The organism is Hymenobacter gelipurpurascens (assembly GCF_900187375.1).
Lineage (GTDB): Bacteria > Bacteroidota > Bacteroidia > Cytophagales > Hymenobacteraceae > Hymenobacter > Hymenobacter gelipurpurascens.
Genome location: NZ_FYEW01000004.1, coordinates 173014 through 230684, shown reverse-complemented (window position 1 = coordinate 230684; position 57671 = coordinate 173014). Strand labels below are relative to the sequence as shown.

At 60.6% G+C, this 57671-nt stretch carries 37 protein-coding genes (2 of these 37 only partly in view); 18 read left to right on the top strand and 19 right to left on the bottom strand.

Annotated elements, in window-relative coordinates:
* Positions 1–2906, bottom strand: the 5' portion of a protein-coding gene (locus tag CFT68_RS21125) for a PAS domain S-box protein (protein ID WP_088845672.1). The gene continues 46 nt to the left of window position 1, outside the view; 2906 of the gene's 2952 nt are visible here — the first part of the coding sequence; its start codon is at positions 2904–2906; its stop codon lies off the left edge, out of view.
* A 1268-nt stretch (positions 2907–4174) separates the two neighbouring features.
* Between CFT68_RS21125 and CFT68_RS21120 the strand changes: the two genes are divergently transcribed.
* A complete protein-coding gene (locus tag CFT68_RS21120) occupies positions 4175–5215 on the top strand; it encodes a replication initiation protein (protein ID WP_088845671.1) in 1041 nt (346 codons plus the stop codon).
* 107 nt (positions 5216–5322) lie between these two features.
* On the opposite strand, the gene CFT68_RS21115 is transcribed toward CFT68_RS21120, so the two are convergent.
* The 3 genes from CFT68_RS21115 to CFT68_RS21105 all read right to left on the bottom strand — a co-directional run bounded on the left by CFT68_RS21115 (position 5323) and on the right by CFT68_RS21105 (position 8117).
* Entirely contained in the window at positions 5323–5787 is a 465-nt protein-coding gene (locus tag CFT68_RS21115; protein WP_212590454.1) for a DUF4202 domain-containing protein, read from the bottom strand.
* Between the two features lie 370 nt (positions 5788–6157).
* Complete coding sequence (map, locus tag CFT68_RS21110; RefSeq protein ID WP_088845670.1) at positions 6158–6922, bottom strand: type I methionyl aminopeptidase; 765 nt, start codon at positions 6920–6922, stop codon at positions 6158–6160.
* 175 nt (positions 6923–7097) lie between these two features.
* Positions 7098–8117 (bottom strand): LacI family DNA-binding transcriptional regulator, encoded by a 1020-nt coding sequence (locus tag CFT68_RS21105; RefSeq protein WP_088845669.1) that lies wholly within the window; start codon positions 8115–8117, stop codon positions 7098–7100.
* Positions 8118–8433: 316 nt separating this feature from the next.
* Here CFT68_RS21105 and CFT68_RS21100 point away from each other — a divergent pair, with 316 nt between their 5' ends.
* The 11 genes from CFT68_RS21100 (at position 8434) to CFT68_RS21050 (ending at position 27769) form a co-directional block, all read left to right on the top strand.
* The gene (locus CFT68_RS21100; protein WP_088845668.1) at positions 8434–11484 is read left to right on the top strand and encodes a SusC/RagA family TonB-linked outer membrane protein; all 3051 of its coding nucleotides are present in this window, start codon (positions 8434–8436) and stop codon (positions 11482–11484) included.
* 27 nt (positions 11485–11511) lie between these two features.
* Positions 11512–12930, top strand: a complete 1419-nt coding sequence (locus tag CFT68_RS21095) for a RagB/SusD family nutrient uptake outer membrane protein (RefSeq protein WP_088845667.1) — start codon at positions 11512–11514, stop codon at positions 12928–12930.
* Positions 12930–14129, top strand: coding sequence for an alginate lyase family protein (locus CFT68_RS21090; protein ID WP_088845666.1), 1200 nt, complete (start codon positions 12930–12932; stop codon positions 14127–14129). Before CFT68_RS21095 ends, CFT68_RS21090 begins: the two co-directional genes overlap by 1 nt.
* Positions 14130–14256: 127 nt before the next feature.
* Entirely contained in the window at positions 14257–15075 is an 819-nt protein-coding gene (locus tag CFT68_RS21085) for an SDR family oxidoreductase (protein WP_088845665.1), read from the top strand.
* Between the two features lie 12 nt (positions 15076–15087).
* Positions 15088–16269 carry a mannonate dehydratase gene (uxuA, locus tag CFT68_RS21080; protein WP_245815471.1) on the top strand — a complete coding sequence of 394 codons (1182 nt, stop codon included), beginning with the start codon at positions 15088–15090 and terminating at the stop codon, positions 16267–16269.
* Positions 16270–16362: 93 nt separating this feature from the next.
* On the top strand, positions 16363–18843 hold the full coding sequence (locus CFT68_RS21075; RefSeq protein ID WP_088845664.1) for a glycoside hydrolase family 2 protein: 2481 nt from the start codon (positions 16363–16365) through the stop codon (positions 18841–18843).
* Positions 18840–21557 (top strand): glycoside hydrolase family 2 TIM barrel-domain containing protein, encoded by a 2718-nt coding sequence (locus CFT68_RS21070; protein WP_088845663.1) that lies wholly within the window; start codon positions 18840–18842, stop codon positions 21555–21557. The genes CFT68_RS21075 and CFT68_RS21070 overlap by 4 nt, the downstream gene beginning before the upstream one ends.
* Before the next feature lie 134 nt (positions 21558–21691).
* Positions 21692–23944 (top strand): glycoside hydrolase family 3 N-terminal domain-containing protein, encoded by a 2253-nt coding sequence (locus tag CFT68_RS21065; protein WP_088845662.1) that lies wholly within the window; start codon positions 21692–21694, stop codon positions 23942–23944.
* A 48-nt stretch (positions 23945–23992) separates the two neighbouring features.
* The gene (locus CFT68_RS21060; protein ID WP_088845661.1) at positions 23993–25168 is read left to right on the top strand and encodes an alginate lyase family protein; all 1176 of its coding nucleotides are present in this window, start codon (positions 23993–23995) and stop codon (positions 25166–25168) included.
* A 40-nt stretch (positions 25169–25208) separates the two neighbouring features.
* Positions 25209–26432: a glycoside hydrolase family 88 protein gene (locus CFT68_RS21055; RefSeq protein ID WP_088845660.1), complete on the top strand. Its 1224-nt coding sequence runs from the start codon at positions 25209–25211 to the stop codon at positions 26430–26432.
* Positions 26433–26611: 179 nt separating this feature from the next.
* Entirely contained in the window at positions 26612–27769 is a 1158-nt protein-coding gene (locus CFT68_RS21050; RefSeq protein WP_088845659.1) for an alginate lyase family protein, read from the top strand.
* Between the two features lie 93 nt (positions 27770–27862).
* On the opposite strand, the gene CFT68_RS21045 is transcribed toward CFT68_RS21050, so the two are convergent.
* From CFT68_RS21045 to CFT68_RS20980, 15 genes are all read right to left on the bottom strand, one after another.
* Positions 27863–29413 (bottom strand): carboxylesterase/lipase family protein, encoded by a 1551-nt coding sequence (locus CFT68_RS21045; protein WP_088845658.1) that lies wholly within the window; start codon positions 29411–29413, stop codon positions 27863–27865.
* 62 nt (positions 29414–29475) lie between these two features.
* Positions 29476–30105, bottom strand: a complete 630-nt coding sequence (locus CFT68_RS21040; RefSeq protein WP_245815470.1) for a DUF1349 domain-containing protein — start codon at positions 30103–30105, stop codon at positions 29476–29478.
* A gap of 278 nt (positions 30106–30383) precedes the next feature.
* The gene (locus CFT68_RS21035; RefSeq protein WP_088845657.1) at positions 30384–31862 is read right to left on the bottom strand and encodes a glycoside hydrolase family 30 protein; all 1479 of its coding nucleotides are present in this window, start codon (positions 31860–31862) and stop codon (positions 30384–30386) included.
* A gap of 18 nt (positions 31863–31880) precedes the next feature.
* Positions 31881–33335: a glycoside hydrolase family 30 protein gene (locus CFT68_RS21030; protein WP_245815469.1), complete on the bottom strand. Its 1455-nt coding sequence runs from the start codon at positions 33333–33335 to the stop codon at positions 31881–31883.
* A 160-nt stretch (positions 33336–33495) separates the two neighbouring features.
* Positions 33496–35628, bottom strand: a complete 2133-nt coding sequence (locus CFT68_RS21025) for an RICIN domain-containing protein (protein ID WP_088845656.1) — start codon at positions 35626–35628, stop codon at positions 33496–33498.
* Positions 35629–35819: 191 nt separating this feature from the next.
* Positions 35820–37256 (bottom strand): glycoside hydrolase family 30 protein, encoded by a 1437-nt coding sequence (locus CFT68_RS21020; protein WP_088845655.1) that lies wholly within the window; start codon positions 37254–37256, stop codon positions 35820–35822.
* A 62-nt stretch (positions 37257–37318) separates the two neighbouring features.
* The gene (locus CFT68_RS21015; protein ID WP_088845654.1) at positions 37319–38584 is read right to left on the bottom strand and encodes a sugar MFS transporter; all 1266 of its coding nucleotides are present in this window, start codon (positions 38582–38584) and stop codon (positions 37319–37321) included.
* A 357-nt stretch (positions 38585–38941) separates the two neighbouring features.
* Positions 38942–40423: a RagB/SusD family nutrient uptake outer membrane protein gene (locus CFT68_RS21010; protein ID WP_088845653.1), complete on the bottom strand. Its 1482-nt coding sequence runs from the start codon at positions 40421–40423 to the stop codon at positions 38942–38944.
* 19 nt (positions 40424–40442) lie between these two features.
* Entirely contained in the window at positions 40443–43646 is a 3204-nt protein-coding gene (locus tag CFT68_RS21005) for a SusC/RagA family TonB-linked outer membrane protein (protein WP_088845652.1), read from the bottom strand.
* Between the two features lie 109 nt (positions 43647–43755).
* Positions 43756–44607, bottom strand: coding sequence for a PfkB family carbohydrate kinase (locus CFT68_RS21000; RefSeq protein WP_088845714.1), 852 nt, complete (start codon positions 44605–44607; stop codon positions 43756–43758).
* A 183-nt stretch (positions 44608–44790) separates the two neighbouring features.
* Positions 44791–47601 (bottom strand): substrate-binding domain-containing protein, encoded by a 2811-nt coding sequence (locus CFT68_RS20995; RefSeq protein ID WP_088845651.1) that lies wholly within the window; start codon positions 47599–47601, stop codon positions 44791–44793.
* A gap of 301 nt (positions 47602–47902) precedes the next feature.
* On the bottom strand, positions 47903–48115 hold the full coding sequence (locus CFT68_RS21690) for a hypothetical protein (RefSeq protein ID WP_141106668.1): 213 nt from the start codon (positions 48113–48115) through the stop codon (positions 47903–47905).
* A 468-nt stretch (positions 48116–48583) separates the two neighbouring features.
* Positions 48584–49282, bottom strand: coding sequence for an ABC transporter ATP-binding protein (locus CFT68_RS20990; protein ID WP_088845650.1), 699 nt, complete (start codon positions 49280–49282; stop codon positions 48584–48586).
* A 1-nt stretch (position 49283) separates the two neighbouring features.
* Positions 49284–50543, bottom strand: coding sequence for an ABC transporter permease (locus CFT68_RS20985; RefSeq protein WP_088845649.1), 1260 nt, complete (start codon positions 50541–50543; stop codon positions 49284–49286).
* On the bottom strand, positions 50540–51595 hold the full coding sequence (locus CFT68_RS20980) for an efflux RND transporter periplasmic adaptor subunit (RefSeq protein ID WP_170934888.1): 1056 nt from the start codon (positions 51593–51595) through the stop codon (positions 50540–50542). Before CFT68_RS20980 ends, CFT68_RS20985 begins: the two co-directional genes overlap by 4 nt.
* Positions 51596–52196: 601 nt before the next feature.
* Here CFT68_RS20980 and CFT68_RS20975 point away from each other — a divergent pair.
* The 6 genes from CFT68_RS20975 to CFT68_RS20950 all read left to right on the top strand — a co-directional run.
* A complete protein-coding gene (locus tag CFT68_RS20975; RefSeq protein ID WP_088845647.1) occupies positions 52197–52772 on the top strand; it encodes a dihydrofolate reductase family protein in 576 nt (191 codons plus the stop codon).
* A 1288-nt stretch (positions 52773–54060) separates the two neighbouring features.
* Positions 54061–54276, top strand: a complete 216-nt coding sequence (locus CFT68_RS21685; protein WP_141106667.1) for a hypothetical protein — start codon at positions 54061–54063, stop codon at positions 54274–54276.
* A gap of 207 nt (positions 54277–54483) precedes the next feature.
* On the top strand, positions 54484–55716 hold the full coding sequence (locus CFT68_RS20965; RefSeq protein WP_088845645.1) for an isocitrate dehydrogenase (NADP(+)): 1233 nt from the start codon (positions 54484–54486) through the stop codon (positions 55714–55716).
* Positions 55717–55896: 180 nt separating this feature from the next.
* The gene (locus CFT68_RS20960) at positions 55897–56328 is read left to right on the top strand and encodes a DUF1810 domain-containing protein (protein ID WP_088845644.1); all 432 of its coding nucleotides are present in this window, start codon (positions 55897–55899) and stop codon (positions 56326–56328) included.
* A 363-nt stretch (positions 56329–56691) separates the two neighbouring features.
* The gene (locus tag CFT68_RS20955) at positions 56692–57129 is read left to right on the top strand and encodes a DUF4932 domain-containing protein (protein WP_088845643.1); all 438 of its coding nucleotides are present in this window, start codon (positions 56692–56694) and stop codon (positions 57127–57129) included.
* A gap of 33 nt (positions 57130–57162) precedes the next feature.
* Positions 57163–57671: the 5' portion of a DUF4932 domain-containing protein gene (locus tag CFT68_RS20950; RefSeq protein WP_088845642.1), read on the top strand. The gene runs 124 nt beyond the window's last position; 509 of the gene's 633 nt are visible here — the first part of the coding sequence; the start codon lies at positions 57163–57165; the stop codon falls past the right edge of the window.

Sequence of the window (57671 nt, the reverse complement as noted above, 5' to 3'; positions counted from 1 at the left end):
AGCTTATCCTCCAGCTCCCGGGCAGCCTGGGCGCAGGCGGTTTCTATCTTCGAAAACAAGGTCAGTAGGCCAGTCATTGTTTCCTGGCTGGCCCCGTCGCCAACGGAAATCAGGTTCACGGCCATGCTCTGAATGGACTTGGCGATGCTCTCAAATTCGGGGTCCATGCCCATGGTGGCAAAGGTGGGGATGATGGAGTGCGTGGCACGCTTGAGGGCAATCCAGTCTTTTTCGGCAATGCCCTTTTTCATGGTCTGCACCAGCTGCGGAATCTCCTGCAGGTAGAGGCCAATCATTTCGGCCATGCGGGCGTCGCTCTTGGTGATGCGCTTCAGGTAGTCGAAGTTGACGCAGGTAGGGGCCGTGGCCGGTAGCTCGGCGCCGGCCTCCGTCGTACCCTGCCCGGAATCAACCTGCTTCAGGTACTTGATGATTTTGCTGTAGAGCAGTTTGTCGTCGATGGGCTTGGAGATGTAGTCGTTCATGCCCACGGCCTTGCACTTCTCCACGTCTACCGTCGTAACGTCGGCCGTCAGGGCAATGATGGGCACGGTCAGGTGCAGCTCGTTGCGGATGTATTCCGTGGCCTCGAAACCGTTCATAACCGGCATCTGCAGGTCCATGAGCACGATGTCGTAGCGGGTGGTGCGCAGCTTCTCCAGGGCTATTTTGCCGTTGCCGGCCACGTCCATGGCAAAGCCGAAGTCCTCGAGCAGGGTCTTCATCAGGAGCTGGTTGAGGGCAATATCTTCCACCACCAGAATCTTCACGTCCTGGAGCCCGGTTTCCCGCTCTATGGTCAGGCCCAGCTCGGCATCGGCCTTTTCCGTGGTTTTGCCAAAGCTCAGGATAAAGCTGAACGTGGAGCCCACGCCTACCCGGCTTTTCACGTTGATAGTGCCGCCCTGGGGCTCCACCAGGTTTTTAACGATGGCCAGCCCCAGCCCCGTGCCCCCGTACAGGCGGCTGGTGCCGCTGGTGGCCTGCTGGAAGTCGTCGAACACGGTGCTCAGCTTAGCCTCCTCAATGCCAATGCCGGTGTCGGTGACGGAAAACTCGAGAATCACCTTTTCCGAGTCCTGCACCAGCATGCGCACGCCCACCGTGATGGTGCCCTCACTCGTGAACTTGACGGCGTTGCTGACCAGGTTCAGGATAACCTGGTGCAGGCGCACGGGGTCCCCCACCAGCACTTCCGGAATTTTGGCGTCGTAGTCCATCACCAGGGCCAGATTTTTTTCCTGGATCTTGGTTTCAAACAAATGCACCATAGCCGAGACTGAGGCCGAGAGCTTGAACGGAATCTGCTCGAAGGTCATCTTGCCCGCATCGACCTTGGCCAGGTCCAGAATGTCATTGATGAGCACAATCAGCGTGTCGCCGCTGAGCTTGATGGCCGTCAGGTACTCCCGCTGCTTGTCGGTCAGCTCGGTCTTCAGCACCACCTTCGTGAAGCCGATGATGGCGTTCATGGGCGTGCGGATTTCGTGGCTCATGTTGCTGAGAAACTGCTGCTTGGCCTTCACCGCGCTTTCAGCTTTGGCCTGGGCGTCTTCGGCCAGCACGGTGGCGCGCTCGGCCGCGAACTTGGCCTCAATCAGCTCCGTGGCTATGCGCTTCTGGTCGGTCACGTCGCGGGCCACAATCACCACCCCCAGCACGCTGCCTTCGTCGTTCTTGTAAACCGACCCGTTGAAGAGCACATCCGTCAGCTTGCCGTCTTTGTGGCGCAGCGTCAGGGGCGAATCGGCCACGGTGCCCTTGGCAAACACTTCCTGGTACACCTCGCGGGCCATCTGCGGGTCGGTGAAGTACACGAAGAAGTCGGAGCCGATCAGCTGCTCGCGGCCCATGCCCGTGATGTTCACCGTGGCCTGGTTCATGTCCGTGATTTTGCCCTCCGGGCTGATGGTCACCAGCGGGTCCCGGCTGGCTTCAATCAGGCCCCGGGCGTAGTTGGCCACGCGGAGCTCGGCCGCGCGCTTGACTTTCTCGTCGTTCTGGAAGGCGAGTTCCTTGTTGGCAATCACCAGCTCCTGGGCCCGCTTTTCTTTCTCGTCGTTCTGGAACGCCAGCTCGATATTGGCAATGCTCAGCTCCTGCGCCCGCTTTTCCTTTTCATCATTCTGGAAGGCCAGCTCGGCATTCGCAATGATCAGCTCCTGGGCCCGCTTTTCCTTTTCGTCATTCTGAAACGCGAGCTCAGTATTTGCTACGCTTAATTCCTGGGCCCGCTTTTCTTTCTCATCGTTTTGGAACGCCAGCTCCTTGTTGGCCACACTCAGTTCCTGAGCGCGTTTTTCCTTTTCATCGTTCTGAAACGCCAGCTCCTTATTGGCAATGCCCAGCTCGGCCGCGCGCTTTTCTTTCTCGTCGTTCTGGAACGCCAGCTCCTCGTTGGCAATGCCCAGCTCCGCGGCTCGTTTTTCCTTTTCGTTGTTTTGGAAGGCCAGCTCTTCGTTGGCAATGCTGAGCTCGTCGGCCCGTTTTTCCTTTTCGTTGTGCTGGAACGCCAGCTCTTTGTTGGCAATGCCCAGCTCCGTGGCCCAGTTTTTCTCGGCCGCTTCCCGAACCACGATGACCGCGCCCAGCACCTCGCCCAGCTCGTTCTTGTGCACGGAGCCGTCGAACAAGACCTCGGTCAGGGTACCATTGGTGTGACGAATCGTGAAGGGCACGCTGCTGACCGTTCCGTTGTCTACCACCTCCCGGTAAGCCTGCTTCACCCGGTCGGGCTCAGTAAACAACGAGAAAAAGCCCGCGCCCATCAAAGAAGTTCGCTCCACGCCCGTCAGGGTAACTGCGGCCTCATTGGTGTCGATGATGTGGCCCTGCCGGTTGATGGTGACCAATACATCCTGGCTGGCTTCAATTAATCGCCGATACTTCTGCTCGCTTTCCTTCATGATGGTGGTGGGGCACTGGCCAGGCTGACCAGCGTTGACGTATGGATAGGGGAGGGGCAGAAGTCCTGCGCAAAGGAAGTCCGCCCCATAGGTTTGTTAAAGGCTAGTAACTAGTGCTTCAATGCAAAATGCAGCCTACGCTCCGGTTCACTAAAAACCTGATAGCCATGTAAGGTACCGCTTTTATGCTCTAAGAAATTTTATATTCTATTCCTTTCCCTATATACCTCGGCAGGCTCCGGGCTATGTCGCTGGCCATTAACCACAAATGCCGGCTGGCACCACCGGTCTAAACGGCCGGGGCAGGCTTCCTTACACTGGCCTAGGCCTCTGTGCCGGTGGCGGTACTTAGGCCAGGAAGGGTCGAGGGCTAGAGCTGCTTCACAGCTTTGCCCGGAAGGCATGGAAAGCTGAAAACTGCCCGACCTCACTACGGCCACCACAATGGGAAAGCGGCGCGTTGGCGTCAGGACCCGCCTGGTGAGCTAAGCAAAGTTCTTCCCTTAAGCCCCATTCGGGCGGTTTACGTCCGGCGTGGGCTGACCTTAATGCCAGGGCAAGTGGAAAGGGGAGTGCCATTTTTCACGTAGATGATTTTGCCCGGTGAAGGGCTGCGCTCTGACCTGCCGGGAGACGAGTGCCATTTTTCACGCAGATGCCCGGAGAGTTCTTACGGGCTTGGGTGCCAGGCTGCTGCCCGCGCCGGCGACCAAAAAAACCGCATTGGCTGCTTTAAAAAAGGCTTTTGCCCTAGCGTTACCTTGAGAGCCGTTCTTTTTTGGTTTTCAATTTTTTATCAAAAAATCTGAACCTCTTCTGTCTTCTTAAGCTATTCTTTTACTATTCTATATTCAGGGCGCTGTAACTCGTTGATTATCAAATCCCCCAAGCCATTATCTACGTGAAAAACGGCACTCTGCTGCGTGAAAAACGGCACCCATCTACGTGAAAAACGGCACCATGTGCGTGAAAAACGGCACTCTGCTACGTGAGAGATGGCACCATGTGCGTGAAAAACGGCACTCCTGCGTGAAAAACGGCACTCCTGCGTGAAGCGGCGCTAAGGTCTTGTCCCGCACGTCCTGCATCTACGTGAAAAATGGCACCAGCTCCCGCGCTTCATTACTTATCTACGTGAAAAATGGCACTCAACAGTAAGGCGTATATATCTGCGTGAAAAATGGCACTCTATATTCATGTACGTGAATACCGATAGATTTTCACGCTGATCCGTATATATTCGTGGGCCGCTCTCTATTTCCTCCCCTATGATGCCAGCTCCCGTACCCGCTCCCCAGTATCCCCGGGCCTACCAGGCCAATGCTTTGGTGCGGGCGCCGTTGAAGCTCACCCACGTGGAAGCGCGCATTTTTGCGCTGGCGCTGGGCTGCATTCACCAGGACCAGACGGAGCTGCCCGGCATTTCCATTCACCTAAGTCGGGTGATGACCCAGAAAAAGGGGGGCAGCGTGTATGAGACCATCCGCGACGCCTGCAAGAGCCTCATGTCCAAGGTGGTCAGCATTGAAACCCAGAGCGGCAACAAGAAGCGCTTTACGGCCTACTCTATCATCAGCTACATTGATTTGAACGAGGGCACCGGGTTTCTCACCGGCAACTTCGCTCCCGAGATCAAGCCCTTTCTGCTGCAGCTGGCTGAGCAGTACACCCACGTGGAGATTGAAACGCTGCTGACCCTTAAATCGGCCCACGCCCACCGGCTGTACTGGCTGCTGAAATCCTGGGATGATGTGGGCGTCTGGGAGGTGGACTTCGATTCGCTGCGCAAGCAGGTGCTGGGCGACGACAATGACGTGACCTACACGCTGTTTTATGATTTCAAGCGCTACGTGCTCGAGCCCGCCCTCCGGGAGCTGCACTCCCTGGGCTGGATAGTGGCCTACGAGCCCATAAAGGAAGGCAAGAAAGTGCAGGCCGTGCGGTTTACCATTCCCCAGGCCCTGGCCAAGCTGCCGGAGCAGGCGGGGGGCCGGGCACCCGCCCCGCGCTCCACGAGCCGCAGCAAGCCCCCGGAAAAGCAGATGACCCTATCGCTGGATTCCGAGCTGCCCACCCTGCACCAGCGCATTGTCACGCGCCTGCAGAAGCTCAAGATGACGGCCACCCAGATTCAGCACGTGCTGGACTTTCTTGGCGACGATGAAGCCAAGATTGCCAAGCTTATGAAAGCCAGCCACCCCCTGCTGCGCGACTTTGAGGCCGGCAACAAGGTGTTTGACAACCTGGGGGGCGCCACCATCAACCTGCTCAAAACGGAGTTTCCGGGCCTGTACCCCATCCTCAAGTAGGGGCTGGAAAAGCACAAATTTCACCGATAAGCAAGCTCCAGCACCCGGCCCTGATCATCATTGGCTGGGTGGTGGGGGTAGGCCCCTCCTTGCCGGCGTCAGCTGTTCTAGGCCAAGGCTTTGCCAATTAATACCTGCGCTGCTGCAGGCAATGGTAATTGCAAGGCCAGCTGCTGCCCTTGGGAAGTCATGTTACGCCAGGGTTTGCGCACAATGTCTACCACTTTTTCTTCGGGGTGCTGCTGGGCGAAGTCCAGGAAGCAGTGCTCCAGAAAAACCAGGCACACAACATCCTCCAGCAGCTGCGCGTCGGCATCCCGCGCCAGCTCCTGCTTTTGCAGCAGGGCCTGCACCCGATCAACAAGATCCCGCTTATAGCCGGCTTCGACGAGAAGCTCCCCAGCTGCCTGGGCGTGGAATTTCTTTAGGCTGTTGCGCCACTGGTGGTACCCCGCCCGGTCGAGGGGAAAGGTGTGGCGCGGAATGGCCCACCGGCGGATATGCTGGCAGCGGGCCGCCAGGTGCACGGCCTCGGGGGCCTCCGGCGCCACCCGGGTCAGGCAGACGCTCATGCGCTAGGCATACAGCAGCTCCTTGGGCCAGCTGAGGCCCTTGCCCATCCTGCTGCTGCTGAGGGTCGGCAGCATTCGCTGCGTCAAACTTCTTGAGTGCAGCGGTGAAACGATCGGGTTCAGGAGTCATAAGGGGGCCATAGCAAATGAAGCAGCACAATCGGCTACAGTGAGATAGACTAAGCCCGAACTGGTAAGCTAACGGCGCTCAGGGTACCAGCCTGGCTGCCGCAGCAGCACTGTCTTTCTGCTGGGTTTTCGGTCCAGTCAGTAGTTGGCGCGTGCCAACCAAGGCTACTAGCCTGGCGCCATTTTTCCGCGATTCCGAAAAGTTACCGGACTTAAGGTTGCGGATACAAGCCAGGAAGACTTACTCCCAGATCCGGTTTTCCTCCGTTAGGATAAGGGGCTCCCCATCCGTAATCACGATGGTATGTTCATGCTGGGCCACGAAGCTGCCGTCTTTGGTGGCCAGCGTCCACCCGTCGCTGAGTTGATGGGCCAGCGAGGCGCGGGTGGATATAAACGTCTCCACTGCCACCACGGAGTTCTTCTGGAAGCGTTTCCGGTTGTAGCGGTCGTAATAGCAGGGTATTTCCGTAGGCTCTTCGTGCAGGCTGCGACCAACTCCGTGCCCAACCAAGTTTTTAATCACCCGAAAACCGGCCTTGCGCGCCTCGGCTTCAATCAGACCGCCGATATCGGCAATGCGGACACCCCCGCGAATGCGGCTGAGGGCCGTGCGCAGGATCTGCCGGGAAGCATCGACCAGGGGCTGGTGCTGGTGAATATCTTCCCCAAGCACGAAGGAGCCCCCGTTGTCGGCCCAGTAGCCGCCCAGCTCCGCCGATACGTCGATGTTGACCAGGTCGCCTTCCTGCAGCACCCTGCGCGACGATGGGATGCCGTGCGCCACTTCGTTGTTGACGCTGATGCACGTCCAGCCGGGAAAGCCATAGGTAAGCCGCGGGGCCGACTTAGCCCCGAGGGCGGCCAGCATCCGGCCGCCGTAGTCGTCTACCTGCTTGGTCGTCATCCCCGGCTGGGCATACTCGCGCATGTGTCTGAGGGTGGTGCCTACGGCCTGGCTGATAAGCTGAAGGCCGGTTAAGTCTGCTTGAGAAGTGATGGACATGGGACAAGGGTTTAGCTCTCGGCCGTTGCAGAGCGCTTATGGACAGGAAGAAAAGCGCCGCCAAGTTACGCAGCCGCAGTGGGGGTACCCTTTCTGCCCCGGTCGGCAGCTGCTTACGGGCGGGGGTGGCGGCCGGAGCCGGCAAAACCCCGGCCCACGCCTAGGGCAAAGGGGCTCAGGCCTGGAGGCGGGTGGAGCCCCGCACAATCAGCTCGGACTTTATTTCCAGGCTTTGGTTGGAGGAAATGGGCTTGTTTTTAATGACAGCCTGAAACAGAATTTTAGCGGCTTCCTTGCCAATGGCGTAGGCTGGCTGCGTGATAGTGGTAAGGGGAGGGGAGAGCAAAGAAGCTATTTCCAGGTTAGAAAATCCCAGAATCTTGATGTCCTGCGGTATGGTTCGCCCCAGCAGGCGGCAGGCCTCGTAGCTGCTCATGGCCAGGCTCTCGACGGAAGCAAAGATGCCATCGATAGCTGGCCTAGACTCCAGCAGCTCTTTGATTATGGCTATGTCATGCGTCTTGTCAAGCTGGCCGGGAAGCACCAGGCTTTCATCGTAGGCTAGGCCACTATCGCGCAGGGCATCAATGTACCCCTGCAGGCGCCGCTTTCCGATAGAGAGGTGGTGCGAGATAGTTAAATAGGCAATGGTGCGGCACCCTTCTTCCAACAGGTGGCGGGTGGCCCGGTAGCTGCTGTCATAGTCGTCCGTAGTCACGCGGGCCGTGGCCATATCTTCGTATACCCGGTCGAAGAACACCATGGGGATGCCCCGCTCACGCAGCATGTCCAGGTGGGCAAAATCCTGGCTGCTGCTCGCCACGGAAAGCAGCACCCCATCTACGCGGCCCCCGGCCAGCAGGCGCATGCTCGACAGCTCCCGCTGGTAGTCTTCGTGAGTTAAATAAATCAGAACGTGGTAGTTGTTGTCGCGGGCCACCTCTTCTATCCCATTGATAGCCAGCGAAAAGAAATGGTTGGCTATTTCGGGTATAACGACCCCAATGGTTTTACTTTTCTGCCGCCGTAGGCTGCTGGCGTAGGGGTTGGGCTCATAATGTAGCCGCGTAGCCAGTTCCCGCACCCGGTCCTTGGTGAGTTGTGATATATCGTACCGGTCGTTGAGCGCTCGTGATACCGTAGCCACGGAGAGGTTGAGCTCCTCGGCGAGTTTTTTCAGGTTGACGGGTTTCATGTGGTCAAGTTAACCAGCTTGGGCGGGCCCACCTACTTCCGAAACGGCTCCCCTCATTTCGTTGCTTTAGTTACGTAAATTTTGCTGGGTTGCGGGAGCAGTCGGGCTACTCCTTAGTGGTAAGGTGATAGTTTGTAAGGTGTTCTTATTGAGGGATATATAGCCCGCTAGTCAGGCGATGTAAAGTGACGCAAAGCAGAGTAAGTGAGTACTTAACCTCCGTAAACGTTTACGTAAATAAACCTGGGTTTTGGTGATTTATGCCAACGGAGTTTACCGAGATTACCGTCGTATTTCCCACCAATCGCTCCGCCTTATGCATACTCGTACGCTGCTGCTACTCCCTTTGGCATTGGGAGCAAGCTTCGCTGCTCATGCCCAGACCCGCCAAGTAAGCGGCACTGTACTCAGTGCCGGCGACCGGAGCCCCCTGCCGGGCGTATCCGTGGTTATCAAAGGCACTACCACCGGCACCTCCACCGATGGGGACGGTAAGTTCACGCTGCCCGTGCCCGCCGACAGCAACCCCACGCTAGTGATGTCCTTCGTGGGCTTTGAGCCCATGGAAGTAAAGGTTGGCAGCGACGGCACCCTGCCGGCGGTGCAGCTCAAGGAGAAGTCCACAAACCTGAACGAGGTGGTCGTAGTCGGCTACGGCTCCCAGCGCAAGCGCGACATTACGGGCTCCGTGGCGTCCATTTCGGCCGAGCAGGTAGCGGAAACTCCTATTGCCCGCGCCGACCAAATTCTGCAGGGCCGCGTGAGCGGGGTGCAGGTGACGCAAACCAACTCCGAGCCGGGCGGCAACGTGTCCATCCGCATTCGGGGCACTAACTCCATCAATACCGGCAACGAGCCCCTATTTGTGGTCGATGGGTTCCCCGGTGCCGGCGACCTGAACTCCATCAACCCCTCCGATATTGAGTCTATTGAGGTGCTGAAGGATGCCTCCGCGACTGCCATCTACGGCTCGCGGGGCGCCAACGGCGTCGTGCTTATTACCACCAAAAAGGGCAAAGTCGGCAAGGGCACCGTCAACTTTGAGGCGTACACGGGCGTGCAGATCGTGCGCCATAAGTATGAGCTGATGAACGCCAAGGAGTTTGCCACCTACCTCAACGACGTGAACTCAGGCTCCACAACGCTGCCCCAGCCCTACACCCAGGAGCAGATTGACGAGCTGGGCGAAGGCACCGACTGGCAGTCGGAGATTCTGCGTCGGGCCCGCATGAGCAACTACCAGCTGGGCTTTAACGGGGGTACCGAGGAAACCCGCTACAACCTGAGCTTCAACTACTTTGACCAGGAAGGCATCATCCTCAACTCCGGCTTCCAGCGCGGCACGGTCCGCCTGAACCTGGATAAGAAGATCAGCTCCAAGCTGAACTTCAACTTCTCCAGCCAGCTAGCCGGCACCTTCGAGAAGCGGGCCTTCGTGAACTCCCAGGGCGGCAGCTTCGGGGGAGCCCTGCTCGATGCCCTGCGCTTCAGCCCCATCAACCCGGTGCGCGATGCCAATGGGGAGTATACCTATTCCAATACGCCCCTACCCTACGTGGAGGACGTAGGCAACCCGGTGGCTTTTGCCATGAAGACCAAGGACCAGCGCACCGTTGCCCGGGGCCTCGTCAACGTGGCCGCCAACTACGAGCTGATGCCCGGCCTGACCCTGCGCATCAGCGGGGGCCTCGACTACAACAACCAGCAAACCAACGTGTATCGGCCCTCCGACGTGTTTCTGGGCCGCCTGACCGGGGGCTCCGCCAACCGTGCGCAAACCAACCGCTACAGCTGGCTAAACGAAAACACGCTGACCTACGACAAAAAGATAGACGAAAACAACGCCCTGAACGCAGTAGTCGGCCTCAGTGAGCAGCAGTTCTACGGCAACGACTTCAGCTCCGCCGCCAACAACTTCTTTACCAATACACTGGGCTCCGACAACCTGGCCCTAGGCGCGAATATTCAAACGCCCAACTCCGGCCGGTACACCAACACGCTGGCTTCCTACTTCGGCCGCGTGAACTACCGCCTATTTGAGAAGTACCTGTTCACCGTCACGATGCGGGCCGACGGCTCCTCGCGCTTCGGCCGCAACAACAAGTGGGGCTACTTCCCTTCGGCTGCTTTTGCCTACCGCCTCATCGATGAGAAGTTCATGAGCGGCTTCACCTTCCTGAGCGACCTGAAGCTGCGCCTGGGCTACGGCATCACGGGCAACCAGGAAATTAACAACTACCAGTCCCTGGCCCGCTACGACGTGGGCTCCTACGCTGCGGGATCTACCCGCCTCGTAGGCCTGGTGCCGGCCAACATCCTCAACCCGGATTTGCGGTGGGAGTCGACGGCGGCCTCCAACGTCGGCATTGACGTGGCCTTCCTGGAAAACCGCATTTCCGTTACGGCCGACGCCTATTACAAGAAAACCACCGACCTGCTGCTGCGCGTAGCCACGCCCCGCACCACGGGCTACGGCGACATCCTGCTCAACGCCGGCAGCGTGGAAAACAAGGGCTTCGAGTTTGCCCTGAACACCACCAACTTCGACAACAAGAAGTTCTCCTGGAAAACCAACCTGAACTTCTCGCTTAACCGCAACAAGGTCCTCGACCTCTACAGCGTTAGTGAGCTGCCCGTAGGCCAGTCCAGCTCCAGCTTGTTCGTGGGCGCGGGCCTGGGCAACACCAGCATCCTGCGCGAGGGCGAGCCCATCGGCTCGTTTTACGGCTACCAGTTCGGGGGCATCTGGCAGACCCAGGAGGAAATCACGGCCAGCGGCACCAAAACCGCGGTGCGCCCCGGCGACCCGCGCTACATCGACCAGAACGGCGACGGCCAGATTACAGCCGCCGACCGCGTCATCATCGGCCGGGCTCAGCCTAAGTTTATCTATGGCCTCACCAACGGCTTCACCTACGGCGGCTTTAACCTGAGCGTGTTTATCCAGGGCGTGCAGGGCTCCGACGTGCTCAACCTGAACCGCTACGAGCTGGAGTCGGGCATCACGACCACCAACAAGCTCAAGACCGTGGTAGACCGCTGGACGCCTACAAACCCCAGCAACACCATTCCGCGGGCGGGCAGTACCATCCGCCGCTCCACCGGCATTGTGAGCGACGTGATTGAGGATGGCTCCTTCGTGCGCCTCAAGACCGTTACGCTTGGCTATTCCCTGCCCAAGTTCAGCACGGTCGTCAAGTCGGCCAGCGTGTACGTGACGGCCCAGAACCTGGTGACGCTCACCAAATACACCGGCTACGACCCCGAGGTAAACTCTTTCGGGCGCGACAACCTGAGCCTGAACACCGACTACAACGCCTTCCCCAGCACCCGCACGTTCATTGCCGGCGTCCGGATTGGCTTCTAATCTCCCCCTGCAGCACTCCCACCTGATATGAAAAAGTCGATCCTGTTTTTAAGCTTGCTTACCCTGGGCCTGGCTTCCTGCGAGAAGTTCCTGGAGGAGAAGCCCTATGATTTCCTTTCCAGTGAAAACTTTTACCAGAATGAGGGCGATGCCGTGGCCGGCCTCAACGGGGTGTTCAACGCTCTGCTGCCCCAAACCTACTTCGGTCGCACGGGCTGGCAGGTGACGGAGCTGCCCGGGGAGCTGATCCGCGTGGGTTCCTCGACTGATGAGCGGGCTCAGCTTTCGCGCTTCACCTTCACGGCCACCAACACCGAAATCAACAGCTGGTGGACCAACTCCTACCGGATGATCAACCGGGCCAATGATGTGATTGAGAAGGTGCCCGCCATCACGATGGATGAGGCCCGCAAAAACAACATCATCGGCAATGCGCGCTTCCTGCGGGCCATGGGCTACTTCGACCTCGTGCGGAGCTTCGGCGATGTGCCCCTGGTGCTGGCTACGGTGAAGGGCCCTACCGAAGATCTGCGCCCACCCCGCACTCCCATTGCCCAGGTGTACGAGCAGATTATTGCCGACCTGAAGTTTGCGGAGGAAAACTGCTTTCCTGAAAACAAGATTGCGGCCGGCGAGAAAGGACGCGTGTCCAGCGGCGCCGCGGCAGCCTTGCTGGCCAAGGTGTACGTAACGCGGGCTACCACGGCTGCCGCCACCCCCAGCGACAACCAGAGTGGCCTGGACGCCTGCAATCGGGTAATCGACTCCAAGCTCTACAGCCTGCTGCCGGTGTACGGCGACGTGTTCAACCCCGACAAGGAAAACGGCCCCGAGCACATCTTCTCCATTCAATTTGACTTGCCCCCGAACACGGGCAGCATCATCGTGCGCCAGTTTCTGCCCTCCCAGCTGCAGGGCCTGGGCACCTTTACCGTGGAAGACAGCCTGGTGCGCTCCTATGCTGCCAACGACGCGCGCCGGGCCTGGAACATCAGCAACCAGGCCGGCACCACCACCCTGCCCCGCTACTACTTCAACAAGTTCCGCGACGACAAGCGCATCGGCAACGACTCCCGGGCCAACTACCTGATTACCCGCTACGCCGACATTCTGCTGCTGCAGTCGGAGGCGCTCAACAACCTGAACCCGGGCAACCCCCTCAAGTACCAGGGCATCAACCAGGTGCGGGTGCGGGCCGGTCTGGCGCCTATCCCTACCACTAAGGTAACGACCAAGGATGCCTTCGTAGACCTGCTGGTGCGCGAGAGAGGGTGGGAGCTGGTGCAGGAAGGCCACCGCTATTTTGACTTGGTGCGCCTTAAGCGCCTGAAGCAGCGCGAGAAGGCCGTGTTCAACCGCGACATCGACGACAAGTACTTCCTGTTCCCGATTCCGCAGCCCGAGCTGATTCTCAACCCCAACCTGACCCAAAACCCCGGCTACTAATGCGCATCTCCAGTAAGTTGGTGCGGGGGCTGGTGCTGGGTGGAATACTAGCGCTAACCGGAGCCGCTCAGGTGGCTCCCGTTACGCCCTTCCTCCTCCTCGACCCCGCGGCCCTGGCAGCCTACAAAAAGGCCTACCAGCGGGGCGGCAAGGCCGAGGCCCAGCAAGTGAGTGGTCTGGTGGCCAAAGCCAGCGAAGCCCTCAAGCACGGCCCCTACACCATCACGACCAAGCAGCGGGTGCCGCCCAGCGGCGACAAGCACGACTACATCTCCCAGGCTCCCTACTGGTGGCCCGACCCAAGCAAGCCCGACGGCAAGCCCTACCTGCAGAAGGATGGCCTGCTGAACCCGGAAGTGAAGGCCCTCAAGGACGGCGAAAACCTGAGCGGCCTGTGCCGCGACGTGCAGGCACTGGGCCTGGGCTATTACTTTTCGGGCAATGAGCAGTACGCCGCCCACGCCGCCAAGCTGCTGCGCGTGTTCTTCCTCGACGCGGCCACCCGCATGAATCCCAACCTGAATTATGGGCAGGGCATCCCGGGCATGTTTGAAGGGCGCAGCTTCGGTATTATTGAGACGCGCCATCTGGTGAATATCCCCGATGCGCTGGCCTTGATGAGCGGCAGCAAGAGCATCACGCCTGAGCTGGTGAGCAGCCTCAAGCAGTGGTACACCCAATACAATCAATGGCTTACCACCAGCAAGATTGGCCGGGAAGAGGGCAGCAACAAAAACAACCACGGCACTTTTCATGATGTGCAGGTGGTGGACTTTGCCCTGTTCACGGGTAACCAGGCCCTGGCCAAGCAAACGCTGGAAAGCCAGACCCTGCCGCGCATCCCCGTGCAGTTTGCCCCCGATGGGTCGCAGCCTTTGGAGCTGGCCCGCACCCGCCCCTGGAACTACGTGTCCATGAACCTGCAGGGATGGGTGCAGTTGGCCGTGCTGGCCCGCCACGTGGGCCTGGACCTCTGGCAGTACCGCACCCCCGATGGTCGGGGACTGGCTCCGGCCGTGGCGTGGTTTCAGCCCTACCTGCTGCGCCAGAAGCAAATGGAGAAGGCCGATGCCGTACCTGCCGGCAATACCACCATTCTCACTATTTACCACCAGGCGGGGCCTCAGTACCCGAGCCTGCCGACGGATAAGGTTTTTGCTTTGTACCCCGAATTTGTACGTACGCCCTGGGCCCTGTAAAGCCAACCGGCCTAACGCCAGCCCGATTGCCTTCCCAGAGGCTAGGGTTGGCGCTAGGCCTGTCATCAGTCCATCCGATTAAAGATTTCCGGGCGAGCGTAGTTCGCCCCCTTATTACCCTTCAAGCATGAGTGAGAATTTTTCGCTGCAAGGCAAAGTAATCGTAGTAACCGGCGGAACCGGTATTCTAGGCCAGTCCTTTATCGATGGAATTGTGGAAGCCGGCGGTACCGTGGGTATTCTGGGCCGCAACGCCGAAGTGGCTCAGCAGCGGGCCCAGGCCATCAATGAGCAGGGGGGGCGGGCCCTGGCGCTGGTGGCCGATGTGCTGGAAGAAGACCAGCTGCGCGCCGCCTGCCAGCAGCTCATGCAGGCCTACGGCCGCATCGATGGGCTGGTGAATGCCGCCGGCGGCAACGGTCCCGATGGAGTGCTCGACCCCGCCGAGGACGTGTTCAAGATGAACCTAGCCGGCATGAAGCGGGTGATGGACCTCAACATCTGGGGAGCCGTTTTGCCCACGCAGGTATTTGGCGAGGCCATGTCGCAGTCCGGTGACCGGGGCAGCATCGTGAATATCTCCTCCATGAACTCCAAGCGCGCTATTACCAAGGTGCTGGGCTACAACATGGGCAAAGCGGCCCTGGACTGCTACAACCAGTGGTTTGCGGTGGAAATGGCCAACCGCTACGGCGACAAGCTGCGCATGAATGCCCTGGCCCCCGGCTTTTTCCTGACCGAGCAAAACCGCAGCCTGCTCACCACCCCCGAAGGCGGCTTCACGGCCCGCGGTGAGCTGGTGATCAAGCAGACCCCTTTCAAGCGCTTCGGCCACCCCGACGAACTCAAGGGCGCCCTGGTGTGGCTGCTCAGCGACGCCTCGCAGTTTGTGACCGGTTCCATGATTTGCGTAGATGGCGGATTCTCCATCTTTGGCGGCGTCTAAAACCCAGCACCAATGAGCGAGAATTACTATTGCCTGGAGCAAACCATGCGCTGGTTTGGTCCCCAAGATCCCGTAACCCTCGCTGACCTGCGCCAAGCCGGCTGCACAGGGGTAGTTACCGCCCTGCACCACCTGCCCAACGGGGAGGTATGGCCGGTAAGTGAAATTCAGGCCCGTAAAGAGCTGATTGAAGCCGCTGGCCTGCGCTGGAGCGTGGTAGAAAGCGTGCCCGTGCACGAGGCCATCAAAACCCAGGCTGCGGGCTACGAAACGTTTATCGGCAACTACCAGCAAAGCCTGCGCAACCTGGCGGCCTGTGGCATTTACACCGTCACCTACAACTTCATGCCGGTGCTGGACTGGACCCGCACCGACCTGGCCTACGAGGTAGAGGATGGCTCCAAGGCCCTGCGCTTTGAGCATGCTGCCTTCGTGGCTTTTGATGTGCTGCTGCTCCAGCGTCCGGGCGCAAAGCAAGCCTACTCCGAAGAGCAAATGGCTCAGGCCTGGCAGCGGTTTGCCGGCATGAGTGAGGCCGAGAGGCTGCAGCTGCAGCGCAACATCATTGCCGGCTTGCCCGGCTCCGAGGAAAGCTTCACGCTAGGCCAGTTCCAGCAGGCCCTTGACACCTACGCCGGCATTGACGCCGACCGCCTGCGCGTCCACCTCATCCACTTCCTGCAAGCAGTGGTGCCGGTGGCTGAGGAGGTGGGCGTGAAGCTGGTAGTGCACCCCGATGACCCGCCCTACCCCATCCTGGGGCTGCCGCGCGTGGTGAGCACGGCCGCCGACCTGCAGGCGTTATTTGAGGCCGTGCCTTCGCCCAGCAACGGGCTGTGCTTCTGCACCGGGTCTTTTGGAGTGCGCCCCGACAACGACCTGCCCGCGATGGTGCAGCAGTTTGCCGACCGCATCAACTTCATTCACCTGCGCAGCACCCGCCGCAACGAGGCCGGCGACTTCTTCGAGGACAACCACCTGGAAGGCGACGTGGATATGTACGCCGTGATGCGCGAGCTGGTGCAGGTGATGCACCGGCGAGAGCAGAGCCTGCCTATGCGCCCCGACCACGGCCACCAGATGCTCGACGACCTGCACAAGAAAACCAACCCCGGCTATTCCGGCATCGGGCGCCTGCGCGGCCTGGCCGAGCTGCGGGGCCTGGAAATGGGCATCCGCCGCAGCCTGCAGTAGCTAGGCTGCTGGCGGGCCCGCCAACACCTTCCCTGCTGCATTTCCTGCGACAGGCAAGAACCCTGAGCTGTAGCAATACAGAAAGACAACCTGATGCAAACGAGCAACCTATTGACCAGTAAAAAACTGTACCTGATCTGGCTGGCCCTGGTGCTGAGCGTCTCCGTGGCGTTTGGGCAGAAAAGCACCCGCCTGAATACTGGGTGGGAGTTTGTCCGCCAGGACCTGGGCGGCGTGTGGGAAGCAGTGCGGCCCGTGGGGGCGGGGAACCCTGAAAGCGTGCCTTTGTGGGAGAAGGTAACGCTGCCGCACTGCTTTAACGCCCGCGATGCTGTGGACCCCGACCAGAACTACTACCAGGGACCCGGCTGGTATCGCACCCAGCTCCCCGTTCAGAACCCGTACCCCGGTGGCCGGACGTTGCTGCACTTTGAGGGCGCGGGCCAGAAAACCGACGTCTACCTCTACACCACCAAAGTAGGCAGCCACGTGGGCGGCTACGATGAGTGGACCGTGGACATCACCCAGGCCTTGGCCGAGTTTCAGAAGACGGAAGTATACCAGAAGCAGTTCAAGGGCCAGATTCCGCTCAGCATTCGCTGCGACAACTCCCGCGACCTGGAAATGATACCCTCCGACCTGTCGGATTTTAATGTTTACGGAGGCCTGTACCGCTACCTGAACCTGGAGTATCAGCCGGCCCTGGCTTTGGAGCGCCTCGCGGCCAAGGCCGAAGTGGATGCGGTCGGTAAGGCCGGCACGCTGACGCTGAAGGCTTTCTTTCCGAAGACCACCACAGCCGCTGCTACCCCAGTGCAGGTGCGATTGTTGGATCCCAAAGGCAAGCAGGTAGCCAAGTACCAGGGCCAGCTTGCTGCGAAGGCAGGAGAAGTGGAAGTGCACCAGTTTGCGGTGAAAAATCCGCGCCTCTGGTCGCCCGCCTCGCCCCAGCTCTACACCGTGGAGCTTACCTTAGGCACGGGGCCTCAGGCCTATCAGCACCGCGAGAAGGTGGGCTTCCGCCATAGTGAGTTTGTGGAACATGGCCCCTACAAGCTGAACGGGCAGCGACTGCTGCTGCGCGGTACCCACCGCCACGAAGACCACGCCGCCGTGGCCGCCGCTATGACTGAGCCCATGATCCGGCAGGAAATGGTGATGATGAAGCAGATGGGCGTCAACTTCATCCGCCTCGGCCACTACCAGCAGTCGCGCATCGTGCTTAACCTCTGCGACTCCCTGGGCATCCTGGTCTGGGAGGAGATTCCGTGGTGCCGGGGTGGCCTAGGGGGCCCCGTGTACCAGGCCCAGGCCAAGCGCATGCTCACCAACATGATAGCCCAGCACTACAACCACCCCAGCATCATCATCTGGGGCTTGGGCAATGAAAACGACTGGCCCGGCGACTTTCCCGAGTTCGACAAGCTCAAGATCCGGGCCTTCATGACGGAGCTCAACGACCTCTCGCACCAGTTGGACCGCTCCCGCTACACGGCTATCCGACGCTGCGACTTCTGCAAGGACATTGTGGACGTGTACTCGCCCTCCATCTGGGCGGGCTGGTACCGGGGCATCTACACCGACTACAAGGAAGCCACCCAGAAGGAGTTTGAGGGCGTGAAGCGCTTCCTGCACGTGGAGTGGGGCGGCGACAGCCACGCCGGGCGCCACTCCGAAAACCCCGACAACGCCCTGGCCAAGATCAGCCGGGGAGCGGGAGCCGATGAGCGGGCCGGGGACGCCTCCCTGTTTGGGGGCAGCGCCCGCGTTTCCAAGGACGGCGACTGGAGCGAAAGCTACCTCTGCAACCTGGTAGACTGGCACCTCAAGGAGCAGGAAACCATGCCCTGGCTGAGCGGCACGGCCTACTGGCCTTTCAAGGACTTCTCCACGCCCGTGCGGCCCGACAACCCCGTGCCCTACATGAACCAGAAGGGCGTGGTGGAGCGCGATTTCACCCCCAAGGAATCCTACTACGTGTTCCAGTCTTACTGGACCGCTCAGCCCATGGTGCACCTCTACGGCCACGGCTGGCCCGTGCGCTGGGGCGAGGAAGGGGAGCTGAAAATGGTGAAGGTGTACTCCAACTGCGAGCAGGCCGAGCTGTTTGTGAACGGCAAAAGCTACGGCGTGAAAAAGCGCAACAGCCAGGATTTTCCCGCCGCCGGCCTGCGCTGGAACGTGCCCTTTATTGCCGGTGACAACCAGGTGCGCGTGGTGGCCCGTCAGGGCAAGCAGACCGTGCAGGATGAACTCAAGTTCAAGTACCAGACCCAGAAGTGGGGCAAGCCTACCCAGCTCACCCTGCAGAAGGTAGGCGAAGCCAACGGCCTGACTACCGTGGAAGTTAAGCTCTACGATGCCCAGGGCGTGCAGTGCCTGGATGCCGTGAACTGGGTGGATTTCTCCCTGGCCGGCGCCGGCAAGCTCCTCGACGACCTGGGCACGAGCTCCGGCTCCCGCAAGGTGCAGGCCTACAACGGCCGCGCCATCATCCGCCTGCAGGCCCAGCCCGGCAAAACGGCTGTGGCCGTGCAGTCCCCAGGCCTGGAAACTGTCCTCCTGACCTTATGATCCCGCACCTCTCCTTCGCTACCGGCTGGAAGCTGGCGCTAGGCCTCTGCCTGCTGTTGCTGTCGGCGCCGGCTGATGCTCAACGGCTGGTTCAATCTATTAACAGTAACTGGCTGTTTGCCAAGGCTGAAGGCCAGGCCTTTGAAAGTGCCGGTTTACCTTCCTCGGGCTGGCAGCCGGTTTCCCTGCCCCACACCTGGAATGCAGCCGATGTGCTCGACGACGAGCCCGGCTACTACCGCGGCGTAGGCTGGTATAGGAAGACGCTCACGGTGCCCGCCGACTGGCAGAACCGCGCCGTGTACCTGTACTTTGAAGGGGCCAACCAGGAGGCGGAAGTGCTGGTGAACGGGCAGCTGGCCGGCCGCCACGCGGGCGGCTACACGGCCTTCAGCTTTCCCGTAAGCCGCTTTCTGCAGTTTGCGGGTAATGCCCCGGCAACGGCCGAGGTGCAAGTCAAGCTCACCAACCGCTACAACCCCGACATTCCGCCCCTAACGGCCGACTTCACCTTCTACGGCGGCATATACCGCGACGTGTACCTGGTGGCGGCCGACCCGGTGCACTTCAACCTCGACAACTACGCTTCCAACGGCACCTTCATCACTACCCCGGCCGTGTCGGCGGAGGAGGCGCAGGTAGTGGTGGCCGGCGCCCTGACCAATAGCTCCGGCAAGCCCCGCCAGCTTACCGTGCTTACCCAGCTGTTGGATAAGGAAGGCCGCGAAGTAGGCCGCCAGCAAACCCGCCTCCAGCTGAAAGCCGGCGAAAACCGCGCTTTCAAGCAAAGCCTGCCCTCGGTGCGGCGCCCGCACTTATGGTCGCCGGAGCAGCCCTACCTGTACCGGGCCGTCTCGCAGGTGCTCGACGGCAAGCAGGTGCTCGATGAGGTGACCAACCCCGTGGGCTTGCGCTGGTATCGGTTTGATGCCGCCCAAGGCTTTTTCCTGAACGGCCAGCCCCTTAAGCTTATCGGCACCAACCGCCACCAGGATTATCCGGGTCTGGGTAATGCCCTGCCCGATGCCCTGCACGTGCGCGATGTGGAGCTGATCAAGCAGCTGGGTGGTAACTTCCTGCGCGTTTCCCACTACCCCCAGGACCCGGCGGTGCTGCAGGCCTGCGACCGGCTGGGCATCCTCACCTCGGTGGAAATTCCTATCGTCAACGCCATCACCGACTCCAGGGGCTTCTTCCAGAACTGCCGCACCATGCAGACGGAGATGATCCGACAGGCCTACAACCACCCCAGCGTCATCATCTGGGCCTACATGAACGAGGTGCTGCTGCGCCTGCCCCCCGGCATCAAGCGCGACAATGAGGCGGGCAAAGTGTACCTGCAGCGCGTAAATCGCCTGGCCCAGGAGCTCGACAGCCTCACCCGCCGCGAGGACCCAGCCCGCTACACCATGATTGTAAACCACGGCGACTTTGAGCTTTACCAGCTGGCGGGCCTGCCCGCCATTGCTCAGCTGGTGGGCTGGAACCTCTACCAGGGCTGGTACTCCGGCGACCTGCAGGGCTTCCCGAAGTTTCTGGACCGCCACCGTCGCGAGCTGCCCACCAAGCCCCTGCTGGTAACGGAATACGGCGCCGACTCCGACGTGCGCCTGCACTCCTTCGACCCCCGCCGCTTTGATAAAACGACGGAGTACGCCAACGCCTACCACCAGTTTTACCTGCAAGCCATGCTGGAACGACCCTTTGTGGCGGGCAGCGCGGTGTGGAACCTGGCGGAGTTCAACTCCGAAACCCGGCAGGAGGCCGTGCCCCACATCAACAACAAAAGCCTGATGACGGGCGATAGGCAGCCCAAGGATGCCTACTTGCTGTACCAGGCCCACTTGCTGAAAACGCCCTTCCTGCGCATCGGCTCCCGCACCTGGACGCTGCGCTCTGGAACCGCCGCCGGGCCCGATTCCCTCTTCTGCCGCCAGCCCGTGGAGGTGTACACCAACCAGCCCGAAGTTCGCCTGCTGCTCAATGGGCAGGATGTAGGCACCCGTAAATCGGAGTATGGCGTGGCCCGCTTCACCGTTCCCTTCCGGGCGGGCCTAAACCAGCTGCAGGCCCAGGCGGTAGACCAGTCTCTGGAAGATCAGGCCGAGATAACCTTCCGCCTGCTGCCTACTCAACTAACTTCTGACAAGCTGCCTTTCACGGAACTCAACGTGAGCCTGGGCGATGCCCGCACCTTTACCGACTCCAAGCTGCAGCAGGTGTGGGTGCCCGAACAGGCCTACAGGCCCGGGAGCTGGGGCTACGTGGGCGGAGAGGTGTACAAGATGCCCGGCGACAGGCTGCCCTACGGCTCCGACCGCGACATCCTGGGCACTGAATACGATGCTATCTACGAAACCCAGCGCCTGGGCCTGCAGCAATTCCGCCTCGACGTGCCCCCGGGCGAGTACGAGGTAACCCTGCACTTTGCCGAGCTGGAAGCCGCCCCCCAGGGCGAACAGTTGGTCTACAACCTCTCGTCCGGCGGGGCCGTGGGCAGCAGCCCGGCGACTCAGGCCCGCACGTTCAGCGTGCTGGTCAACGGCTTGCCCACACTGCCCGTGCTCAGCACCGCTACCAATCTGCGCCCCCTGCAGGCGGCAAGCTTCCAGGTGCCGGTGACGGTAAAGGGTGCCCAGGGCATCGTCCTCGACTTTCAGGCCCAGCAGGGTCAGGCTTTCCTAAACGGCCTGCAAGTCAGGCGCCTCTACTAGAATTTCATCAGGGAGGCCCGATTTCCGGCTTCCGACTTCACCCAGCTGCTTAGCTGCGCGGCAGTTGGGGCCGGAGTCGGGAGCACGGCTTCTTCATTCGCTTGACATTACCGGCCTAGGCCACTCTTTGCTTTATGCTTTATCGATCTGCTAAACCCCTGCTGGTTCTCGGGGCCCTGCTGTTGGGCGCGGGCCCCCATGGCCTGGCCCAAAAGAAAGCGGCTGCGCTCGCCTCTGTGGAGCAGCGCGTAGCGGCCTTGCTCCAACAAATGACCCTGGAGGAGAAAGTAGGGCAGCTGGTGCAGTACTCCGGCCGTGAGCTGACGGGGCCCGCCAGCAACCGCAAAACCGACCTGCTCAACAGCATCCGCGAGGGGCGGGTAGGCTCCATGCTCAACGTCAAGGGCGTAGCCGACACCCGCGCCATTCAGGCTGAGGCGCTCAAGTCACGCCTGCACATTCCCCTGCTGTTTGGGCTTGATGTTATTCATGGCTACCAGACCGTGTTTCCCGTCCCGCTGGGGGAGGCCGCTTCCTGGGACCTGGCGGCCATCCGGCTTTCGGCCCACGTGGCGGCCCGGGAGGCGGCGGCCTCGGGCATTCACTGGACGTTTGCACCCATGGTGGACGTGGGCCGCGACCCGCGCTGGGGCCGCGTGATGGAAGGGGCGGGGGAGGACACCTACCTGGGCTCCCAGATTGCCCGGGCCCGGGTGCTAGGCTTCCAGGGCGAGCAGCTGGGCAGCACCGATGCCATCATGGCCTGCGCCAAGCACTTTGCCGCCTATGGAGCCGCCATTGCCGGCCGCGACTACAACGCCGTGGATATGAGCGAGCAGCAGCTCTGGGAAACCTACCTGCCCCCGTTCAAGGCCGCTGCCGACGCGGGCGTGGCGACCTTCATGAACTCCTTTAACACCCTGAACGGGGTGCCGGCCACGGCCAGCGCCCACCTGCAGCGCGACATCCTGAAGGGCCAGTGGAACTACCCGGGATTTGTGGTGAGTGACTGGGGCTCCATCCGGGAAATGGTGCCCTGGGGCTATGCGCCCAGCGTAGTGGAGGCCGCGCAAGCCGCCATGACCGCCGGCAACGACATGGACATGGAAAACGACGCCTACGGCCCCCACTTGGCCCAGCTGGTGCAAAGCGGCCAGGTGCCCGCCGCCCAGGTGGATGATGCCGTGCGCCGCATTCTGCGCAAGAAGTTCGAGCTAGGCCTCTTCGACGACCCCTATAAGTTCTCGGACCTGAAGCGCGAAAAGCAGGTGCTGCGCGACCCGTCCCACCGGCAGGCGGCCCGCGAGGTGGCCCGCAAGTCCATGGTGCTGCTCAAAAATGAAAACCACGCCCTGCCCCTGGGCCCCCAGCAGCGCACCATTGCCCTCATCGGCCCCCTGGCCAAAGCCAAGCGCGACCTGGCGGGCAGCTGGACGGTAATGGCCGACACCACCCAGATTGTCTCGCCCTGGGATGGCCTCACGGAACGGGCCGGCAAGAAAGCTCGCGTGCTGTACGCCCGCGGCGCCGAAGTAACCGGCACCTCCCGCGCGGGCTTTGAACAGGCCGTGGCCACCGCCCGGCAGGCCGATGTGGTGGTGCTCTGTCTGGGCGAAACCTGGGACATGACGGGAGAAGCCAAGTCCAGGGCCGATATCAGCCTGCCCGGCGCGCAGCAGGAGCTGTTTGCCGCTCTAAAAGCCACAGGCAAGCCCGTGGTGGTGGTCCTGATGGCCGGCCGCCCCCTGATTTTCAACACCATAGCCGAGCAGGCCGACGCCATTCTCTACGCCTGGTTTCCCGGCTCCGAAGGGGGCCACGCCCTGGCCGACGTCCTCTACGGCGACTACAACCCCGCCGGCAAGCTGCCCAGCACGTTTCCGCGCAGCGTAGGCCAGCTGCCGCTCAGCTACCAGCAGTACAACACGGGCCGCCCCGTCACCAACCCCAAGAACATCACCTACCGCTCCGCCTACATCGATGAGCTGAACACGCCCCGCTACGCCTTCGGGCACGGCCTGAGCTACACCAGCTTCCGCTACGCCGACCTGCAGCTTTCCCAGCCCACCATGCGGGCCACTGATAAGGTGCAGGTGCAGTTCAGGCTCACCAACACGGGGCCCGTGGCGGGGGAGGAGGTCATGCAGCTCTACCTGCGCGACCTGGTATCGTCGGTGGTGCGGCCGGTGAAAGAGCTTAAGGATTTCCGCAAGGTGCTCCTGGGGCCCGGGCAGAGCCAGATTATCTCCTTTACCATCGATCAGGACAAGCTGGCCTTCTACAACGCCCAGCTGCAACGGGTGGCCGAGCCCGGCGAGTTTCAGCTTATGATTGGCAGCAGCTCCGACGATATCCGCCTGGAAAGCAAGCTCGTGCTTGCGCCCTAGGCCACTTCCGGCACCCAACACCTTCCGTTTCTTTCCTTTCCACCCGCTATGATTCGCTTCTTCGTTTTTCTGGGGCTGCTTTTGCTCGGAAGCCTGGCCGCCCCGGCGTCCTCCCGACCGGACCGCCGGCTGGCGCGCCAGGCCGAGGCCGTGCTGCGCGCGCAGGTGTTGGAGCAGGCCGCCTGGGCCCTGCACCAGGCCCCGGTTACGGTTACCAGCGCCACCAGCTCGCGCAGTGCCGGTGGCCCTCACGACTTCTTCTCGGAGGGCGACTACTGGTGGCCGGACCCCAACAACCCCGGCGGGCCCTACATCCAGCGCGATGGGCTCACCAACCCCGAAAACTTCGTGGCCCACCGCCAGGCCATGATCCGGTTCAGCCGCATCATCGGGGCCCTGGCTTCGGCCTACAAGCTCACCCACGACCAGCAATACGTGCGCCACGCCCTGGTGCATCTGCGGGCCTGGTTTACGCATCCGGCTACGCGCATGAACCCCTCCCTGCAGTTTGCGCAGGCCATCATGGGCAAGTTCACGGGCCGTGGCATCGGCATTATCGACACCATTCAGCTCCTGGAGGTGGTCCAGGGCGTGCTCGTGATGGAGCGCGATAAGGCCTTCAGCTCCCAGGAGCTGGCGGGCATCAAAGGCTGGTTTGCCCAGTACCTGACCTGGCTCACCACCCACTCCTACGGCCAGGATGAGATGAACGCCCAGAACAACCATGGCACTTGCTGGGTGATGCAGGTGTCGTCCTTCGCCCGCCTGACCGGCAACCAGGCGCTGCTGAGCTTCTGCCGGGAGCGGTACAAAACCGTGCTGCTGCCCACCCAGATGGCGGCTAACGGCTCCTTCCCCCTGGAAACCAAGCGCACCAAGCCCTACGGCTACTCCCTGTTCAATCTGGATGCCATGACCATGATCTGCCAGATTTTGAGCGACAAGCGCGACAACCTGTGGGCTTACCAGACTCCCGACGGCCGCAGCATCCGCAAGGGCATAGAGTTCCTCTACCCCTACGTAGCCGACAAGAATGCCTGGCCTTTCCCGAAGGACGTGATGTACTGGGACAATTGGCCCGTAGCCCAGCCCTTCCTGGTGATGGGCGCGGTGCAGTTCGGCAACCCACAGTGGCTGAAAACCTGGCAGCAGCTAAACCACGCTCCCGAGGTTGAAGAGGTAATCCGCAATCTGCCGGTGCGCAACCCGCTTATCTGGCTCTAGGCCAGGTGTCTGGCCAACGAATTAACGCAAGAATACTCCCATGAAAAGTTCTGTGATAGGCCTAGGGCTGGCGTTGCTCGCTCAGCAGGCGCTAGGCCAGGTGGCCCTGCCGAAGAAAACGGTAAAGCTGGCCGAAACCCAGGCCGCCCTGCTGCTTCAGCAAACGGCCCAGGTGGCCCAGCAAAAGCCCGCTGCTCCGGGCAAGCCCGCCCTGGTTTCGCCCCGCACGCTTTCTCCCTCCGGGGAGCTGGTGCTGGTGCCCTCCCGCGACTGGACCAGCGGGTTCTTTCCCGGCTACCTGTGGCTGTTGTCCGAGGCTACGGGCCAGCCGAAGTGGCAGGAGGCGGCCCGCACCTACACGGCCAACATCGAAGCCGAGAAAACCAACGCCACCACCCACGACATGGGCTTCAAGGTGTACTGCAGCTTCGGGCAGGGCTATCGGCTAACTCAGGATGCTGCCTACCGCGAGGTGATTCTGCAGGCGGCGCGCACGCTCAGCACGCGGTTTAACCCTAAAGTGGGCACGCTGCGCTCCTGGGACCACCACCGGGAAACCTGGGGATTCCCGGTTATCATCGACAACATGCTGAACCTGGAGCTGCTCTTCGCCGCCACGCGCCTCTCCGGGGACTCCTCTTTCTATAAGATAGCCGTGAGCCACGCCAACACAACGATGCGCAACCACTTCCGGCCCGACTTCAGCACCTACCACGTGGTAGACTACGACACCCTTACGGGCCAGGTAGTCAAGAAAACCACCCACCAGGGCTTTGCCAATGAGTCGGCGTGGGCGCGGGGGCAGGGCTGGGCCCTGTACGGCTATACCATGTGCTACCGCGAAACCAAAAACAAAGCTTACCTGGCTCAGGCCGAAAATGTCGCGCGCTACATTCTCAACCACCCTAACCTGCCGGCCGACCTTATTCCGTACTGGGACTTCAACGCCCCCAGCATTCCCAACGAGCCGCGCGACGCTTCGGCCGGCGCCGTCATTGCTTCGGCCCTCTACGAGCTGAGCACCTACAGCCCAACCAATAGCGCGCTCTACCGCCGCAAGGCCGACAAGATGATGAGCAGCCTGACCAGGCACTACACGGCCAAGCCCGGCGGCAGCCACGGCTTCCTGCTCTTGCACAGCACCGGCTCCAAGCCCGCCAACAGTGAGGTGGATGTGCCCCTCATCTACGCGGACTACTACTTCCTGGAAGCCCTGCTGCGCCAACGCCAGATGCGCGCCGGCAAGAGCGAGGCCGGCAGCTAAAAGCCGGGGGGGTAAATAGGGCAAAATTGAGACAGGGTAGATGAGGGCGTCGAAAACGTTTACGTAAATAAACACCTTACTTCATGGGAGTTTGCTGGAAAAATCCTCTCACTTTTCGGGAGCAGGCCTAGGGCCTTTAATTTCATTTTTCCGTTCTACCCCTTAACCCCGCCACAACCATGACGATTCTGACAACTTCATCTCGCTGGGCTGCGCTCAGCCTGTGCTCCGTGGCGCTGGCCCTGGCCTCTGCCTGCCAAAACAAGGAAGTGGCATCGCCCGCCGCGGCCACTACCCCGGCCAATTCCACCATCACCACCTTTCAGCACCCGGGGGTAGTCAACAGCCGGGCCAGCCTGGATCTGGTGGCCGCCCAGGCCAACGCGGGCGACGCCACCCGCACGGCGGGCTACAACAAAGTCGTGGACTACATGAACCAGTATGCCGTCCCGACTACCTTCCCGAACGTGGTATACGTGGTGGGCAGCGGGGGCAGCCCCACCGAGGACCAGATCCGGCGCGACGCCATCCTGGCTTACGCCTGCGCCCTGCGGTGGGTGAAAACCGGCAACGCCACCTACGCCAACCAGGCCAAGCAGATTCTTAACGGCTACGCCTACAACTTCCAGCGGTACTCCACCTCGCCCAAGCCCGACGGCAGCCCCACGGAGTTCCGCCAGACCTACCTGGAAGCCGCGTGGGTGGCGCCGTCCTTTGTGGCGGCCGGCGAAATCATTCGCTACTACTCCGTGAATGGCAACGGGGCCGGCTGGTCAGCCACCGACGTCAGCAAGTTCTCTGACTTTCTCAACAACCTGAAAAACAACTACGTCAACAACGTGCCCGGCGCCATCAACGACATCAACAACTGGCAGGCTTCCTACTGCTACGCCAAGATGGCTTTGGGCGTGTGGTTCAACAGTACGTCGGTCTATGACTCGGGCTACGACTACCTGTTTCAGATTTTGCCTCAGCTGTTCTACTCCGATGGAGCCGTGAAAGAGCAGCGCGACCGGGACTGCATCCACCCCCAGTACACGCTCACGGCCCTGACCTACGCCGCCGAAACGGCCCGCATCCAGGGCAACTCGGCCATTTACGAAGCCAATGGGCAGCAGATCAAGAACGGCTGGAACCGGTACGAGGACGCCGCCGCGGGTAACTACACCCGCAACTGCAGCGGCACCCAGATCTTTCCCGGCATCGAGACGGCCTACAACTACTACGGCACCAGCAAGCTGGCTTCCCTGCGCGACCGGCAGGACCCGTACGGCGTACCCGGTGATAAAACCTTCCTGGGCTTCACCTCCTTCACCCACCGCAGCATCGGGCGGTAAACGGGCCCACGTCGTCCGGTGAAAACCCGGCCTCCCGGCGACGGCAGTCGTCGCCGGGAGGCCGGGTTTTTCGGTAGGGGGGTGCTGCTGCGGTCAGCGCTTGTAGCCCTGAGTGGGAAACGCGGCATCCTCGTAGGGGGCCAGCACCGCTTCCGGTTGGCTTTCCTGCCTGAAAAGCATCACCTGCCTGGTGGCCGGGGTGTAGGCCGGCCACGCAGGTCCCGGCTGCCCCGTCTTGATAAAGCTGGCCCAGTGCGCGTGCATGGCAGCGGCCAGCGCGGGCCCCGATGCTTTGCTGGGGGCATTGGGCGGCGCCGCTGCCGTATGGGCAGCGGAGCTGCCGACGGGCGCATTCCACACGAAATTCAGCTCTTGGGCGTGCATCGGCTGGGTGGTGGCATCGGCGTAGTCGAAGCGGTAGAGCCAGGTGGGCGTACCCTGAGCCGCCAGCTGATTGGCGAGCCGGTACGTGGCCAGCCGGTAGAGATAATCGGTGAGCACGGTGTTCCAGGCATCAAGAGCGGGCTGGGATTGGCGCAGCTGCTGATAGGCCCGCCACACGTAGGGGCTGTTGTGCGCGCCAAAAACCAACGGCAGCGCCGCCTCATTCGGCGCATGCAGGATGGAGCCGGGGCCGCTGAACAGCCTGGCCTCTTCCCGGTTGGTTCCCAGCAGAACCCGGATAGCGGGCCGAGACTGGCCCAGGTATTCCAGGGGTGGCCTAGGGATGGTCTGCCCGTCGAGCACCGGCCCAAACACCTGTAGGCCACCCGCCCCGTTGGCAAACCGGGTTTGCGCCCGTACCAGCGAGTCGGCGGGCAGCGTGAGCAAGGCGCGGGCATCGGTGGTGTGCAGCGCCTGCAGCAGCTGGTAGGTGATGGCCCCCGCGGTGGCCGTGTCGCGCACGGCCTGCACCGCGCCGCTTTCCAGAATTACCTGCTGAAACAGGCCTTGGGCGGCGGGCGTCACCAGTAGGCCCCCAATCAGCTTGGCGCCCGCTGACTCGCCCATCACGGTGACCCGTTTCGGGTCGCCCCCAAACGCGGCAATGTTGTCGTGTACCCAGCGCAGGGCGGCCACGGCATCCAGCAGGCCACAGTTGCCGGCCTGCTCATACCCGGGCCCCAGGCAGTTGCCCAGCTGCAGAAAGCCCAGGCTGCCCAGGCGGTAGTTAAAGCTCACGGCCACCAGCGTATCCTGGGCCGCAAACGTCCAGGTGTCGTTGTCCTGGCCCGAGCCGCCGGTAAATGCCCCGCCGTGCACCCACACCACCACGGGCCTGCGCTGCTTTTTGGAAACAGACGGAGCCCACACGTTCAGATAAAGACAATCTTCTGCCCCCTGCACCCCCGTAGGGCCTCCGGCCTGAGGTGCCCGGGCCCCAAACTGGGCCGCTACAGGTGTTCCGGAATGCCGCTTTAGGGGCTGCGGAGGACGAAAGCGCAGCGCGCCCACCGGAGGCTGGGCGTAGGGAATGCCCCGAAATACGCGCAAGCTCCCTTCCTGCACGCCCTGCACTTTGCCTTGCCGGGTCTTCACGACGGGAGGAGTGCCTTGAGCATGACCGGGAAAAGCGGTAGCAGCCCAGGCCAGCACACTGCTGAGTAGGAGCCCGGCGCCGTGCCGTGCGAAGCGGTAGAACATAGAAAGAAGAAGCCAGGTGGAACCACGCTAAAGATGGCCCAGGATACAGAAAAGTGACGTGGTTACTTTGCGCGGCTGACCGGAGTGACAGAAAACTCCTCGAACTCAACGGGGAAGCCTTTGCCATCGGGGGCGGCGCACATCAGCCCGATTTGTACTTTCTGACCGGCTGCAGGAGGGAAGTAGGCCAGGCGCAGCATCTTGAACTCATGGTTGTCGAAGGAGTACTGGATTTCCACGTAGTCGCCCTTGCGCAGGAGAGTCAGCCACACGGCTTTGGGGCTGTCTTGGCGCGGCACCACCGACCAGTCCGACACCTCGCGCGTCACGACGGCGCTGACGTTCTGCACTCCCTTCACGTACTCGATGCCGGTCTTAATCCAGTTCTTCTCGTCGAGCCGAATCATCAGTCCGGCCTGGTCGTAGAGGTCTCTGTACTGGCCTAGGACTTTGACTTTGGCGATGAAGTCGCCCTCCTGCTCTTGGTAGTAGAAGTGCCCGTTGTCGCGGATGAAGCCGTAGTGCGTCACGCGCCAGAAGTCGGTGCCGCCTTCTACCTGCACTTGCACTTTGGAGGCGGTAATGGTGGCTTTCTTCGGAGCATTTTGCCAGCGCATAGACTTAAACGATTGGGCGGTAACGGTCAGAGCGACCAAGTACAGCGCAGTGGAAAGGAATAGGGCTTTCATCATGAAGTAAAGCAAATAGGGGGGAAAGGTTGTCTGAAACTGGAGTGCTTATACAGCATGAAAGCAGGCGGATCCCACACCGCCTGCTTTCGCCTTTACGCCACGCTAGCGAAAATTCCCACCCAACGCTAGCGGGCCCATTAGGTAACGCTTCCTACGGCGTCACCTAACTGGTTAAGTCAGCACTTGCAGGTACTGCTTATTCTGTCGTCAGTGGTAGGCCCGCGGAAAAGGAGCTTCCGAAGGCTTTCCCAGGCATCGTGGAAGGTGCCTAGGCCAGGTTAATTTACGACCATGGTCATAATGGAGTGCGGCCGGCTGGTAGTTTGCGTAGCCTGACCTTTGATCCAGAGCTGGAAGGGCTGCTCTTTCTCCGTGGTGTTCAGCACCACTACCGCCACTTTGCCATCGGTGTTCAGGAAGGCCGTTGTCTGCAGCACGTCGCGGCTGGAGGCGGTGGCAATGCGCTTGGCGCCGGGCCGCACGAACTTGGCGAAGTGGCCGATGTAGTAGTAGGCGTTGGTGTAGAGCAGCTTGCCGCTGCGGGTGTCCCCGATGATGGGGGCGTAGCAAAAGTTACCCACGTGGTTGGGGCCCCCAGTTTCGTCGAGCAGGATGTTCCAGTCGGTCCAGGCCTCGGTGCCGGCGTTGAAGTCGTTGAGCATGGAGTAGCCGTACCGCTCGCCCAGGCGCCAGTCCTGAATGCCGCTGAACTGGAAGTTTTCCACGCAGCCTTCGGTAAAGATCAGGTGCTTGTCGGGGTAGGTTTCGTGCACGCGGCGCAGGTTGTCGAACTGCATGCCCGAGCCGGTCCAGGTCTCGTACCAGTGGTAGCCCAAGCCCCAGAAGTACTGGCTGGCCTCGGGATCATCAAACAGAGTCGCCGCCCGCTGAAACATCAGGTCGCGGTTGTGGTCCCAGCCGATGAGCTTCCGGTCGCCCATGCCGGCCTTTTTAAGAGTGGGCCCGAGGTAGCCTTTCACGAAGTCGCGCTCTTCCTCGGCCGTGAAAATGCAGGACTCCCACTTTTGCTTGGCCATGGGCTCGTTCTGCACCGTGAGGCCCCAGATGGGAATGCCGGCCTTCTCGTAGGCCTGGATAAACTTTACGTAGTAGTTGGCCCAGTTCTGCCGGTATTCGGGCAGCAGCTTGCCGCCGCGCAGCATTTCCTTGGTGTCTTTCATCCAGGCCGGCGGGCTCCAGGGGCTCACGTACATGGTGAGCTTACCGCCGGCCGCGGCCATGGCCTGCTTGATGAAGGGAATGCGGTACTGCTCGTCGTGCTTGATGCTGAAGGTCTTGAGCTCCTTGTCGCCCTCGGCCACGTAGGTATAAGGCGCCGTGGAAAAGTCGGTGCTGTGAATGGACGTGCGCGCCAGCGTGTATCCGATGCCCTTGGTGGGGCTATAGTAGGCCTGCAGAAACTCCTGCTGCTGGGCTTTGGGCAGCTTGGAAAATGTTTCGGCGGCGGCATCCGTGAGGGCCCCGCCAATGCCCAGCATGGTTTGGAAAGAGTGGGTAGGATCCACAAAGACCGTGGGTTGGGTTTCCAGAGGCTGGGGCTGGGCCTGGAAGGAAAGCTTGTCGGTGGCCGCGAGGCGTAGCTCCGTTTTGTCGGCCGTGGTATACACCTGCACCTGCCGGCCGGCCGCCGAGTACGTGGGGGTGGGCTTGGCGGCGGGGGTAGAGGCTTTCTTCTGGGCCAGGGCGCCAGTGGTGAGGGTGGTGGCCAGCAGAGCCGCCAGGAGGGGGTATTGCATGCTACTAGAAAAAGAGAGTTACCAGATATAGGTGCCCACCGAGCCGGCGGCCAGTTGGGTGGAGGCTACTTTGCCCCGGTATTTGATGTCGAAAGTCTGGGAGGAGCCGGTATTGAGCACGATGAGCACTTTCTTGCCTTCGGGGTTTTTAAACGCCACATTCTGCAGACTGCCCGGCACGTTGGTGCCAATGCGCACCGAGCCAGGGCGCACAAACTTGGCCGCGTGGGCCACGGTGTAGTAGGCCGTATTGCGCGTTACATCGTTGCCGTTGATGGTCAGAGCGCCCAGGCAGGTGTTGCAGCCGCCGGGCGTGTGGGGGCCGTAGTTCTGGTCGGCGGCCAGGTTCCACTCCAGCACGTTGCGGCTCCAGTTGCGGGTGGCCCCAATGATAAGGTTGCTCACGTGCCAGTTCAGGTCGCCCGAAAAGTTGCCCGGGCCTCCAATCCACTGCTCCGTGAAGTAGACGTTCTTGTTAGGGAAGGCATTGTGCACCGTGCTCAGGCCGGCAATGTTGCCCGCGTACAGGTGAAAGGCCGAGCCATCAACATACTGCGCCGCCAGCGGATCCTGCAGCACGGTAAGGGGGTAATCAGTCCGGTCGAGGTTATGGTCGTAGAGAATAATCTTGGTGGCCAGGCCTGCCGCTTTAAACGCCGGGCCGACATGGTCACGGATGAAGGTGGCCTGCTGCGGCGCCGACATCTCCATGCTGGGATTATTGTCGGGGTTCAGGGGCTCATTCTGGAGCGTAACGGCATCTACCCGAACGCCTTCCGCCTGCATGGCCTGCAGGTACTTAACGAAGTACTGGGCGTAGGCCGGGTAATACTCCGGCTTGAGCGAGCCGCCTTTAAAGCTGTTGTTGGTTTTCATCCAGGCCGGCGCCGTCCAGGGCGAGCCCAGAATTTTGATGTTGGGGTTGATAGCCAGAATCTCTTTGAGCACCGGCAGCAGATGGGTCTTGTCCGGCGCCAGGCTGAACTGGCCTAGCGTGGGGTCTGGCTGGCTGGCGTCGTCGTAGGTGAAGACGTTGGCATCCAGATCCGACGCCCCAATGCTGATGCGCAGGTAGCTGGTGCCGATGTTGGTTCCGTCAGTGGCAAACAGCTCCTTCAGCAGCGTGGCGCGGGTAGCGGCAGTCATCTGGTTGAGCAGCTGAGCACTACCGCCCGTCAGGGTGTAGCCAAACCCATCAATGGTCTGGAACGTCTGGGTGGTATCCACCTCAATGGTGGGGTTCTGGCCTACGGCATCCTTGAAGTTCAGCGCCAGGGTGCTCTTGTAAAAAAGCGTACTGCGGTCGGCCGTGGTCAGCCATTGGGCTACCTGCGACGGTTCTGTGGTCACGGGTGGCACTACGGGGGGCTGGGGCGCGGGGTCCGGCGAGCTGTTGCCGCCGCAGCTGGCCAACAGGCCTAGCAGCAGTAAGCCGGCCGTGCTCAAGGGTAATCTAAACGGAGGAAACATCATGCGGTAAGAATATAAAGCACAGGGGCAAAAGCGTACCGTAGTCGGCCTAGGCCAGTGGGCTCGTCATCAGAAGGGAAGGAAATTATAGCGTACGGTTCTAATCGATAGGAAGAGTTGAAGTGCCCGCCCCGGCCAGCTGCCGGGGCGAACGGGTTCAGAATTAATGAGCTACTACCACGCGGCGTACTAGCCGGCCTTCAGGCGTATCTACCTGAATCAGGTAAACGCCCGCTTTTACAGCGGCAATGGGTACCGTTATCAGGTTTTGGCCCGAAACCACCGCACGGTTTGCCTGATTGATAACCACGCGACCAGTCAGATCGAGCAGGCGCAGGTTCAGGTTCTGGCTGGCTGGCGCCGTGTAGCGTACCTGCAGGTCCGCATCCGTAACGGTGGGGTACACCTCCAGCCGCGCATCGGTAGCGGCACTAGCGGCCGTGGTAGCCAGCGCCACGCGGGCGGCGGCACCCTGGTCGCTAAACCACCAGCGCTGGTTGTCGCCGCCGCCGTAAGTCCACTGCTGAATGGCCGCTCCGTCGGCGGTGGAGTTGTTCTGCACATCCAGCGCCTTGCCGCTGTACTTGTTGATGATGCGGTAAGTGCCGTCGCCGTTGCTCACAATCTGCCAGTACTGGCTGTCCTGGGTCAGCCAGTCCCACTGGTGGGTCAGGGCGCCGTCGGCCGTGCTTGGGCCGGCCACGTCCAGGCTTTTGTTGCTGTTCACGTTCACGATGCGCACGTAACCGCTGCCGGCATCTACCAGCTTCCATTTCTGGTTGGCGGCGCTTACCCAGCCCCACTGCTGCACGCGGCCGCCATTAGCCTGCGAGCTGGCTGATACCTCCAGGGCCTTTCCGCCGTTTTTCGAGCTGATTTCATAGATGCGCCCAATGGCCGGGCCGCTGCTGGTGCTGCCGCCGGTGCCGTTGTAGTTGCCGCCGCCGGGGTAGTTAACAATGCCGTTCTGGTTGGGCGACACGGCCGCCACCGTCGTGTTGGGCACGCAGTTTGCCCACTGAATGTTGGTCAGCACCTGGTTCAGGCCCGAAGGCCCGTCCACCACATAGGGCGGGTTGATGTGCATGAAGGCCGGGTTGCTGATATTCTCGAAGCGCTTGTAGGTCCAGTGGCACCAGCCGATACCCACGGAATTAAGGTTCTTGGCCGCCTCGCGCATCCAGGTGTCGGAGTTTTCGCCGGTTTCCCCAATCCAGACGGGCACATTATGCGTCGTGCGGAAGTTGCGCAGGTCGCCGATGAAGCGGATGGTGTTGGGGCTGCCGCCCGTGGAGTTCACGCCGTTGTCCATCTCGTAGCCGCCGCCGCTATAGCGGTGCGAGTTGTACACCAGGTTGGTGCGGTTGGAGAAGGTAAACGGCTCCATGTAGTTGTAGTCGTTGCCCCAGCCATTGCCTTCCAGCAAAAGCAAGTGGTTGTCGCCGTTGCCCCGAATGGTAGTAATCAGGCGCTGGTATACATCGTGAATCTTCTGGTTGTTGGGGAAGTTGTTGGGCTCGTTGATCAAATCGTACATGGCCACCCGGGCGTCGTTCTTGTAGCGGTTCGACACGAATGCCCACAGCCGGTTGAGCACATCCTGGTTGATCTGGCGGTTCCAGAGGTCATTGGCCACAATCTGGTCGGCAATGTTGGCGTCGGTGCCCTGGGAGCCCGGCACGGCGTGCATATCCAGCACCACGTACATGTTGTTGGCCTGGGCCCAGGCCAGGGTGTTGTCAATCATGCGCAGCGCCTCCATGTTGTTGGGGTCAGTGAAGAGCTGATTGTTGTTGTACCACCCCGTGAGCTGGCTCACGTAAGAATCGTACGTAACCGTGCCGCGCATCACGCTGCTGCGCACGGCCCGCTGGGCGGGCGTCAGGAACAGCTCGTAGTGAAGGGGCAGGCGCACGCAGTTGAAGCCCTTGGAGGCGATGTAGTCGAGGTCGGGTTTGGTAATGAAGTTGTTGCGGTAGTTCTGGTAGAAGGTTTCCACGGCCGCGTCGCTCATGCCCGCGTTGTAGAGGGTCTTTTTGACCTTGCCCTGGGTTTGCTTCCCATCGAGACCGGGCCAGCCTACTTTCATCATGTAGCCTTCCTGCACGGCCCAGTTGCCCAGGTTCATGCCGTTGAGGATGACCTCCTGGTTGCTGGCATTCACGATGCGGGGGCCATCGGCGCGCAGAAAGCTCTGGGCATCGGCGGAGTGGCCTAGGCCTACTGCGGCCAAGACGACGGATAAGCGCCGCAGCGCGCGCGGCACCCGGGTGCTCCAAAAAGTACTGGTGTTCATAATGGTGGGATTTGGTTGTGGAAAGAAAAAAGTACCAACAGGCCTTGGGAGCCGGAAAGTCAGGGGGAGCGGAGTAGGTGTCTCCGCTGGAGAGCGAGGGTGCCGGCCGCTGGAAAGCAGCAAGCGGGTAATCAGGTCAGCTGGTAAAAACTCCGCCTGCTAGGCCACTAGCAGGCGGAGGAAAAAAGGGGTTACCACACGTAAGTGCCGGCCGCTCCGGCCTTGAGGCTGGTGCTGAGGGTTTTGCCCTCGTAGCGCAGGCTAAAGGACTGCGGCTCTTTCGAGTTGTTCTGCACAATCACTACGCGCTGGCCGCTGGGCGTTTTGTAGGCCACGTTGGGCAGCGTCTCGGAAGTAGTGGAGCCGATGCGCACCGAGCCGGGCCGCACAAATTTGCTGGCGTGGGCAATGATGTAGTAGGCATCCTCGCGCGTCACCTGGTCGCCGGCCAGGGTGAGGGCGCCGCGGCATTCGGTGCAGCCGCCCGGCGTGTGGGGGTTCTGCTGGGGGTCGGCGGCCAGGTTCCATTCCAGCACGGTGCGGGCCCAGTTGCGAGTGCCGCCGATAATGAGGGTGCGCACGTGCCAGGGCAGGTTTTCGGCAAAAGCACTCTTCGAGCCCACCCACTGCTCCGTGAAGTACACGTTTTTGTCGGGGTGTGCATCGTGCACCTTGCTCAGGGCCTCAATAGGGCCGGCGTAGAGGTGGAACGCCGAGCCATCCACGTACTGCTTGGCCTCGGGGTCACCCAGGATAGTCAGGGGGTAATCGGGCCGGTCGGCGTTGTGGTCGTAGACGATGATTTTCGTGTCGATCTTCTCCTTCTTGAACGTCGGTCCCAGGTTTTTCTTCACGAATTCGGCCTGCTGCTCGGCCAGCATGAGCAGGCTGGGGTTGTTGCCGGGGTGCAGGGGCTCGTTCTGCACCGTGATGGCATCAATGCGAATGCCCTCGGCCTTCATGCCCTGGATGTACTTGGCAAAGTAACGGGCGTAGGCTTCGTAAAACTCCGGCTTGAGGGAGCCCCCTTTGGAGTTGCCGTTGGTCTTCATCCAAGTGGGCGGCGACCAGGGCGACCCGAGAATTTTGATGCTGGGGTTGATGGCCAGAATCTCCTTGAGCACCGGAATCAGGTGCGGCTTATCGGGCGCCAGGCTGAACTTGGCCAGCGTCGGGTCGGTCTGGCCCTCGGGCAGGTCGTCGTAGCTGAACACCGTGGCGTCCAGGTCGGAAGCGCCGATGCTCAGGCGCAGGTAGCTCACCCCGATATTGTTGCCATCGGTGGCGAACAACTCCTTCAGGATTGACGCCCGCGCAGCCGGGCTCATGGCGTGCAGCAGCTCGGCGCTGCCGCCCGTGAGGCAGTAGCCAAACCCATCAATGGTCTGGAACGTCTGCTTGTCATCTACCTCAATAACGGTACCCGTGGCGGCGCTGGTGGTCCAGGCGGGGGCCGTTTGAGCTTGAAACAGGGCTGATTTGTCGGGGTTGGTGAGCCAGAAAGCGGCGGTGCCTTTTTTAACGGCTGCTGCTGAAGTGCCCGCCTGGGGCAGCCGCTGGCAGCTGGTGCCCAGCCCGAGGCTAAGCAGCAGGGCCAGGGAGAGAGTAGGTTTGGGAAAGAAGGACATGCAGAACGGGTGGTAAGAGGAGTGGCCTAGAGGTAAGCCGGATATAGAGAGCTACGAGCCGGCTAGGCCGGTTGGGGGCGGTGGCCCCGTAGGCCATACCAGAAGATGTAGGCGTAGCACAGCAACGGCAGTACAAACGCCCAGCGCAAGGAGCTGGCGTCGGCCACCAGCCCGAAGAGCAACGGCACCAGGGCCCCGCCCACAATACCCACGTTGAGCAGGCCCGAGGCCTCCTCGGTGTGGCGCCCCAGGCCCGCCACGGCCAGCGTGAAGATGGTGGCGAACATGATCGAGTTCATCAGGCCCACGGCCAGCAAGCTCCACATGGCCACCTCGCCGCTCGTATTAATCGAGATGAGCACCAGCACTACGGCCCCAATGGCATTGAAAGCCAGCAGGCGGCCGGGGTTGAACTTGTTGAGCAGGTAAGCCCCGATAAAGCGGCCCACCATGGCCCCGCCCCAGTAGTAGGAAACCATCTTGCCGGCAGCTTTCGGCGTCAGGCTCATAATATCAGGCAGGTGCAGGTAGCTTACAATGTGCGAGCCAATGGCGACCTCGCCGCCCACGTAGGCAAAGATGCCCAGCACGCCATACACCAGGTGGCGGTAATGCCAGGCCCGGCGACCCGGGTCGTGCTCAGTTTGGGCATGAATGATTTTGGGCAGCTTCAACAGGCCTAGCAGCACGCTAATCACCAGCAGGACCACGCCTATGCCCAGGTACGGTACCTGCACGGCCCGCACGTCAATGGCCGCTGCTGACGTAGATTCCAGATCGGGCAGGTTGGAGAGAATGAAAGCAGTGCCCAGCAGCGGGGCCACGGTGGTACCCAGGGAGTTGAAGGCCTGCGTGAGCGTAAGGCGGGCCGGGGCCGAGCGCGCCGGGCCCAGAATAGAAACGTAGGGGTTGCCGGCCACCTGCAGCAGGACTACGCCCGTAGCCAGCACGAAGAGGGCGCCCAGGAACAAACCATAGGAGCGGCTGTCGGCGGCGGGGTAGAAGAGGAAGGCGCCAAGCGCGGCCACCAGAAAGCCGACCAGCATGCCGCCCTTGTAGCCAATGCGCTGCACCAGCTTCCCCGCCGGGATGCCCATCACGAAGTAGGCTCCGAAGAAGCAGAGATTGATGAAGTTGGCTTGGGTATAGGAAAGGCTGAAAATAGCCTTCAGATACGGAATCAGGATGTCGTTGAGACAGGTAATAAATCCCATCATGAAGAACAAGACCGTCAGCGAAGCCAGCGCCGAGGTATAGCGCGGGCTTTGCTCTCCTTCGGTAAGGGCCTCAGGCCGGGGTAAGGTAGATGCGGAAATAGGGGCAGCCATAAATGACAAGAGAAGTCGAAGGATAAGAGAGGATGAAACTGCCGTGAAAGGGCAATTCTGGAAGGCGTTGCCAGATCTTCGGCAGCAGGGGCTGAGCCCCAAGTGGGCCGGCTTGCTCCCCTAAAACAAAGCCGGCCCGGGGTCCCAATGGGTCTAGCAGAATCCCACGGGAGGATGCGGAGTCTTTTACTTTCTGGCGGGAATCGAACAGCAGTTATTCAATTCCTTTGGGCTGTAAAACCTGCCGCTAAGCTTGCCTAAGCACAGAAGAAAGGTTCTCCGCCGTGCCTAGGCCTGCTCACATGCACTTGGTGCCCCAGCCCGGCAGTATGGGCATTGCCCGGCTGGGGGGTAAGCCTAATAACCAGGGTTTTGCTGCAGCTGGGCGTTGTTGTTGATTTCCGACTGCGGCAACGGGAACAGCAAATAGTTGACATCAGCACGGTTGAGCTTTTCCTGAATCAGGTTCAGGGCCGTAACGGTGTGCGCACCGGGCTCTACCTGATTATGGCGGGCGTAGCGGAGCAAATCGTACCAACGCTCCCCTTCGAAGGCCAGCTCCAGGCGGCGCTGACGGTCAATCTCATCCCGCATAGCCTTCTTGGTGGCATACTGGGGCGAGGCGGCGGTGAGTGGCAGCAAGCCGGCCCGCGTACGCACCAGGTTCAGCTTAGCTAACACGTCGGCAGATGGCCCACCTTGTTCGTTGGCAGCTTCGGCATACATCAGCAGCACGTCGGCGTAGCGCAGGATGTAAGTGTTATCGGGGCTGTTGAAGGCATTCGGAGCGCCGGGCCATTTATACACGAAAGGACCCGCATCGTTGGGGTTGCTGTTGATGCCATTCACGAAGCTAGCGTAGTCCTTGCCGGCGTTGGTGCGGCCAATGAGCGTCCAGCGCTTATCCACGTTCGGCTTGCGTACTCCTCCCGCCAGGAAGGAAGACGTATCGGCGAACTGGATCAGCTCGGCCGTTGGAATGTTGAACTTCGGGAACGAGTATGTGGCCGGAGGAGAAGGCAGCAGCAAATCGGGCAGGATGTTGTTGCCGTCTGCGTTGCCCTGGTTCTGCACCTCCAGAATGGTTTCAGGGGCTTTGTTTTCCGCCGGATACAATCCTTTGAAGTTAGCGAGCAGCGAGTAGGTACCACCGGTAATGACCTTGTTGGCCGCCGTTACGGCCTGTGCCCACTGGCGCTGGGTCAGGTACACCTTAGCCAACAGAGCGTTTACCGCGCCTTTGGTAATGCGGTTGGGGTTGGTAGCGGGCGCTAGGCCATCGGCCGTCGTCAGATCCGTTGCAATCTGGGCATACACGGTTTCAACAGAGGTGCGCGGCAGGGCTACCACCGACTGTTCCCCGCTTTCCGTGGGCTCCAGGCGCAGGGGCACCGCGCCATACAGCTTCACCAGGTTGTAATAATGCAGCGCCCGCAGGAAGTAGGCCTCCCCCAGAATCTGGTTTTTGCGGTCGGCGGCCATCGATACGTTGGGCACGTACTTGAGCACGGCATTGGCCCGGTTGATGCCCACGTAGGAGTCGCGCCAGATGTTGCCCACCTGACTGGTGGTGGGGGTCCAGTTGATGCGGTCCAGGGTCGTCACGTCGCCGTTGATGCTGGTGCAGTTATCGGAGGGCATCTCACCTACTACCACCAGATCCTGGCTGTACAGGCCAGTGGCCTGGAGGGCATCGTAGGCCGCCGTGAGGGCTGCTTCGGCGTCGTCGGCGCTTTGGAAGAAGTTCTCGGGGGCAATCGTGGGAAGCGGCTGCTTATCAAGTACATCGCAGCTAGCCAGGAAGGCGAGTGCGAAAACGGGGATTAATATCTTTTTCATGGGATGGGTCAGGCTCAGCTTAGAAAGAGGCGTTCAGGCCAACAGTGTAGGTGCGGGATTGGGGATACACGCCAAAGTCCCGTCCAAAGCCAGTGGAGGAAAACGGATCAGCACTTACTTCCGGGTCGTAGCCCGAGTAGTCCGTCCAGGTTATCAGGTTCTGGCCGCTGACGTAGAGGCGCAGGCTGCTGATGTGGGCTTTGGAAATCACGCTGGCAGGGAGCGTGTAGCCCAGGGTCAGATTCTTGAGACGCACGTAGCTGCCGTCTTCAATCCAGCGGGAGGAGAAGCGCCCGTTGTTGTTAGGGTCGTTGAAGACTGCCCGCGGGATGCTGGTGTTGGTATTCGTGGGCGTCCAGCGGTCCAGCACTGTCGTGAGCTGGTTAACCGGGCCGGTCAATGACTCCAGCGCCTGACGGTTGCCGTTGTAAATATCGTTGCCGAAGCTGCCCTGGAAGAATACGCTCAAATCCAGACCCTTAAACGCGAAGGTGTTGGTCACGCCACCCTGGGCTTTGGGGTTAGGGTTGCCGATGATCTTGCGGTCATCGTTGTTGATCTGACCATCGCCATTCACGTCCACAAAGCGGATGTCGCCTGGCTGCGGGTTGCCCGGCTGCGTGGGGGCCGCCTTGATTTCATCTGCCGACTGGAAGATGCCCTGCACCTGGTGCCCGTAGAATACGCCCAGCGGCTGACCCGTTTGGGTGATGCTGTTGGCATTAATAATGGTGCGGTTAACCAGTTGATTCTGGTCGTTGAACAGGGTACCCAGGTCCACCACCTTGTTGCGGTTGATGGACAGGTTCAGGTTGGTGTTCCAGGAGAAACCGCCATTCTGACCTTCTACATTGACGGTGTTCAGGGCGAATTCCAGGCCCTTGTTCTCTACTGAGCCTACGTTCTGGATGATGTTGAGCGTTCCGGCACCCGTGCTGGGGGCCAGCGGTACGCTCAGCAGCAGGTCATTGGAGCGTTTGCGGTAGGCATCAATATTCAGAGTGAGGCGGTCATTGAACATGCCGAGGTCTACCCCTAGGTCATACTGCTGCGACGTTTCCCACTGGAGTGAGCGGTTACCGATGCGGTCGGGGCGGATACCACCCTGAATGGTGCCGGCCGAGCCCGCGTAGTTGGAGCCTACGCTGTAGGAGCTAAAGCTCTGGTAAGTGTAGCCTAGTTCCTGGTTACCGTTAATACCGAAGCTGCCGCGCAGTTTCAGCTCAGACACTGAACCCGCCTGGGGGAAGAAGCTTTCCTTGGAAATGCGCCAGCCCAGGGCAACGGCCGGGAAGTAGCCGAAGTGGTCGGCAAAGCGGCTGGTGCCGTCGCGGCGCAAGCTCAGCGTAGCCAGGTAGCGCTCATCAAAGCTATAGATGGCGCGGGCGAACAAGCTGGTTAGGCCCCATTCTTCCTCGTAGCTGCTCGTGCCCAGGCGCTCAGTACCGGCAGACAGGTAAGGAACGGCGTTGGAGGCATAGCCCCGCACGGAGGCGTTGGAAGCGAAGCGGTTAGACTCCTGGATGGACTGGCCAGCCAACAGCTGGAGGCTGTGTTTCTCCCCCAGAGTGGGGTTGTAGGTAACCGTGTTTTCCCACAGCCAGATGGCCTGCTGGGTAGTACCGGTACGGCCGCTGCCGCGCGTAGAAGCATCGGCCCGGGAAGTGCCGGGGTAGTCGCGGGTGATGAATTCGTTTTCGAGCTGGGTGCGGAAATCCAGGCCCAAAGACGTGCGAAACTTCAGGTTCTTGACAATGTCATACTCCCCGTACACGTTGCCGATGACCTGATAGATCAGGGCTTTGTTGTTGGTTTCCAGAAGGTTGCCAACGGGGTTGTCGGAGAGGGAGTAGGGGTTCAGTCCATACGCGCCATTGGCATCTCGCACCGGAACGGTCGGAATCTGGGCCAGCGTACCGAGTACGGTACCCGAGTTGCCCAGGCCGAGCTCGCTGCGCACGCTACCGTTGGTGTTGGTGCGGCTCATGTTCAGGTTGGTGCCCACCCGGAACTTGTCTCCCGCCTGCTGATCGAAGTTCAGCTTGAAGTTGAAGCGGTCAAAGCCCGAGTTACGGATGATACCATCCTGCTTGAAGTAACCGCCGCCCACGTAGTAATGGGTTTTGTCGGTGCCGCCACTCACGTTGAGCTGGTAGTTCTGGATGGCCGCCGTACGGTACACCTCATCCTGCCAGTCCGTGTCGTAGGGGCCTGGGTTATTTACGTCCGTGAAGCGCGGGGCCGCGCCGCCATTAATCTGTGACTCATTGTAGTAAGCCGCAAACTGGCGGGCGTTGAGCACGTCCAGCTTCTTGCGGATCTGCTGAACCCCGTAATAGCTGTTGAAGCCCACCTGGGGCTTGCCCGTGCGGCCCCGCTTGGTGGTAATTACTACTACACCGTTGGAAGCCCGTACGCCGTAAATAGCCGCGGCCGCGCCATCCTTCAGCACGTCAATCGACTCAATGTCAGCGGGGTTGATGGAGTTCAGTGGGTTGGGCTTCTGGTTGCCGATGCTCAGCTCCCGGTCATAGGTGGGCAGCACGGGTACTCCGTCAATTACATAGAGCGGAGAGTTGCCGCCCGTAATGGAGCTGTTACCGCGCACCTGAATATTGATGCCAGCGCCCGGCGCGCCGGAAGGAGCCGTCACCTGCACGCCCGTAACCTGACCCTGCAGGGCCTGGTCGAAACCCGCTACGCGCTGACGCTCAATCTGCTCTGACTTTACGGAAGCCACGGCCGTCGTCAGTTCCTGCCGGTTTAGGGTGCCGTAACCCACGACTACCACTTCCTTCAGGGCCTGGGCATCATCCTTGAGCGTAACGCTGCTCACCTGCGCCGGCTGGCCCTGCACCACCGTAACGGCCTGGCGGGTCGTGGAAAAACCTACCGAAGACATCACCAGCGTATAGTTGCCGGCGGGTACGTTGGAAATAGTGTAGGCACCAGTCGCATCGGTGGCGCTGCCCAGGTTGGTGCCTTCCAGCAGTACCGTCACGCCGGGCAGACCTTCGCCTTTGGCGTCTACTACGCGGCCGCTTACTGTGCCGTTGGTCTGGGGCACCGCATTCAGCAACGAGTTTGAGGCGGAAGTGCCAGGGGCCGCTGCCAGCGCAGGCTGTGCGGCACCGAAGCCTGACAGCAATACGCCGCCCACTGCCGTCAGCCAAGCTTGGCGACGAGAGGGGAGGCCGGGTGGGAATTGTAATGAAGTCGGCATAGAAAAAGGGGATTAAGTGAAGTGGGACTGTTAGGGGAAATGCGGAAGCTGCCAGGGTAGTGCGTGGCAGCCAGTAGGGAAAGTGCGTCGATGGCCTGGCAGGGGAGGCCTAGGGATAGTGGCTTAAGTGAGCCGAGGGGCCTACGCTTACTGGGTGGGCGGCCAGGGCTGCCCGCAGACATTCCTGAGCGGAGTGGGTGCCCCAGTGGGTAAGCAGGGCGGCCAGGAAGGCATCACTGCTGCCCAGCGTATCAGGGGCGGTGGCCGGGGGGCCGGCGGCGCTGATGAGCTCATGGCGGTACCAGAGCGTAGCGCCCGCGGCGCCCTTGGTTAGGCACACGGCCTCCAGGTTGAAGTGGGCCGCCAGCCAGGGCAGGGCGGTGGCCTCAGCAGCGGACTGGCCTAGCCAGCCCATAATCTCGGCCAGTTCCGGCTCCGTAAGCTTGACCAGATCGGCCTGCCGCAGCAGGTATTTCACCACCGTGCGGGTGTAGTGCGGCGGGCGAAGGTTCACGTCGAACACTTTAAACCGGGCTACCTGCAGCAGCCGGTACAGGGTCTCGCGGGTGGTGGCACTGCGGGCTGCCAGGGAGCCGTACACCACCATGCGGGCTGCGGCCACGGCGGCCCGCAGCTCATCGGTGTGCTGGAGGTAGTCCCAGGCCACGGGCTCCACAATCTTGTAGACCCGGGGGCCGGGCGTGAAGTTTACTTTCACAACGCCCGTCAGGTGAGTCTGGCTGCGCTGGATCAGGTGGCCGTCGAGTCCCTGGTCCTGCAGCAAGGTCAGCAGCTTCGTCCCTAACTCATCTTCCCCCACCCGACTGATGAGCTGGGTAGGGTGACCCAGCCGGTGCAGCTGCCCGGCCACGTGGTAGGGCGCCCCGCCGGGCTGGCGGCCGGCCGGCAGCATATCCCAGAGGAATTCCCCTATGCAAACGATGGCGGGTGACGGATTCATGGCGGTAGCAGAGTAGTAGCAAAAGTCCACTACCGCGCCGCCGAAGGCATTCACAATTCTTTCAAAATGTGTTCAATCAATGAAAAACATGCAAGCAATTGATTTTCAATAAAGTATATCAATAAAAAACCGAACCCTACAGGGGTTCGGTAGCACTTTTGTAACAGGCCTGTCGGAAATATATCAGTACTGCGGGGCAATGTGCAGGTTCCGAAACTCCGAGGGCGCCAGCTGATAGTGCGCCTTGAAGCTGGCCGAGAAGTAGGAGGGCGAGGAGAAACCCAGCTCGTAGGCCACCTCGGCAATGGTGAGTGTTTCGTCGAGCAGCAGCTCGCGCGCTTTGGTCAGGCGCAGGCTCTGCACGAAGTCGGTCACGCCGGTACCCAGCACGGCTTTCACCTTGCGGTAGAGCTGCATGCGCGAGATGCCCAGGCTGCGGGCAATATCCTCCACGCTCAGGTCGGAGCGGGTCAGGTTGGCTTCCACAATGGCCGTGAGGTCGGCCAGGAATTTCTGATCGGGGTTGGTGGGGGCTACCGTGGCCGTATCGATGGAGAGCTCCCGCCGGAAGTGCTCCCGCTGCCGGGCACGGTTGGCCAGCAAGGTGCGGATGCTTTCCAGCAGGAAAGTCGGGTTGAAGGGCTTGGTCAGGTACAGATCGGCCCCGGCCTGCACGCCCTCTAGCTGCTGCTCGCTGGTGGTGCGGGCCGTGAGCAGCACCACCGGAATGTGGGAGGTGCGCCAGTCGGCCCGCAGCTGCGTGACCACCTCTAGGCCACTCAGGCCGGGCATCATCACGTCGCATACAATCAGGTCGGGAATCAGCTCCGTGGCCATCCGAAAGCCGGTATGGCCGTCGGTGGCGCTCTGTACCCGGAAGTCGGTGCGCAGCTTGCGCGTCAGAAAGTCGTTGACCTCGCTGTTGTCCTCAATCACCAGCACCAGCGTTTCGCTGGGCGTTTCCGCCGCTGCCTCCTCCAGCGGGTGGCCTAGGGCAGAGGCAATCGGCTCGGGCTCATCCAGCGAAAGCTGGAGCGGAGCCGTGGGGCCGTGGGCGCGGAGCGGCTCGGGTAGCTCGCGGGGCAGGGTCACGACAAACGTGCTGCCTTGCCCGGGCTGGCTGCTGAAGGTTAGCTGGCCCTGGTGCAGGCGCACCAGCCCCTGGGCCAGCGCCAGGCCCATGCCCGAGCCTTTGGCGACGGCACCCTGCTCGCCCTGGTAAAACCACTCGAAAATATGGCCCTGATCCTGGGGGCTGATGCCGTGGCCCGTATCGGCCACGCTCACCCGGACCGAACGGCCTTCGTCGGCGGGCTGCAGACTGATGGTGATCCGTCCCTGGTCGGGCGTGAACTTGAGCGCGTTCGAAAGCAGGTTGAAGAAAACCTTATCCAGGATGTTGCCATCAAACCAGGCCAGCAGCACGGGCTGGGCCACCTGAAATCGCAGATCCACGCCGCGCATGCGGGCGGGCTTCTCAAACGCATCTACAATCTCGCGCACGAAGGCCACCAGGTTGCTTTCCGTGGCGCGCACCTCCATCTTGCCCACCTCAATCTTGCGAAAGTCCAGCAGCTGGTTTACCAGCTGCAGCAGGCGCTGCGTGTTGCGGCGCACCAAGGCCAGGTCATGGCGCTGAGGCTCGGTCAGGTCGGGGCTGCTGGTGAGCAGCTCTTCCACCGGGCCCAGAATCAGGGTGAGGGGAGTGCGCAGCTCGTGGGAGAAGTTGGTGAAGAAGCGCAGCTTGGCTTCGGTGTCGGCGCGGGCGCGCTCGGCCAGCATTTCCAGCTGGTTGCGCTGCTGCAAGATCTCCTCGTTCTGGTGCACCAGCTGCTGGTTGATCTTATCGTTCTCCGCGTTCTGTAAGGCCAGCAGATGGTTGATCTGGCGGTTCTTGCGGGCCGAATGCCACGCGGCCGCCCCCAGCGCTACCGCCCCCAGCAGGGTAATCAGCAGCCAATTGAGCACCACCTGCTGGCTGGCATAGGTTTGCTGCAGCCGGTGCAGCAGGCCCTGCTGCCGCTCAATGTCCTGCTGCTGGCTGGCCATCTTGTCGTTCTGCTGCTGCAGGGTCAGCACGTTGGTAGAGTCAATGACGATGGTGCCTAGCGTGTTCTGCTTGTTGAAAGGCGCCTTGTGTAAAATCTTCAGGGCCGTTCGAATGGCTTCCTCGCCCCCCGGTGAGTACAGGATGGAGGCCGCGAGGACGCCGCGCTGCACCAGGTCAATGCCTTCGCCCGCGCCCGGCAGGCCATCCACGCCAATGATGCGCACCCGCTTGGTCAGCCCGAGCTCCTGGCACACCTCATAGGCGCCGTGGCCCATGCCGTCGTTGTGGGAGAAGATCATGGTTACTTCCGGGTGGGCCTGCAGGGCCTTGGTCAGGGCAGGCTTCAGGGTTCGCACGGTCCAGTCGCCGGTTACCTGGGCCACTACCTGCAGGCCAGGGTAGGCCGACAAACCCTGGGCAAAGCCCTGGTGGCGCTCCGCGGTGGCCGAAGAGCCCGGCGTGCCCAATATCTCCAGAATATTGCCGCGCTGCCTGAGTACCCGGGAGATGTAGCGGGCCGCAGTTTGCCCTACCTCCACGTTGTTGCCGCCCACGTAGGCCGTGTATTGGTCGGAAGCAGTGCGGCGGTCCAGCAGAATCACGGGGATGCCGCGGCGGTAGGCCTCTTCCACGGCCGGCGTGACGGGGTCGGCCTCGTAGGGGGAAATGATGAGCAGGTCCACGCCGCCCTGCACCAACTCCCGGATCTGCGCCTGCTGGCGGCGGCTGTCGTCCTGGGCGTCAAGCACGCGCAGCTCAATCTCGGGGTGAAAGCTCAACTCCTTCTGCATGCCCGCCAGCATGGCTTGCCGCCAGGGGCCGGCCATACTGCACTGCGAGAAGCCAATACGATACAAGGGCTGCTTCTCCTCGCTACCGCAGCCCAGCAGCCCGATCAGGAGGAGCAGTACTAGCAGAACCCCGGGGGCTCGATGGAATGCCATGTGAATGGGGGTTGTAGGCAGCCCGTGCTCCCGAACGCGGGAGGCTGGGCTCTACTCAAAGATATCAGATACTTTTTTAAGGGGACAGCAGTAAAGTGGCCCAGGCGTGCGGCCAGCTACTGCGTAGGCCTATAGTACGTCTTGCTATCCGGGCCTCTGCACGGCCGCCTCCGCATGAGCCGCAGTGTGGAGGGCGGCCCGCCGTACCAGAATCCCCCATAAACACGAAGGGCCGCCCGGTGGGGTGGCCCTAAACGTAACTTGATGCTTGGCTACCTGAAAAATAGCCGACGCGAACGGGTTAGCGCACAATAAATCCTTTGGCTTCCCAGACTTTCACGTTTTGGGTGCGCACGAAGCGCGTTTCAATGTGCCCCCAAGCATCCTGGTGGTACATAACAGTTTTGCCTTCCTCCCGGGCGTGGAGGGCTTCCAACTGCTCGGCATGAGATAGGGCAGGAGCGGCCGGTTCACTTGGTTTCCGGGCGCGGGCGCGTTTAATTGGTGTTGACATGAACAGAGAACGTGATGTTAAGTAAAAAGGGTCCACTTTTATTTTTGGTGCGGACAACCCAGCTAAGTATAGCGCCAGCCGGGTAAGGCACTCCTGGGCCTCATCCGGCTGCTTTAAAGACCAACCAGCTGCTAGACAACGTATCAGGGGGCCGGGATGTTTTTAGCCGTAGTCCTTAAAACTGCCGGTTACCTGTTGCTAATGCTCATCCAATAACAAACAGCACCTGCCGGCATGGCCTTCCTGAACAACCGCTAAAACCGGAGTAACCTCCCCCGACGCCGCTACTGCGTCGGCAAATACCTGGAAGATACTGTGTAGGCCAGTCGGGTTGAGAAAGTGGCTAACCTGGAACGAAGGTTGGAAAATTTATCGATATACGTGGCAGAACCCGGCCGAAAGCCGGCGGGGGAGCCGATGGCGGCGGAAAAAATACATCACTTGCTAGGCCACTCCGGTGGGGCACCGCTACGGCTGTAGGCCAGGCAGCGGGGTGATGATGCGCCCATCTTCCATTTCGATGATGCGGTGGGTTCTGGCCGCAAACTCCTGGTCGTGGGTCACAATAAGCAGCGCCTGGTGGTAGGAGTGGGCCAGTTCCTGAAAAATATCAAACACCACCTCACTGTTCTTCTTGTCGAGGTTGCCGGTGGGCTCGTCGCCCATAATGATGAGCGGGTCATTGATAAGGGCCCGGGCAATGGCCACGCGCTGCTTCTGGCCCCCCGACAGCTGGTTCGGGTATTTGAGGGCTTCCTGGGCGATACCTAACAGCTGCAGCTTTTCGTAGGCCCGGCTTTCGAGCTCCAGCCGGGAGAAGCGGCCGAGCTTCTCGGCGGGAAGCATCACGTTGCGCAGCACCGAAAACTCGTTGAGCAGGTAGTGAAACTGAAATACAAAGCCAATTTTCTCATTGCGCACCCGGGCCAGCTCCGCCTCCGTTTTGGGGCCCATCAGGGTCCCGTCAATGGTCAGCGTGCCCTCGTAGGCGGTGTCCATGGTGGAGAGAATGTAGAGCAGCGTCGATTTGCCGCAGCCCGACCTTCCGACAATGGAGGCGAACTCGCCACGGGCTAAGGTAAACGTGATTTCACGCAGTACCTGCACCTGCACCGGGTCGGCGAAGTACTTCGTGATGTGGTAGGCTTCCAGCATGGGAACACGCATCTCACTTGCCTCGGATAATGATGACCGGATCAATCTGGCTGGCCTTGCGGGCCGGAAAATAGCCCGCCAGAAAAGTGGTAATCAGGGCAAAAACGCCGGCAATACCGTAGAACACCGGATTGAAATCAATGGGATAGGTATGCACGGTGGGCAGCGAAGCCGGGTGAAAGGGCAGCTGACCGATCAGGGCCGACAGCCCCAGCCCACCCACCAGGCCTAGCGCCCCGCCAAACACCCCAATGGACAGGGCCACGAGCACAAATATCCGCTGCACGTCCTGCCCCGAAAACCCGACGGCCTTGAGGATGGCGATGGTATCCATTTTCTCGTAAATCATCATGTTCAGAATGTTATAAATCCCAAAGCCTGCCACCGTCAGCAGCGTAATGCCCACCGCGTATGAAATCAGGGTGCGCACAAACGTGCCGGTTTCGAACTCCGAGTTGGCGGTCTGAATATCCAGAGCCTCCACTTCGTAGAGCTGCTGGTACTCCTGGGCCACCGCCGGAGCCAGCGCCCGGTCGTGGAGCTTAACCTGAATGTCGGTGACATACTGGCTGGATTCGCCCAGCAGCTTCTGGGCCGTGGCCAGGGAGGTGTAGCTCTGCACCTTATCGATTTCGAGCAGGCCCGACTGAAACAGGCCCACGACCTTGAGCTGCACCCGCTCGCCCCTGGGTGTAGTCACCTGAATGACGTCGCCCAGATCCGTCAGCATAAGGTCGGCCGCGCCCTTGCCCAGAATAATGCTGTTGGGCACCGTTTTCAGGCTCAGAAAGTTGCCAGCTACCACGTAGTCGCTGAACGCGAATAACGCGTTTTCCTCCTCCACCGCAATGCCGCTGATAGTGCCGTTCAGGGTGAGGGTGCCCACGTTGTAAAACACCTGGGTCTGAATTTTCGGGGCCACCCCCAGCACCCGCGGGTCGAGGCGGATGGCGGCCATTACGGCGGCGCTGTTGCGGATGCGCGGCAGCTCGTTGCTGGGCTTGATGGAGTGGATGAAATTGTGCTGCCGCCTCCCGCGGGAGTACAGGTCGATGGGCTGGTGAGGGGCCGGCTTCAGCTCGTTGTAGAGCCGCACGTGGGGCGTCCGGTTCAGCACCAGCCCATCCAGCAGCTGGTTCAGGCCCGACATAAAGCTGAGCAGGGTGATAAACATGGTGATGCTGAACGTGACCCCGATGGCCGCCACCAGGGTTTGTCGGCCGCGGGCCCGCAGCAGCGAGTAGGCCACGCTGTAGAGCAGGGGCGTCATCATGACTCGGGGGCGGTAAGTACGTCCGCGGGGCTCAGGCCCGCCCTGATTTCTACCATCTGGTAGTCGCTCAGGCCCGTTTTCACCCGCACGGGCTGACCCTGGCTGTTCAATACGGTGGAGTCGTTGAGCAGCAGGCGGCGCGGAATCAGCAGCGCCTTGCTTTTGGTGCGCAACACGATGCTGGCCTCGAAGCTCAGGAAGGGGAAGAGCACGGGGGGCTGGCGCACGAAGCGGGCTTCCACCACAAAGGTTTTGCTGTTGGCATTCATCAGGGGCACCACGGCCGTTACGCGGGCCGGAAACACCTGGCCCCGGTAGCTGTCCATGGTCACGAGTACCTGCTGCCCGGGCCGGATGTGGACGATGTCGGCTTCGTCCACCTGCATTTCCAGCACAAAGTGGCGCCCTTCGCCGAGCACGGCCAGCGGCGTCTGGGGGCTAATAGCTTCGCCCTGCTTGGGGTAGAGCTTATACACTACGCCCCGCACGCGGCTGCGCAGGACAAAGTCGCGGGCCTGCTGCTGGGCAATGCGCAGGTTGTTGCGGGCCTGCGCGGCCCCGAAACTCAGCTGGCGCTCCAGCGTGCGCCAGCGGGCCACGGCCGCATCGTAGGCCGTGCGGGAGGCGCTGTAGGCCAGTTCCCGCTGCTCCAGCGCTAGCTTTGTGCCAATGGATTGCGCCCACAGCCGGCGCTGGCGCTGGAGTTGCAGCTGGTCGTTTTGCATGGTGCGGCGCTGCTGGGCCACCAGCTCCCTGGCCTCCCGGAGCTGGTCCTGGTTGGCGGCTACGTCAGCAAACCGCGCGCTCAGGGCGGCGTTTTCCTCCTGCAGCCGGGAAACATCGCTGGCCACCGCCAGCAGGGGCGTGCCCACGTTCACGGAGTCGCCTTCGCGCACATAGATGTCGCGGATAACTCCGCTGACGCTGGCAAAGGCCTGGTACTGCTGCGCGCTCTTGATGGTGCCGGCCGCGTACACGCACTCCGAAATGGCCGAAACCACGGGGCGGACCTGCTCCGATTTGCTGGGGCAGCCGCCAAGCCCTGTTGCCATCAGCAGGCCATAAATTCCCCGGTTGGCAACCAACAGGCGGCGCCATGCCCAAGGCCTGGGCGGGAGTACGGTCTCGAGCCTGCCCGGCGGGAGGGGGAATGCAAAAGGCTTTGCCAACCAGCGGAGAGTCATATGCTAGAAAAACCTAGGGTGCGAATTTCCTGTAGGCCACTCCGCAGGCTGATCTGCAGAAGGGCCCGAGGGCTGCGGGGCTGCCCCGCCAGCAACTGCCCGTCGGAGGACGGGCCCGTTGCTGCCGACCCCTGCCGGAGCGGAAGTTGAGAACTAAACCGGGTTACCGGGAATGACTTAAGTCATACAGCACCAAGAAAGGAGTATCTTTTTCAGCGTAAGAACACCTGAAACCGGCCCTGAAATCGGGGGCGGCGCTGCTTCCAGCTAAACAGGCCGGAGGCCGGCGCTCGGCCAAGAAGGCGTATTGGTCGTGGCCTATAGTAGAATTGGTATAACAAGCGCGTCGCCTAGGCTGACAGCAAAGCCAAATAGTCGCAAACGGCCCGCCTGCTTGTCCCGATTGCCCCTTTTGCGGGGGATGCATTGGTTGTAACCTTGTGGCTCACTTATCCTCGCCCCTCACATCATGAGAAAGATCCGCATCCTGGAACACATCTCCCTGGACGGAGTAATCCAGCACGAAGACGGCGACGGCTTCGCCCATGCCAATTGGACGGCCCCCTATCGCACGCCGGCGGGGCTGGCGGCCGTAGTGGAAGCCCAGGGCAGCCCCTTCGATCTGCTGCTGGGCCGCCGCACGTATGATATTTGGGCCAGCTTCTGGCCCCAGGCCGGCAATAGCCCGATGGCCAGCGGGCTGAATGCCGCAACCAAATACGTGGCGACACACCGGCCGGAGAGCCTTAACTGGGGCCCGGTGCAGAGCCTAGGAGCGGACATTCTCGCGGGCATTCGGGACCTCAAGGCTACGGAGGGCCCGGCCCTGATCGTGTGGGGAAGCTCCACGCTGACGTCCCTGCTGCTCGAGCAGGGGTTGGTCGACGAGGTGGTGCTGCTGGTCTACCCGGTTTTGCTGGGCCGGGGCAAGCGCTTTTTTTCGGACCAGGGCGACCCGCGCGAACTCGCCTTCGTCAGCATGAAGGAAACGTCCACGGGGGTGCTGATCAACACGTACCGGTACGTGGGCGCGCTGCAACCCTAAGGCTGCGCCGATACGCCCCCGGCTCCCGAATGCTCCCGCCGCCGGCTGGTAGTGGAGCAGATAAAGGCCGGACTCGTAGGCTACGAAACGCAATTAAAAACAGGCTTGCGGTACTCGGTCCCGCCTTTGTCAACCATATGAGGCAGAAAATGGCTCACCAGCTGCTTTGCTAAACAGCGTCCCGGCGGAAGAGGGGGAAACTAGGTCACTCCTGTTCTGCCGGGACGCTGTTACTTGATTTGCCTTAACGGTGATGCCAGCGGTATAATTCGTGAACTCCCGCATCCGAACAGCTGGCCTCGCTCCCGAGCGTCAACGTAGTATCGGTTTTAGTGATAGTTATCCGGTACCAGCGAGCGTCAGTACTGCTGATCTTGGGGTCAGTTTCGCCTGCGTATACTACCCAATTACGTAGGTAGCTTGCATCGCAAAACTTGTCGCCACCATTCCGGCGCCCATAGGCCGGTTGTTGTACTAGCTTTTGGTTGTGGTGTATATATACCTTCCCATCTGCTTTGAAAATGAGTTGCCGGGTAAATCCTACAGTGGCGGGGGTAGAAGAACTAGAATTAAGCACGTCTTTAGTAGTGGATACCCACTCCCAAGAGCCGTTGGCCTGCATAAGCACGTCCCCATCTTGGTCGATTTCTTCCAACTGCTCAGCGGGAGTAGGTTCCTCGTTAGCTTCTGAATGGCAGCTACTTCCAAGGGCTAATGCCAGTGTCAAGAATAGATAAGGGGATTTTTTCACGGATCAGGTATAAGTGAAGAAATAAAAACTAATGTATTAAAATATTGCAATTTAACGCACATGCCCTTGCTGCATAATTTTAGGTGCGGGAAAGCATAATGACTCGCACGGTCCTAACCCGATAGCAGCTGAGGGTATAAAAGTGAGATAGTAAGAGCCAAACTTATCAAAGCGGGGGCTTAACCGAGAGGTAGTGGTTAGTTTTTTTAATTTACTAGGCGACCTACCTGAGTCTGCCCATGGTCAAGTTGACCAGCAGTTTGTGCAACGAGAATAATACTCACTACTCATTACGTAAGAAGGCCAACCCTACTCTAGGGTAGTACTTACTGGTACTACCCTAAACCTGTTTTCCAGACCGGGCAGGTTGGCAGACCCTCTTTCTACCCGTATGCAGACCGTCAAGAGCAATATATTGACATTCCCTATATGAGGTCCATCGTTAAAACCCCCATGTTTACCGAGTAAAATATATTATTCACTTGATGGTCTGATGGTTGAGCTTGTGTTAAGTCGTGGATTTGGCAAAATTTAGTAATGCTTTTTCTCCTTCACTTATGGCTCAGCCAGTATCCGTATTTAGCTGACACGGAGCGGGGCAGCACGCAGATAGCCTCAGCGGCCCTTCTGATGACCGAAGATGTGTACCGCTACCTGCCTGACTACGAGCGCAGCCTGCTCACGCGGGTAGCTCGGCGGGAAATAACCGTAGGCCACCTGCTGGCCTATCTGCGGCAGAAGGACCAGGACTGATGAGCTTTTGACAAGGAGAGTAACTTACACAATCGTTTGTCCTACAGGAAGTTGTTTTAAAACTGGCCTAGCGGGGGCGCTACCGCCAAAAACAGTGGGTAAGGAAAGCGAATCAGGAAATGAAAGGGATATAGACCAGATACGCCCTGGTCCGTATCTTCGCCCGGGCAGGGAGCCCCAACCTTACCTCTCTGCACCCTCTAGGAAATGGCCAAAATCAAAGTAGCAAACCCCGTAGTAGAGCTGGATGGCGACGAGATGACGCGCATCATCTGGAAGTTTATCAAAGACAAGCTGATTACGCCTTATCTGGAACTGGACATCAAGTACTACGATCTGGGCATCGAGTACCGCGATGAAACCAACGACCAGGTAACCATTGATGCCGCCAACGCCATCAAGCAATACGGAGTGGGCATTAAGTGTGCTACCATCACGCCCGACGAGGAGCGCGTGAAGGAGTTCAACCTGAAGCAGATGTGGAAGTCGCCGAACGGCACCATCCGCAATATCCTGGACGGCACCGTGTTCCGCGAGCCTATCGTGATGAGCAACGTGCCCCGCCTCGTGCCCAACTGGACGGCCCCGATCTGCATCGGCCGTCACGCCTTCGGCGACCAGTACCGCGCTACTGATTTCGTGACCAAAGGCAAAGGCAAGCTTACCATCACCTTCACGCCCGAAGATGGCGGCGAGGAGCAGTCGTTCGAGGTGTACAACTTCAAGAGCGACGGTGTAGCATTGGCCATGTACAACACCGACGAGTCGATCCGCGGTTTTGCCCACGCCTGCTTCAACCAGGCCCTCATGAAAGGCTGGCCCCTGTACCTGAGCACCAAAAACACCATCCTGAAGAAGTACGATGGTCGCTTCAAGGACATCTTCCAGGAAATCTACGAGCAGGACTACCTGGCTAAGTTCAAGGAGGCCGGCATCACCTACGAGCACCGTCTGATCGACGACATGGTAGCCTCGGCGCTGAAGTGGAACGGCAACTTCGTGTGGGCCTGCAAAAACTACGACGGCGACGTGCAGAGCGACACCGTAGCCCAGGGCTTCGGCTCGCTAGGCCTCATGACCTCGACGCTGGTTACGCCCGACGGCGGCACCATGGAAGCCGAAGCCGCTCACGGCACCGTAACGCGCCACTTCCGCGACCACCAGAAGGGTAAACCCACTTCCACGAACCCCATCGCCTCCATCTTCGCCTGGACGCGCGGCCTGGAGTTCCGTGGCAAGCTGGACAACAACCAGGAGTTGATCGACTTCTGCCACGCCCTGGAGCAAGTGTGCATTGAGACCGTAGAAAGCGGCAAGATGACCAAAGACCTGGCCGTTTGTATCCACGGCAACAAAGTAGAGCACGGCCGCGACTACCTCTACACCGAGGAGTTCTTGGAAGCGCTGGACACCAACCTGAAGAATAAGCTCGGCAAGTAATCTTTCCCGTAGCTTCTGATAAAAAAAGCCCACCCGGTTGCCGGGTGGGCTTTTTTCATGGCTGGCTAGGCCACTGCTGGATGAAAAATCTTCGCTTTCGTACATGAGCTAGTGGCCTCCGCTACCGCCTGCAATGGCCCGTGGAGGCCTCACGTTTCTTCCCTATTCTCTATTTCACTTATGAGTCAGCAAGCGTCGTTAAGCCGATTTACAGAAGCCCAGGAAACCACCTATGCCCAGGCGCTGTCCGAAATGCAGCAGGGCCGGAAAAGGAGCCATTGGATGTGGTTTATCTTCCCACAGATTCAGGGCCTGGGCTATAGTTCCACCGCCCGCTTCTATGCGCTGCAAGACCGCCAGGAAGCGGATGCCTACCTGCAGCACCCCGTACTCGGTCCTCGTCTGATTGAAATCAGCAGCGCGCTATTGGCCATACCGGGAAGCAATGTCACCAGCATCATGGGCACCCCCGACGATATGAAGCTGAAATCATCGATGACCCTGTTTGCGGTGCTTGACAAGACCCACCCGGTGTTTCAGCAGGTGCTGGATAAGTTTTTCGGTGGCCTAGCCGACCAGCAGACATTGCGCATTCTGCAGCAGCAATCTTAAGAACAACACCTGTCAATCTAGGGGTAGCACCAGAGTAGGAACAGAAAGTATCGGTAGGGGAAAACTGCGCGGGCGGGTATCTCATAGTACGGCCTTCTAACAGCAATAGGACGACGAAGCCCCCTGATAGGCATTCGCCCCACGGGGAGCAGACTCCCGGCACTTGGCGTAGGAGGATGTCCACTTCCTGAAAGAACCCCGAGTAATCCAAGCCTACGGCCGCAGCCATCCTTGCCCACTACTCGGTCGGCTGATTGCGCGTTGATCAACGAAAAAGGGCAGTTCGTCAATCGGAATTCGTCCGACGAAGTAAAGCGACTTGATTTGGGCTTTCCAACCCATTTCTGCTACTACTTCTTATCAATGAAACCGCTCCTCACTTTCCTGCTGGTCCTGCTAAGCACCCACGTCCTGCTGGCCCAATCCCGTATCACGCCGGCGCCAATGCCAGCGGACCGTGTTACCGTGACCGTGCATCCCGGCATTGAGCTGTTTACGGTGGTGCAGCTACTGGCCAGCCAGTATCCGATGCCCAACAAATCGGCTTACGCCAAGGAAACCGAGGCCTACTTTGTCCCGTTCGTGAACCATCCGGCGGTGCAGTATGCCCGCCAGCTGAAAAAGGTATACCCTGACCTGACGGAGCTGGGCTACTGCCTCGACAACTTCCCTAAGGTGCGCATGCACTATCCGGAGCATTCTGTCTGGTACACGCTCAACGGCAAAGATTCGGTGCAGACCTACATGCGCCTCTGCCAGCAGTTTTTTGAGGACAGCCATTTCTGGGCCTTTTACCAGTAGCACCAGGCCGACTACGCCGCCTGGGCCAAGCCCGTGCAGGCCCGCCTGGCCCAGGAAGGTCTGGTCAACAAGCTCGATTCGCTCTACCGCTTTCCCACCAAAGCGGCCCGCTGGGCCGTTTACCTCGACCCGCTTAACGGCTGGGGCGCCCACGCCATTTCGGCCCAGGAGCTGAACCCGCGCTACGCCGATCAGGTAGCCTACACCGTCGGCTTCCTCAACCGTGAATCGTCCGAGACAAGCAGCCCGAGCTTTAGCCTGGGTACCGAAGCGGTGGTGCTGGTCTGGCACGAGGGGAGCCATAACTACACCAGGGCCCTACAACGCCGCCACATGGACGATATCAGCAAGCTGGCTTACCTGTTCAACCCGACCGACGCGGGCATGCAGCGCAACAACATCCACAGCTGGGCCCACTGCTTCGATGAAAACCTGGTGCGTGGCGTAGTCATTGCCCTGTTCCGGCAGTATCACTCCCCGAAAGAAGCCCGCAAACAGGCCGCCCAAGAGGTAGTTGGGGACTTTCAGTACGCCGGCGACAT

What these genes read in the sequence shown, in the direction of transcription:
- CFT68_RS21120 (WP_088845671.1), top strand. Translation starts at nt 4,175, where the DNA reads ATGATGCCAGCTCCCGTACCCGCTCCCCAGTATCCCCGGGCCTACCAG.
- CFT68_RS21115 (WP_212590454.1), bottom strand. Translation starts at nt 5,787, where the DNA reads ATGAGCGTCTGCCTGACCCGGGTGGCGCCGGAGGCCCCCGAGGCCGTG.
- map (WP_088845670.1), bottom strand. Translation starts at nt 6,922, where the DNA reads ATGTCCATCACTTCTCAAGCAGACTTAACCGGCCTTCAGCTTATCAGC.
- CFT68_RS21105 (WP_088845669.1), bottom strand. Translation starts at nt 8,117, where the DNA reads ATGAAACCCGTCAACCTGAAAAAACTCGCCGAGGAGCTCAACCTCTCC.
- CFT68_RS21100 (WP_088845668.1), top strand. Translation starts at nt 8,434, where the DNA reads ATGCATACTCGTACGCTGCTGCTACTCCCTTTGGCATTGGGAGCAAGC.
- CFT68_RS21095 (WP_088845667.1), top strand. Translation starts at nt 11,512, where the DNA reads ATGAAAAAGTCGATCCTGTTTTTAAGCTTGCTTACCCTGGGCCTGGCT.
- CFT68_RS21090 (WP_088845666.1), top strand. Translation starts at nt 12,930, where the DNA reads ATGCGCATCTCCAGTAAGTTGGTGCGGGGGCTGGTGCTGGGTGGAATA.
- CFT68_RS21085 (WP_088845665.1), top strand. Translation starts at nt 14,257, where the DNA reads ATGAGTGAGAATTTTTCGCTGCAAGGCAAAGTAATCGTAGTAACCGGC.
- uxuA (WP_245815471.1), top strand. Translation starts at nt 15,088, where the DNA reads ATGAGCGAGAATTACTATTGCCTGGAGCAAACCATGCGCTGGTTTGGT.
- CFT68_RS21075 (WP_088845664.1), top strand. Translation starts at nt 16,363, where the DNA reads ATGCAAACGAGCAACCTATTGACCAGTAAAAAACTGTACCTGATCTGG.
- CFT68_RS21070 (WP_088845663.1), top strand. Translation starts at nt 18,840, where the DNA reads ATGATCCCGCACCTCTCCTTCGCTACCGGCTGGAAGCTGGCGCTAGGC.
- CFT68_RS21065 (WP_088845662.1), top strand. Translation starts at nt 21,692, where the DNA reads ATGCTTTATCGATCTGCTAAACCCCTGCTGGTTCTCGGGGCCCTGCTG.
- CFT68_RS21060 (WP_088845661.1), top strand. Translation starts at nt 23,993, where the DNA reads ATGATTCGCTTCTTCGTTTTTCTGGGGCTGCTTTTGCTCGGAAGCCTG.
- CFT68_RS21055 (WP_088845660.1), top strand. Translation starts at nt 25,209, where the DNA reads ATGAAAAGTTCTGTGATAGGCCTAGGGCTGGCGTTGCTCGCTCAGCAG.
- CFT68_RS21050 (WP_088845659.1), top strand. Translation starts at nt 26,612, where the DNA reads ATGACGATTCTGACAACTTCATCTCGCTGGGCTGCGCTCAGCCTGTGC.
- CFT68_RS21045 (WP_088845658.1), bottom strand. Translation starts at nt 29,413, where the DNA reads ATGTTCTACCGCTTCGCACGGCACGGCGCCGGGCTCCTACTCAGCAGT.
- CFT68_RS21040 (WP_245815470.1), bottom strand. Translation starts at nt 30,105, where the DNA reads ATGATGAAAGCCCTATTCCTTTCCACTGCGCTGTACTTGGTCGCTCTG.
- CFT68_RS21035 (WP_088845657.1), bottom strand. Translation starts at nt 31,862, where the DNA reads ATGCAATACCCCCTCCTGGCGGCTCTGCTGGCCACCACCCTCACCACT.
- CFT68_RS21030 (WP_245815469.1), bottom strand. Translation starts at nt 33,335, where the DNA reads ATGATGTTTCCTCCGTTTAGATTACCCTTGAGCACGGCCGGCTTACTG.
- CFT68_RS21025 (WP_088845656.1), bottom strand. Translation starts at nt 35,628, where the DNA reads ATGAACACCAGTACTTTTTGGAGCACCCGGGTGCCGCGCGCGCTGCGG.
- CFT68_RS21020 (WP_088845655.1), bottom strand. Translation starts at nt 37,256, where the DNA reads ATGTCCTTCTTTCCCAAACCTACTCTCTCCCTGGCCCTGCTGCTTAGC.
- CFT68_RS21015 (WP_088845654.1), bottom strand. Translation starts at nt 38,584, where the DNA reads ATGGCTGCCCCTATTTCCGCATCTACCTTACCCCGGCCTGAGGCCCTT.
- CFT68_RS21010 (WP_088845653.1), bottom strand. Translation starts at nt 40,423, where the DNA reads ATGAAAAAGATATTAATCCCCGTTTTCGCACTCGCCTTCCTGGCTAGC.
- CFT68_RS21005 (WP_088845652.1), bottom strand. Translation starts at nt 43,646, where the DNA reads ATGCCGACTTCATTACAATTCCCACCCGGCCTCCCCTCTCGTCGCCAA.
- CFT68_RS21000 (WP_088845714.1), bottom strand. Translation starts at nt 44,607, where the DNA reads ATGAATCCGTCACCCGCCATCGTTTGCATAGGGGAATTCCTCTGGGAT.
- CFT68_RS20995 (WP_088845651.1), bottom strand. Translation starts at nt 47,601, where the DNA reads ATGGCATTCCATCGAGCCCCCGGGGTTCTGCTAGTACTGCTCCTCCTG.
- CFT68_RS21690 (WP_141106668.1), bottom strand. Translation starts at nt 48,115, where the DNA reads ATGTCAACACCAATTAAACGCGCCCGCGCCCGGAAACCAAGTGAACCG.
- CFT68_RS20990 (WP_088845650.1), bottom strand. Translation starts at nt 49,282, where the DNA reads ATGCGTGTTCCCATGCTGGAAGCCTACCACATCACGAAGTACTTCGCC.
- CFT68_RS20985 (WP_088845649.1), bottom strand. Translation starts at nt 50,543, where the DNA reads ATGATGACGCCCCTGCTCTACAGCGTGGCCTACTCGCTGCTGCGGGCC.
- CFT68_RS20980 (WP_170934888.1), bottom strand. Translation starts at nt 51,595, where the DNA reads ATGGCAACAGGGCTTGGCGGCTGCCCCAGCAAATCGGAGCAGGTCCGC.
- CFT68_RS20975 (WP_088845647.1), top strand. Translation starts at nt 52,197, where the DNA reads ATGAGAAAGATCCGCATCCTGGAACACATCTCCCTGGACGGAGTAATC.
- CFT68_RS21685 (WP_141106667.1), top strand. Translation starts at nt 54,061, where the DNA reads ATGCTTTTTCTCCTTCACTTATGGCTCAGCCAGTATCCGTATTTAGCT.
- CFT68_RS20965 (WP_088845645.1), top strand. Translation starts at nt 54,484, where the DNA reads ATGGCCAAAATCAAAGTAGCAAACCCCGTAGTAGAGCTGGATGGCGAC.
- CFT68_RS20960 (WP_088845644.1), top strand. Translation starts at nt 55,897, where the DNA reads ATGAGTCAGCAAGCGTCGTTAAGCCGATTTACAGAAGCCCAGGAAACC.
- CFT68_RS20955 (WP_088845643.1), top strand. Translation starts at nt 56,692, where the DNA reads ATGAAACCGCTCCTCACTTTCCTGCTGGTCCTGCTAAGCACCCACGTC.